A 57,118-nucleotide genomic window follows, 5' to 3' on the forward strand; every position below is an offset into this window, starting at 1 on the left:
TTGGCGATCTTCAGCTTCACCGTCAAGAAGCTGAAGAGCAGGATGCCGATGGGCTTGCCCAGAAGCAATCCTAAGAACACGCCGAAGAACACCGGGCTCGAGACCATAGCGAGAACATCGCCGCCAAGGAAGCTCACATCGGCGTTGGTCAGCGCGAACAGGGGCAGCACGGCAAAGTACACCCACGGGTACAGCATATGCTCCAAGCGCGTGGCCGGGGGTACCACCTGACGAGCAACACTGGAGAGCCGGGTGACGGTGAACATGTAATCCTTCTGAAGCGTCACCGGCTCGGTCTCCACATAGGCGGCGCGCGCCTCGCGAACCCGGTCGCCCGACCAGGTCATGAACTTCTGCAGATCGACGCGCGACCCCGTGGGGATCGTGAAGGCGAGCAGCACGCCGGCGATGGTGGAATGAACACCGGACATGAACACCGCGAACCACAACAGGCAACCCACCAGCATGTAAGGCGTCAGGGCGTACACGTGCGCCCGGTTCATCAGTACGAGCACCACGAGAATGGCCGCAGCAATGGCAAGCCACATGAGCGAGGGACTCTGACCGTAGAAGATGGCAATGACGAGAATGGCGATGATGTCGTCGGCCACGGCCAAGGTGGAGAGGAACACGCGCACGCCGTTGGGCACGCGGTTGCCGAGCAGCGCCATGATGCCCAAGGCGAAGGCGATATCGGTCGCCGTCGGCACGCCCCAGCCGTGGGAGGTCTCAGGGTTGGTGGCGTTGAAGATGGAGTAGATGACGATAGGGGCCAGAACGCCGCCGCAGGCCGCGATGATGGGCAGCGCCGCCTGGCGGATGTTCGTGAGCTCGCCGACGGTCATCTCGTATTTGATCTCTAACCCTACGAGCAGGAAGAACACCGCCATGAAGATGTCGTTGATGATATGGGCCAGCGACATCTCGCCGATAAAGCCGCCGACGCCCACCACTACATGGGTGTGCCAGAACTCCTCAAAGGGCTCGAAGAACGGCGAGTTCGCGATAACGAGGGCCACAATAGCCGCCGCCAGCATGATGGCCGCCGCTTTCGTGGACGAACTCGTAAATTGGATGACTTTCAACCAGCGACGCTGATGCCCCTGGACTTCATCAATGAAGATATGATGCGGATCGGGATTCTTCGCAGTGGGTTCCATGCCTTACATCCTCAATTTCTCTTACCGACTCAGCCGCCTGCGAGCAAGGCAGCTTCACAGATATCCGTTAATTGTAACCGCTTTCCCTTTCGCTTCAGCGAAAATCCCTATCTGTAAAGTCCCCGTAGCAGCCTTTTTCACACGAAAACGAGAACCGTTCGACTTCAAAGGCGCTGCATTCCGAAAACAGTCCTCAGACGGCAATCGTTTTCTTGCAACCTCAAATTGCTCGGTCAATCTCGCGAAAAGTGCGCTATGCTGTTTTTTCCAGTTTGGAAGGGTGCGTTTTACGCATGGTGCGCTCAGGTGCCCCAGCGGGCTCGCGCCTTCCACGCTGATTGTGCAAGCAACGAGCTAAAAGAGGTGGAAATCATGACGATCACCGTGTCCGGACGCAAAATGCCCGTCACCGACGCCCTTCGTCAGTACGCTGAGGAGAAGGTCGGTAACGCGATCAAGGCTGTGGACGCCGACACCGTCTCCACGGAAATTGTTCTTTACACCGAGAAGAACCCGGCCAACCCGCTGCCGGCTATTTGCGAGGTTACCGTCCGCGTCAAGGGCCACATCGTGCGCGTGGAGGAAAGCGAAGAGGACATGTACGCCGCCATCGACGTGGCTGCCGCCAAGGTCGCCCGCCAGCTGCGCAAGTACAAGACCCGCGTGCTGGACAAGAAGGTTCGCGCCACGGAGCGCATCGTCGACTACGCCCACGAGGACGCCCACCCGGAGAGCGAGCTGGATCTCGACCGTCTGATGGACGAGCTGTCCGAGGACGAGATCGTCCGCCGCAAGGAGACGGAGTTCACGCCCATGACCGAAGAAGAGGCGCTCGTCCAGATCGATCTTCTGGGCCACGACTTTTTCGCGTACACTGATCGCGACACCAATCTGGTGCACATCCTGTACCGCCGTGAGGACGGCGGCTACGGTCTGCTCACCCAAAAGGAGGATTAGTTCATGGCCACTATCGACACTATCGCCGGCGTTCTCGAGAGCAACCTCGACATCGACCCCGCCACCGTCACCCCCGAGGCGACCTTCGAGTCCCTCGGTATCGACTCGCTGGACATGGTCGAGCTCATCTGCGACTTGGAGGAGGCCTGCGAGGTCGACTTCGGCGAGCCCGAGGGGCTTGTCACCGTGGGCGATCTCGTCGCTTACATCGACTCGCTGTAAGCCGCCCGCCGCGTTTCAGCAGAACTGGGGCCCCGCAGCCGTGAGGTTGCGGGGCCTTTTTCGTTGTCTGGTTCCCTGTGTCTGCGCCGAAAGAGGCCCGTCTGGGCTCGTGCCGCTTTGCCGGAGGAAACGTGTCTGAGCCCCGTTCGATAAGAGCGGTCGCGCTCCACTTCCATAAGAATCGATTCCGGTCGGCCTTCCGGTAATGGTCGCTTCACGCTTCGTCTCGTCTCGCTCGGTAATTGAAGACCCCTGGCATTGCATGAAATCGCGAGTTGTAAGCGTCTGAAAGCTCATTCTTGTCTTCGAATTTAATATCTTGCGATAAATCCAGGTGAATGTAGCTCCTTCAGGTATCGCTAGGACGCTTACAACTCGAGATTTCATGCAGAATCGCGTGGTTTCGTTGACTGAGACATTTCCCGATGCGTTCCTCTATTGACGAAAATACCCCCTAGGGGTATAAATGCTGCGAACATAAGGACAACATCGCAAGCGAAGGAGCGCCATGGCGGACGAGAAAACGCGTAGCGGAGGAGGGGCGGCCCAGGGGGTGGCGAAGGCCGGCGCGAATAGAACGGATCGGACGGATAGAGCAGATCGGACGGGTAGAGCAGATCAGGCGGATCAGGCGGACCAGGCGTCCGATTGTCCCTGTCGGCACAAGAGCACGCCGCGCAGCATGGAGCTGCAGGCGGATATGCAGAAGCGGCTGAACCGGGCCATCGGTCAGCTTACCGGCGTGAAGGCCATGATCGAGGACAACCGCTACTGCGGTGATGTGCTCACGCAGCTGGCCGCCGCCGAGTCCGCCGTGCGGCGGGTGTCGGAGATGGTGCTGGCCGAGCATATGCGCACCTGCGTGGTGGAAGAGGTGCGCGCCGGCAACGATGAGGTGATCGACGAAGTGATGGCGCTCATGCGCCGCTTCTCGAAGTAAGGAAGGCGAGCTATGACCCGGCAAGAGACGATTCAGCAGAAGACGACCCAGCAAGAACCGATCCGGCAAGAGCTGCCGCAGCCCAACGGCGAAGCGCCTCGCGCCAACCTGCGCCTGGCTATCGACGGCATGCACTGCGCGAACTGCGCGGCCAACATCGAGAAGCACTACCGCGCCACGCCCGGCGTCGTGGATGTGGCGGTGAACCTGGCCAACAACACGGGGCGCGTGGTGTTCGACCCGGCCCAGGCCAGCGTAGACGACATGCTCGCCGTTTTCGACGACCTGTCCTTCACGGCTGAGATCATCCCCGAGGACGCACCGCTGGTGGATGAGAAGCGCCGCGCCCGCGAGGCCGCCCGGGCCAAGCGCGATCGCAAGGTGTTCGGCGCGGCCGCCGTGCTCACGGTGATCATCGTGGCCATCGGCATGATTCCCGGCTGGCACATGGGGGTGGGCAGCGCCCTGGCCGGCCTGTTCGTGGCCGATCCCACCCATGTGCAGGCCATGTTCGCGGCGAATCTCCTGTTGTTGGCGCTCACGGCTCCGGTGCAGTTCGGCTGCGGCGCGCGGTTCTACAAGGGCGCCTGGGGGTCGCTGAAGGGCGGCTCGGCGAACATGGACGTGCTGGTGGCGCTCGGTACTTCCATCGCGTTTCTGTTCTCGCTGTGGATCACGTTTCTGCCGGTGGTCACGGGGGACTGGGAAAGCCATGCGGCGCTCGCCATCAACGATGGCATGCCCTATTTCGAGACCTGCGCCATGCTCATCACCTTCGTGCTGTTCGGCAAGATGCTGGAAAGCCGCGCCAAGGGCGCCACGAACCAGGCCATCGAGTCGCTCATGAACCTGACGCCGCCCACGGCTCGGGTGGTGCGCGGCGGCGAGGAGCGCGAGGTACCGTTGGCCCAGGTGGTGGCCGGCGACACGGTGCTCGTGCGGCCGGGTGAGAAGATGCCGGTCGATGGCGTGGTGGTGGAAGGCGCCACGGAAGTGGACGAGTCCATGCTGACCGGCGAGACGCTGCCTGTGGTAAAAGCCGCGGGCGACGCGGTGACCGGGGGCACCCAGAACACTACCGGCGCGGTGACCGTGCGCGCCCTGCGCGTGGGCGCCGACTCCACGCTGGCCCGCATCGTGCGCGCCGTGGAGGACGCCCAGGGCACGAAAGCCCCCATCCAGCGCATCGCCGACCGCATTGCGGCGGTGTTCGTGCCCGCCATCCTGCTGATCGCGCTCGTCGTGTTCTGCGCATGGTTCTTCCTCGTACCGGCCGGCTCCGACGGCCGCCTGGTGCAGGCGCTCATGCCGGCCATCGCCGTCATCTGCGTGGCCTGCCCCTGCGCGCTGGGCCTGGCGACCCCCACGGCGCTCACCGTGGGTATGGGGAAGGGCGCCCAGCTCGGCGTGCTCATTAAGGACGGCACGGTGCTGGAGACCATGGGCAACTTGTCGGCGGCCGTTTTCGACAAGACGGGCACCCTCACCCAGGGCGAGCCGGTCGTTGTGGCCTGCGACGTTCCCGATGACGCCCTGCGCCTGGCCGCCGCCCTGGAGGAAAGGAGCGAGCACCCCCTGGCCCGCGCCGTTGTGACCTACGCGACCGGACGCGACCTGGCGCCGCTGCCGGCGGCCGCCTCCTTCGAGGCCGTCGTCGGCGAGGGCGTGCGCGGCGTCGTGGAAGGCCACGAGGTGTTCGTGGGCGTCGGGAAGGCCGAAGGCGACGGGGCCGGCGCTTCGGGCTCACTCGTGTCCATCGACGGGGTGGCCGCAGGTCGCATCCAGTTCCGCGACGAGCCCAAACCGGACGCGGCGGCCACGGTGCGCGAGCTGTCTCGCGACTTCGCTGTGACCTCCTACATGGTCACCGGCGATGCCGCGCCCACGGCCCGGGCCATCGCCGAGGAGGTGGGCATCGCGCCCGACCACGTGTTCGCCGGTGTGAAACCGCTCGAGAAGGCCGATTGCGTGCGCGCCGTGCGGGGCGCCGCCGATATCGCCATGCTCGGCAATGCCGCCGCCGAGGCCCGCGATACCGAGAAGGATGACGAGCGCATTTTGGAAATGGAGGCGGCCGACCCGGCCTTCATAGCCGCCTCTGACCCCGACATGGGCGCTCCCGCCGAGCCTGTGCCCCTCGAGTCCCCGGCGGAGGCCGCCCAAGATGCGGCTGCCGGCGCGAAGACCGTCGTGGCCTTCGTAGGCGACGGCATCAACGACGCCCCGGCGCTGGCTGCCGCCGACGTCGGCGTGGCGCTGGCCTCGGGCACCGATGTGGCCCTGGATGCCGGTTCTGTGGTGCTCATGCGCAACCGCCTGTCCGACCTCATCGTGGCCCTGCGCCTGTCGAAGGCCACCATGCGCAAGATCAAGCAGAACCTGTTCTGGGCGCTCATCTACAACTGCATCATGATCCCGCTGGCCGCCGTGGGCATCCTCGCCCCGGCCCTCGCCGGCGCCGCCATGGCCCTCTCCAGCGTCAGCGTCGTCAGCAACTCCCTTTTGCTGAAGCGATTCAAGTAAGGGGAGCGGGCGTGAAGCCGGGAGGGATACCCGCGCAAAACGCGAGGTGAGGGCCGGGCCATCGTGTCATAGGGGCGCCCCTCGCAAGATGCGGGCGCCCCTTCTGGCAAGTTTTCCGAGTTTTTCGACATGCTCGGTTCGCGCCAAAGCCTCTCGTGGCGTTTCAGCTGTCTTGATCTAGCGATATTCGCTATATGAGGCAGGAATTCCGCCTCGGGCACCTTTGTCGCCGGCCCTTCGCGTCGAAAAGCGGAAAAAAACTTGCCAAATTCGGCCGAATCTCTCTGCGCAGTCTTAGGTCTATCCCTCCATCCGGAAGCGCCAAGCGCAGTTGCAGGTGTCGTCGGCGATGGCGGGGTAGCAGCTTACGCACTCGCACTGAATGCGATCATCCAGGCCAGCGGCAAAGCCGGCGTATTCCAACTCGCCGACGCTTTTGCAGGGATGAAAGTCCATGCCCTTGCGCTTGCGGGCGTTTTGCACGCGGCAGTCGGTGATGCGGAAGGCGAGCGAGCCGTCGTCTTCCCAGCGAATCTCCCATTCGTTCGCAAGTGAGGTGCAGCGCAAAGGCAGCGCCTCGGCGAGTCCCTCGAGACCGCAGCTATCCGAAAGGCCGAGTAGCTTCTTCAGGCGCCGGGCCTCGCTGGGCACGAAGCGTCGCCAGGCCGTGCGGTCGTGCTCCATGGCCGCGTCCATGCCCTGCTCGCGTTCCAGCGACTGGAACCACGTGCCGTCCAGCGCGATGAGGTCCTTTGCAGTGATTTCCAAAAGTTCGATGAGCTCTTCGCGGGTCAGTGCATCCAATCCTTGGGCCATGGTCGCTCCTTTCCCTCGTGTCGACCTGCTCGATTATAGGCTTCTTGCGCTATACTAGGCCAATTGGAAATGGGCGCGAACGGGCGCACGTATAGCTATAGAAGGGCGTTTCATGGAAACTGCTGCGATTATTTTGGCCGCGGGGGCCGGTACCCGTATGAAGTCGAAGAAGCCGAAGGTGGTTCACGAGGTGCTGGGCCGCCCGCTCGTGCGGTGGGTCGTGGAAGCGGCCAAGGAGGCGGGCGCCGATAGGGTCGTCACCGTGGTGGGGCATCAGCGCGACCAGGTGATCCCTTTGGTGGAAGGCGATACCGAGATCGTCGTGCAGGAGGCCCAGCGCGGCACGGCCGACGCGGTGCTGGCCGCCGCCGATGCCCTGGCCGGCTTCGACGGCGCCGTCGTGGTGCTCTCCGGCGACTCTCCGCTCATTCAGCCCGAGACCATTCGCCAGATGGCGGCCCTGCGCGAGGAGCACAACGCGGCGGTCATCGTGCTCACTATGGAGCTTGAAAACCCCTTCGGCTACGGTCGCATCGTGCGCGACGGTGCCGGGGAGGTGGCCCGCATCGTCGAGCAGAAGGACGCGAGCCCCGAGGAAGCGGCCATCACCGAGTGCAACTCCGGCGTCTACTGCTTCGACGCCCGCGCCCTTTTCGACGCACTTTCCCAGGTGAACTCCGACAACGCCCAGGGCGAGTTCTACCTCACCGACGTGCTGGCCATCAGCCGCGCCGCCGGGCGGCCCGTGCTCGCCTATAAGACGAGCGATGCGGAGCAGTGTCTCGGCGTGAACTCCCGCGGTCAGCTGGCCGAGGCGACCCGCGTCATGCAGCGGCGCATCAACGACGCGCACATGGCCGCCGGCGTCACGATGTGGGATCCGGCCACGGCCTACATCGGCCCCGAGGTGGAGATCGCCCCCGACGTGGAGCTTCTGCCCAACGTCATGCTGCTGGGGAAGACGACGATCGGCGAGGACAGCGTCGTGGGCCCCGACAGCCGCCTGACCGACACGCGCGTCGGTCGCGGCTGCCGCATCGACGAGACCGTGGCGGTGGAGGCGCTCATCGACGACGGCGCCACCTGCGGCCCGCGCGCCTATCTGCGTCCGGCGGCGCACTTGTGCGAGGGCGCCAAGGCCGGCACCCATGTGGAGATCAAGAAATCCACCATCGGCAAGGGCTCGAAGGTGCCGCATCTGTCCTACATCGGCGACACCACCATGGGGGAGGGCGTGAACATCGGCGCCGGCTCCATCACCTGCAATTACGACGGCGCGAACAAGCACGCCACTATCATCGGGGACGGCGCCTTCATCGGCTCCGACACCATGATGGTGGCGCCCGTGACCATCGGCGCCGGTGCGCTTGTGGGCGCCGGCTCCACCATCACCAAGGACGTGACGCCGGGAGCGCTGGCCCTCGGGCGCGCCAGACAGCAGGAGATAGAAGGCTGGGTGGCGGCGCACCCCATCGAGAAGAAGAAATAGTCGGTCGGGCCGCTTCAGCCCGCACGAAGCGGCCCATCGTACTACAATAATCGAAGCTGAAAGACCCGTCGCAGAAGGGACGCACCCCATGACCGAGATGACCAAGCGCATGATCCTGTTCTCCGGCTCGGTGAATCCGGAGCTGGCCGAGGAGATCGCCAAGTATCTGAACGTGAACCTCGGCAACATCAAGCACGAGAAGTTCGCCAACGGCGAGATCTACGCCCGCTATCAGGAGTCCATCCGCGGCGCCGACGTGTTCCTCATCCAGTCGGTGTGCGCGAGCGAGACCTTCGACGTGAACGACGCCCTCATGGAGCTGCTCATCATGGCCGATGCCGCCAAGCGCGCAAGCGCCCGCTCCATCTCGGCGGTCATCGCGCACTACGGTTACGCCCGTCAGGACCGCAAGGCCGCCCCGCGCGAGCCCATCACGGCCAAGCTCGTGGCCGATCTGCTCGAGGTCTCCGGCATCGACAACATCATCACGGTGGATCTGCACCAGGACGCCATCCAGGGTTTCTTCGACATCCCCGTGAACCACATGACGGCCATGCCCATTTTCGTGGACTACTTTCGCAACAAGGGTTTCGATCCCGAGCGCTTGTGCGTGGTCTCGCCGGACGTGGGTCGCGCGAAGGCGGCGAAGAAGTTCTCCACGGCGCTCGATTGCGACATCGCCATCATGCACAAGGACCGCCCGAAGCACAACCAGGCCGAGATCACGGCGCTCATCGGCGATGTCACCGACAAGATCTGCATCCTTAACGACGACATGATCGACACCGGCGGATCCCTTGTGGCCGCGGCGGCCACGCTGAAGGCCAAGGGCGCCGCCGAGGTGTACGCCTGCGCTACCCACGGCCTGTTCTCCGGCCCGGCCTACGAGCGTTTGGAGAACTCCTGCATCGAGGAAGTGGTGGTCACCAACGCCGTGCCCGTGCCGCTGGCGCGCCAGACCGGCAAGATCAAGGTGCTCTCCATCGCGCCGCTGTTCGCGCAGACCATCGATGTCGTGTACAACAACGGCTCTATTGGGAAATTGTTCGAATAGCTGCTTGGCTGTCCGGCCCGAGTCCCCGGGGGGGAAGCCCGCGCTCAAACAGCATTGAGGCGCGGATCGCTTCGAGGGCTTCGGGCTCTCCCTTTTTGCACTTCAATGAACTGCGCGCGGGCCCCCTCCCCGGGGACTCGGGCCTACTCTTCCAAAGATGAATGACGGAAATAGGTGACAAGTTGTATATGATCGCGGGCCTGGGGAATCCGGGCGAGGAGTACGAGCACACGCGGCACAACGCCGGGTTCGATACGGTGGACGCGCTCGCCGACGAGCTGGGCGTGCGCTACTGGAAGAACGAGGGCGGGGCGCTCGTGGGGAAGGCGAGCTACCGCGGCCACGAGCTTCTACTTGTGAAGCCCCAGAGCTTCATGAACACCTCTGGCGGCCCGGTGAGCAAGCTCATGCGCGCTTATGGTGTGGCCCCTGACCATCTCATCGTCGTCCACGACGAGCTGGACATCGAGCCGGGCACCATTCGCGTGAAGTTCGGCGGCGGGCACGCCGGGCACAACGGGCTGCGCTCCATCTGCGACAAGCTGGGCACGCGCGACTGGTTCCGGGTGCGCATCGGCATCGGGCGGCCGCCGGGACGCAAGCCCGTGGTCGACTGGGTGCTCTCGCGCCCGCGCAGCAAGGACGACACCGAGGCTTTCGATCACGCGGTGTCCGAGGGTGCGGACGCGGTGCTGTGCCTCATCGACAACGGGCTGGAGAAGACCCAGCAGAAATTCAACTAGCTCGAATTCCAAGATCGAGCGTTATAATGGCGGAGGGGCGCGGTGCGTCCCTCCGTTCGTTTTGTAGCCACGTGCCAGATTTCGGGTGCCCGAGCGAAATCTCGAACGCCCTGTCATGCTGAAGGTACGGAGGTTTCCATGCATCTTTCCGAGAAGGGGCACACCTACGCCCTGTTCGCCATCGTTGTCATCACCTGCGCTTTGGGCTCTCTCACCCAAACGGTGATGAACTCCATGCTCACGGAAGTGTGCGACGACTTCGCCATCGATGCGGCGCAGGGGCAATGGGTCACGACCATCTACATGCTCACGATGGGGGTCACGGTGCCGGTGGTCACTTACCTTGCGCGCCGGTTCTCGTTGAAGCGCTTGGTGTACTTGGCGCTGGGCTTCTACCTGGCGGGTTCCGTGGCCGGTCTCTTCGCTCCGGTCTTCGCCGTGCTTATTGCGGCTCGGGTGCTGCAGGCCATCGCCACGGGCATTACACTGCCGCTCGTGCAGTCGGTGGCTATGACGCGTTTTCCTCGGGAGCGCACGGGCACGGCTATGGGCATCGGCGGTATCGCTATGGGGTTCGCGCCCAATATCGGGCCGCTTATCGGCGGTGCGCTCGCCGGCAGCTGGGGATGGCGCAGCTTCTACATCATACTTGCGGGCCTTCTCGCCGTGCTGTGGGTCGCCAACGCAGTTCTGGTGAAGAGCCACGGCGACCACGATACGCGCCCGGTGTTCGACTACCCGTCGTTCGTGCAGTCCACGCTGGGCTTCGGCGGCCTTCTGCTGGGAGCCTCTAACGCGGCCACGATGCCGCTGTCCGCCCCTTCGGTGTGGTTGCCGGCGCTTCTGGGTGCGGTGTTTATCGCGGTGTTCGTGCGGCGCCAGCGCGTGATCGCCCATCCGCTCATCTGCTTGGATATTTTCGCGTCGCGTCACTACCGGCCCGGGTTCGTGGCGCAGAACTGCCTGTTCGCGTCGTTCATGGGCATCACGCTCGTTCTGCCGCTGTTCATCCAAGGGCCCTGCCATATGACGGCACTGGATGCTGGCATCGCGTTCATCCCCGCCACGGTGGTGGCGCTGTTCGTGAACCCGTTGGCCGGCGTGCTGGTGGACAAGGTGGGCGCCCGGGCCGTGTGCATCACTTCCTCGGTCTTCCTCACGGTGGGAGCCGCCTCGTTCATGTTCGTGGGCCCAGGCACGCCGCTGTGGGTCCTCACGCTGCTGCAGGGTGTGCGCGCCGTGGGTGTGAGCGGGCTGGTGGGGCCGCTGAACTCCTATGGGTTGTCGGGCTTGAGCGGCGGCCTCGTCATGGACGGCAGCGCGTTCTTCGCCACGGCCCGTCAGGTGTGCGCCTCGCTGGGCACGGCACTTATGATGCTGATCGTCACCGTGGTGGGTGCGGCCGTAGCCGTCGCGGATCCGGCCGCTGCCGGCGCTGCTGCCGTCGACGGCGGGGCGAGCCTGTCCGCGCTGCCCTACCAGCTGGCTTTTGCCCTCTCCACGCTGTTCGCCGCCGCCGTGCTGGTGACGGCCCTTTGGAAGATACGCTGAGCAGAAAGCGAGTTTAACTCGCTGAAATGGCTTGAAAATGACGAAACATCGGTTTTGCGGCCCTTAAAAGTTAGAATAAACTAACCTTCATCTGCGGTTTTCCGAGACAAATCACTCCTTTTTCGCTGCGGTGGGTGCCGTTTTGCCGATGTTTCGTGATTTCCAAGCCATTTCGCCCGAGAAAGCACCGTTCTGGCCGATCTTTCGTGATTTCCAAGCCATTTTCCCCGGGACGGTATCAACCTGGCCGATGTTTCGTCATTTCCAAGCCATTTTGCTCCCGAAGGGCTTCAGTGCTCGTTTCGTTGAGGGGATGGAGCCGCTGGAAAGAGCCATGGTTTATAATCGATGGCGTATCGAATTGACTTGCGAAGCGTGCCTCGCGGCTTGGTGGAGGCGCGAGATGTGATAAACGAACGGGGCCGGCAATCCTGAGGTTGGGCGCGGTCTCCAATGTGAAAGGCGGCCTTCGTGGCGTTTCTTCTCGGTTGTGAAAAGGTGCGGGTGGAATTCCCCACGAAGACGGTGTTCGAGGGACTGTCCCTCGGGGTGGACGAGGGGGCCCGCATCGGTATTGTGGGCCAGAACGGCGATGGCAAGTCCACGCTTCTGCGAGTGCTCTCCGGCGACGTGGAAGTGGACGACGGCCGCGTCATCCGCACCCGCGGCGTGTCGGTGGGCATGCTCGGCCAGAGCGACGACTTACGCGATGGGGACACCGTTGAACGGGCCGTCGTGGGGGACCGTCCCGAATACGAATGGGCCGGCGACCCTCGGGTTCGCGCCATCATCGCGGGGCTGCTCGAGGATGTGGATTGGAACGCGACAGTGGGCACCCTTTCGGGCGGCCAGCGGCGACGGGTCGATCTGGCCCGGCTGCTCATCGGTGACTGGGACGTGCTCATGCTGGACGAGCCCACCAACCACCTGGACGTGCGCGCCATCACCTGGCTCGCCGAGCACCTGAAGACCCGCTGGCGCCGCGGGGCAGGGGCGCTGCTCGTGGTGACCCACGACCGTTGGTTTCTCGACGAGGTCTGCGAGGCGATGTGGGAGGTGCACGGCCGCCGTGTCTGGCCCTTCGAGGGAGGCTTTTCCGCTTACATCATGCAGCGGGTGGAGCGGGATCGCCTGGAGGCTCTGGCCGAGCAGAAGCGCCAGAACGCCCTGCGCCGCGAGCTGGCGTGGCTATCCCGCGGCGCCCGCGCCCGGGCCACCAAGCCCAAGTTCCACGTGGCCGCCGCCCAGGCGCTCATTGCCGACGTGCCGCCCTTGCGCAACGAGCTGGAGCTCAAGCGCATGGCCATGGCGCGCCTCGGCAAGCAGGTGGTCGATCTGAAAGGCGCATCGCTGCGCTTCGGGAACCGCGTCATCTTGGACGATGTCGACTGGATCATCGGCCCCGGCGATCGCTACGGCATCGTGGGCGCCAACGGCATCGGCAAGACGACGCTTCTGCGCATCATCCAAGGGCTGCAGCCGCTCGATTCCGGGCGCGTGAAAATCGGCCAGACCGTGCGTTTCGCCGTGCTGTCGCAGCATTTGGACGAGCTGCGCAAGCTCGGCGACGACCGCGTGCGCCAGGTGATCTCGCGCTACTCGCGGCGCACGATGCTCGACGGCAAGGAGATGACACCGGGGCAGCTGCTCGAACGGCTCGGGTTCACCAAAGATGACCAGAACGAGCCGGTGTGCGACCTGTCCGGCGGCCAGAAGCGTCGGTTGGCGCTCATGCTCATCTTGCTGGACGAGCCCAACGTGCTCATCTTGGACGAGCCGGGAAACGACTTGGACACCGACATGCTGGCGGCGGTGGAGAGCCTGCTCGACGGCTGGCCCGGCACGCTTCTGCTCGTCACCCACGACCGCTACCTCATGGAGCGCGTGACCGACCACCAGTTCGCGCTGATAAACGGCAAGGTGCGCCACCTTCCCGGCGGCGTGGACGAGTACCTGAAGCTCGCGGAAGAGGTCGACCGCGAGGCGGCGAAAAACACTGAGGGCGGCCGCAGGGGCGGCTCTGGAACTTGTCCTGGAAACGGCATCGCAAACCGTCCTGGTTCCTCCGTCGGGGGCGACCTTGGTCGCCCCTCGTCCGCGGCGTCCAATGATTCCGGGAATGCGGCCGCCCCTTCCACCCCTACCCTCTCCGGCGGCGAGCAGCGCGCCCTGCGCAAGCTCATGGCTTCCAACGAGAAGAAGATCGAGACCTTAAAGGGCAAGATCGAGAAGAAGCAGCTGGAAATGGCTGCCGCCGACCAGTCCGACTACCTGGTGCTCACCGCCATGCAAGAGGAGATCGCCGACTTCGAGGCTCAGATAGAATCCCTCGAGCTGGAATGGTTCGAAGCCGCCGAGAAACTGGGGGAGTAGTGGCCGCGTACAAGACCATAGCCGCTCCCGCCGAGGCGGAGATCGTCGAGAAGAAGAGCCGCTTCATCGGGCAGATCGCGCCGGTGTCCACCGAGGAAGAGGCGCTCGCGTTCATCGCTGAGGTGAAGGCGGCCCACCGCATGGCGCGCCACAACGTGTATGCCTATGTGCTGCGGGGCGGGCGCGTGCGCTACACCGACGACGGGGAGCCGGCCAAGACGGCGGGCATGCCCACCCTCGAGGCTATTCAGCATGCGGGCTTGGAAGATGTGGCGGTGGTGGTCACCCGCTACTTCGGCGGCATTCTGCTCGGCACCGGCGGCCTGGTGCGCGCTTACACCGACGCCACGAAAGCGGCCATCGAAGCGGCGGACATCGTCACGGTGTCGGTCTGCGTCGACATCGTTCTGGAAGTTCCCTACGGTCTGTACGAGCAGCTGTGCCGGGTGGCCGAGGGCTGCGGCGCGAAGCTTGCCGAGAGCGACTTCGCCGAGAACGTCCTGCTCACCTTCCGCATGCTCGACGGCACCCAGGCCTCCTTCCTGGAAAAGCTCACCGAGCTCACCCGCGGCCAAAGTGAAATCATCGTGACGGAGCCCTTCGACGCGGCGTTCTAAGGGGCGCGCCTGTGCTATAATCGCTCTTGCCTAAAGAAGGGCGCCCCAAACGGAACGCCCTTCGGCGAGGGTGCCTAATCCTCGTCATTTTGCGAGGGGTTCCCGCCGTTATTCGGCGGGTTCTCTCTTATTTGGGCCAAAATGGCCACAATTAAGGAGGCCACCCCAAGCAAGACTTGGACTAAGGCCAGCATATCGCTCATCTGCATCACCCCCTTTCCTAGCTAGCATCGTGGTGGGGTGAATGCAGAGGGCGTGTGCTCCCTGCGAGGTTGATTATAGCATACAAATGTTCGTAGATTGGTGAGAATTCGACATGTACGGATTGAAGACGGAGAGCTCGTTCGATGCCTCTCATTTTCTGACCGATTACCACGGGAAGTGCGAGAACTTGCACGGGCACCGCTGGCGCGTGGTGGCCTACCTGGAGGTGGAGCACCTGCAGAAGGAGGGCACCTGCAAGGACATGGTGGTAGACTTCGGCGAGTTCAAGGCCGAGCTGCGTGCGCTGACCGAGCGGCTCGACCACCATTTCATCGTGGAGGAGGGCTCCCTTGCCCCCGACACCCTGACGTGCCTCGAACGTGAGGGCTTCGTCCTGTTCATCGTGCCCTTCCGCACCACGGCGGAGAACCTCGCGAAGTGGTTCTTCGATGCTCTGGCCGAGCGCGGGCTGCCCGTGGCCCAGGTGGAGGTTTACGAGACCCCCAACAACTGCGCCTACTACCGGGAGCAGCGATAGCCCATGGTGCCCGAGGAAGAGAACGACGGCCTGCTGGATGCTGAGCGGCATCAGGCGCGCCATGCCATTGCTCCCCGTGCTCAGCTGTTCCCCGTGGCGGAGAAGTTCGTGTCCGTGAACGGGGAGGGCCTGGCGGCGGGGCGGCCGGCCGCTTTCATCCGGTTCGCCGGCTGCAACATGTGGTGCACCTACTGCGACACCCGCTGGGCGAACCATCCGCTGGTGGAAGTGGAGGGCTGGAGCGTGCCCGACCTCGCGGCCTGGGTGGCCGAGACCGGCGTGTCGTGCGTGACGCTCACTGGCGGCGAGCCGCTTTTGCAGCCCTACCTGCCCGATTTGGTGCAGACTCTGCTCGCAGTGGACGACCCGCGCCCCTTGCGCGTGGAAATCGAGACCAATGGCTCGCGCGACTTGAGTCCCATGGCGCATCTGCGTGAGGCCTGCGTCGAGGCGGGGCTGCTCGGCAGCCTGCATTTCACGGTGGATTGGAAGACGCCCACGGCCGGCGAGGCGGTGTCCGCCGCCATGCGCCGCGAGAACTATGAGCTGCTGGATACGCGCGATGCCGTGAAGTTCGTCGTGGGCACCGAGGATGATCTGGCCTTCATGGAGTGCTGCGCCGACGAGGCGGGCCTGTGGGATCGCTGCGCGGTGCTGGTGAGCCCGGTATGGGGCGCTATCGAGCCGGCGGAAATCGCCGCCTACCTCATCGATCACGGCCTCGACCGCGCCCGTTTGCAGTTGCAGCTGCACAAGATCATCTGGCCCGACGAGACGCGCGGGGTCTAAGGATCTGGAAGGAACGAACCATGACCAAAACCAAAGCTCTGGTGCTGTGCTCCGGCGGCGTCGATTCCACGACGCTTTTGGCCCGGGCTGTGAGCAAGTACGGAGCGGAAAACGTGTATGCGCTTTCCATCAGCTACGGGCAGAAGCATGTTCGCGAAATTGAGGCGGCCCGCACCGTGGCGGCCTATTACGGCGTGCAGCAGCGCTTCCTCGATTTGGGCGCCATCTTCGCCGACAGCGACTGCTCGCTTTTGGATCATTCCGATGCGGCGGTTCCCCAGTCCAGCTACGCCGAGCAGCAGGCCGCTGGCGACGGCGGTCCGGTGAGCACCTACGTTCCCTTCCGCAACGGGCTCTTCCTTTCCTCGGCTGCCTCGATGGCCCTTTCCCTCGGCTGTTCGGTGGTCTATTACGGCGCCCACCACGACGACTGGGCCGGCAATGCCTATCCCGATTGCTCGCTGGAGTTCGTGGAGGCCATGAATCGCGCCATCGTGGAGGGCACCGGCGGCGAGCTTCGCTTGGAAGCCCCGTTCGTCACTTGGTCGAAGGCCGATATCGTGCGCGAGGGCTTGGCACTGGGGGTGCCCTACGAGCTCACCTGGTCGTGCTACGAAGGAGGAGAGGCGCCCTGCGGCCGCTGCGCCACCTGTCTCGACCGCGCCGCCGCCTTCGCCGCCAACGGCGTCGAAGACCCGGCGTTGGGGTAGCGCTTTGCTTGTGGCGATCTGGTTTCTGTGGTAAAGTATGTCTGCCTAAAAAAGGGACGCCCCAACGGAGCGCCCCGTGGTGAGGATGCCTAGTCCTCACCGTTGTGATTGGAATTCCCGCCGCTGGTCGGCGGGTTCTCTTTTATCAGAGCCAGAACGGCTACGATAAAGGTGGCAGCTCCAGTCAGGACTTGGACTAAGGCCAGCATATCGCTCATCTGCATCACCCCCTTTCCTAGCTAGCATGGTTGCGGGGTGAATGCAGTGGGCTTTGTGCTCCCTGCAATACTCATATTAGCATACATGCGTTCGATATACAAGTATGATGGTAAAGAATATTGGAGTTGCAAGATGAAACCAATGGATATGGCTGAAGCGCTGTTTGGCAGCGATGATGATGCAACGGGGAAGCCCGAGGGATCGGTGGATACCTCGGCCATGGCTGCCATCGCGGCCCATCTGGCTCGCGAGGATGCTGGTTCTGCGCCGGTCGCCCCTGCCCCTGCCCCCGCGGCTGCCCCGGCCGGGCGCGACGAGGGCGAGACCCGCGCCGGCGGCGTCACCCTGCTCGGCAACCAGCACACCCAGTACCCGACCGACTACGATCCGTCGGTGCTGGAGACCTTCGAGAACAAGCACCCGGGAAACGACTACTTCGTGAAGTTCAACTGCCCTGAGTTCACGAGCCTGTGCCCCATCACCGGCCAGCCGGACTTCGCCACCATCTACATCTCCTACGTGCCCGATGTGCGCATGGTGGAGAGCAAGTCGCTCAAGCTGTACCTGTTCAGCTTCCGCAACCACGGCGACTTCCACGAGGACTGCATGAACATCATCATGAAGGACCTCATCGCGCTCATGAATCCGAAGTACATCGAGGTCTGGGGCAAGTTCACCCCGCGCGGCGGCATCTCCATCGACCCGTACTGCAACTATGGACGCCCCGGCACCCGCTGGGAGGAAGTGGCCTGGACGCGCCTGTCCCAGCACGACCTATACCCCGAGAAAGTGGACAACCGCTAGGCGCTGTGCGACTCGCTGCCGAGCGTCGATTGACGGCTTGCGATGAGCTGCCCGGGCGGTGCCGTGGGAAATTGCCGCGCCGCCGTCGTGCTGCGGTGACAGAATGCGAGCTTTATGCGAAAATACCTTCCGAACTACGAAGAAGAACGCACGTAAGGTAGCTAGCACATTATGACCGCCCAATTCAGCATCCGGGAGGCCGATCCGCAGATCGTCGCGCGTCTGGCGCACGACCTCGGTCTGCCCCGCTTCATCGCGACGACCCTCGTGGCCCGCGGCATCACCACGGTGCGGGCCGCCAAGCGCTTTTTGAATCCCTCGCTGGACCGCGACTGGCGCAACCCCCTGGAAATCCCGGGGCTGGCGGAAGTGGCCGACGGGCTCATCAACGCCATCCGCGAGAAGAAGCGCATCGTCGTGTTCGGCGACTTCGATTTGGACGGCATCTCCGCTACCACCGTGCTCACCCGGGGCCTGCGGGCCCTCGGCGCCTGCGCGTTCCCCTTCATTCCCCGCCGTTTCGAGGAGGGCTACGGCATCACCGCCGCTGCCTTCGAGCGCGCCCGGGCCTTAGAGCCGGACGTCATCGTCACCGTGGATTGCGGCATTGCCTGCAAGAGCGAGGTGGCCGACATCCTGAAGGCAGGGGTGGAGGTCTACATCACCGACCACCACGAGGCGGCCGATCTCGTGCCCGAGGGCGTTCCCGTGGCCGATCCGAAGATGGCCGAGGATTGCCCCAGCGCCATCCTCGCCGGCGTGGGCGTGGCCTTAAAGCTCGTGCAGGTGCTCGGCAGCCGCCTGGGCTTTCCGCATTTGTGGCGCAGCTACACCGACTTCGCCACCCTGGGCACCGTGGCCGATCTCATGCCCATGCGCGACGAGAACCGGGCCCTTGTGGCCGACGGCCTCGCTCGCATGAACACCAATCCGCGCCCCTGCATCGCCGCGCTTCTGGCTACCACGGGCCAGGCCGGCAAACCGCTTTCGGCCACGAACCTGTCGTTCTCCCTCATCCCGCGCCTGAACGCCGCCGGGCGCATGGGCAATGCCGATTTGGCGCTCGATCTGCTCATGTGCGACAACTACGGCGAGTGTTGCGCCATGGCCGAGGCCCTGGAGGACGTGAACAACCAGCGGCGCGCCATCGAGGCGGAGTTGTCGGACATCGCGAAGGAGCAGGCCGGCAGGATCTACCACGGCCAGCGGGCGCTTGTCGTGGCCGGCGAGGGCTGGCACGAGGGCGTGAAGGGTATCGTGGCTTCCCGCCTCGTGAACACCTACGGGGTGCCGGCGCTCCTGTTCACCATCGACGGCGACGAGGCCCGCGGCTCGGGGCGCTCCGTGGGCAACGTGAATCTCTTCGAGGCGGTGGAGTCGATCTCGTATCTCACGAAGCGCTTCGGGGGCCATGGGGCGGCCGTGGGCGTCACCATCCCCACCAAAAATTTGAAGGCCTTCGCTCAGCGCCTCGACGCCTATATGCAGAAGCTGCCGGAGGCGGCCTTCCACCCGCTGACCGAGGTGGACGCGCTCGTGAGCCTGGACGAGCTGACGCTCGAATCCGTGGCGCTCGTGGAGCGGCTCGCCCCCTTCGGCCAGGAGAACCCCCAGCCCACGTTCCTGGCCCGGAACGTGACGCTCGTGAACACCCGGGCGGTGGGCCAGACCAAGGACCACTTCGCCTGCACACTCACCAATGGGCGCGCATCGGTGGCCGGCATCATGTTCCACTGCGCCGCCATCGACGCGCTGCTCGTGAACGACGCGGTGGTGGACGCCGCCTTCACGGTGCAGATCGACGAATGGCGCGGCCGCCGCTCGGTGAAGGCCATGCTGGAAACCGTGGCGCCGGCGCGCAGCTGCTGCGCTTTGGAGGCCTGCCTCGACCCGGATGCCGTGTCGTTCACCGCCGATCTGTTCGCCGAGGCGGAAGGGGAGCCCGATCTTGCGGCCGCCGACGAGGCGCCCGAGCCGGCGCTGCCCGATCTGGCGCCCCGCCGCGCCCAGTGGGAGGAGACGGCCCGGCGCGACCCGGACGGCCTGGAGGCGGCCATTGTGAAGGCCATCATCGGCGACCGCCCGCTGCATCCGGCCCAGCGAGAGATTCTCGATCGGCTGCGGGCGGGGAAGTCCACCTTCGCCGTCATGGCCACGGGGCGCGGCAAGTCGCTGTGCTTCCAAACCTACGCCGCCTTCCGCGCGCTGACCGACCATGCCGCGAGCCTGTTCATCTACCCCTTGCGGGCGCTCATCGCCGACCAGGTATTCCATCTGCGGGCGAGCCTCGAGCGCTTCGGTATCGCGAGCGCCGTCATCACCGGCGAATCGACGCCCGAGGAGCGCGCGGCGGTGTACGCGGGGCTGGCCGACGGGAGCCTCGATATCGTGCTCACCACGCCGGAGTACCTCATGTTCCACACCGACGAGCTGGCGGCCTCGGGGCGCGTCGGGTTCGTCGTCGTGGACGAGGCGCACCACATCGGACAGGCCAAGGCCGGCCAGCGCGTGGCCTACACCCAGCTCGACCGGGCGCTGACCCGGCTCGGAGACCCCGTGGTGCTCGCGGTGACCGCCACGGCCAACGACGCCGTGGCCGACGACATCGATGCGGTGCTGCCCATTCAGGACTCGGTCATCGACGAGACGGCCCGCGACAACCTGTACCTGGACGACCAGCGCAACATCCCGCACCGCGACGACTATTTGGCCTCCCTGGTGGCCACGGGCGAGAAGACCGTCATCTACGTGAACTCCCGCGAGCATTCCGTGGCGCTCGCGCGCATGCTGCGCCGGCGGGTGCCGCAGCTCGCCTGCATGATCGGCTTCTACAACGCGGGGCTCTCCCGCGACGAGCGCAAGCGCATCGAGGAGCTGTTCCGTCGCGACGACCTGAAGGTGCTCGTGGCCACCTCGGCCTTCGGGGAAGGGGTCGATATCCCCAACATCCGGCACGTGGTGCTGTACCATCTGCCCTTCAGCGACGTGGAGTTCAACCAGATGAGCGGCCGGGCCGGGCGCGATGGGAAGCCGGCGTGGGTGCATCTGCTCTACGGGCGCGGGGACGCCTCCATCAACGAGCGCATCTTGGCCGACGCCACGCCGGATCATGACGTCATGGCCCAGGTGTACCGCAAGCTGCGCTCGCTGCAGCGCAACACTCCCGACGACTACTTCTGCGTGGCCGACGCCGATCTGGCCGAGGCCGCCTCCGACGCCTTCCGCGCCGTGAGCCCCACCTCGGCGGCCTGCGGCTTGGCCGTGTTCCGCGAGCTCGGGCTCATCGAGACGCGCACCGTTTACGAGGCCGGCCGCCCGCATCTGTGGGTGCGGGTGCGCGAGGGGGCGTCGAAGGTGGAACTGACCGATTCGGTGCGCTACCGCGAGGGCATCGACGAGCGCACGCTGTTCGGCGGCTTCTGCCGATGGGCGCTGGGCACCGACGAGCCCGCGCTCACAGTGCGTCTGTGCCATCCCATCGTGCCGAGGAACTGGCCGGGCCAGGGGCACTAACCGATAACGATCCGCGGACCATCCGCGTTCAGGAGAAGGGAGGCGCCCATGAGCGCCGAGAGAGACGATTCCGTCCGGGCGGCGGCCGATGCCGTCAGCGCCGGGAAGGCCACGAAAGAGACCGTGGACGCGCTTCTGGGCCGCCCGCACCCCACGGCCGATTCGGCCATCGAACGCGGGCCCGCCACGCCCGAGGACCGCTTCGCCGAGCTGGCGCGCCTGACGAGTGCCTACATGGACGCGCCGGAGGAGGCCATGCTGCGCCGCGCCTTCGAGTTCGCCCGCGACGCCCACGCGGGCCAGTGCCGCAAGTCCGGCGAGCCTTTCATCATCCATCCCATCGAGGTGGGCATCATCCTGGCCGATCTGCGCATGGACGCCGAGACCATCACGGCGGCGCTGCTCCACGACACCGTGGAGGACACGAAGGTGACGGCCGAGGAGGTGGAGCGCACCTTCAACCCGCAGGTGCGGGCGCTGGTGGAGGGCGTCACCAAGATCACCCGCATCGAGGTGGAGTCGCTCACCGACGAGCAGGCGGCCACCATTCGCAAGATGTTCGTGGCCATGTCCAAGGACATCCGCGTCATCGTCATCAAGCTGGCCGACCGCCTGCACAACATGCGCACACTGGCGGCCCTGCGCGAGGACCGGCGCATCTTCAAGTCCCGCGAGACGCTGGAGATCTACGCCCCCATCGCCCATCGCCTCGGCATCAATTCCATCAAGTGGGAGCTGGAGGACCTCTCCTTCTTCTACCTGGAGCCCAACAAGTACAAGCAGGTCTCCCGCATGGTGACCGAGTCCCGCGCCGAGCGCGAGAAGTACCTGGCCGACGTCATCGCCGTGCTCCACGAGGAGATGGGGAAGGTGGGAATTTCGGCCCAGATCATGGGGCGTCCGAAGCATCTGTACTCCATCTACCAGAAGATGACGAAGAAGGGCAAGGGCTTCTCGGAGATTTACGATCTCATCGCCGTGCGCATCATCACCAGCTCGGTGAAGGACTGCTACTCGGCCCTGGGCGCGGTGCACACGCTGTGGCACCCCATGCCCGGCCGCTTCAAAGACTACATCGCCATGCCGAAGTTCAACATGTACCAGTCGCTGCACACGACGGTCATGGGGCCGGCCGGACGTCCCCTGGAGGTGCAGATCCGCACCGAGGAGATGCACCGCAACTCCGAGTACGGCGTGGCGGCCCACTGGCGCTACAAGGAGACCGGCGCCTCGCGCCCCGGCGCCGCCGACAACCTGGATGCCCAGCTGGCGTGGCTGCGCCAGATGGTGGACTGGCAGGACGAGACCGAGGACTCCCGCGAGTTCCTAAAGTCGCTGAAGATGGACCTCGACGACACGGAGGTCTTCGTGTTCACGCCGAAGGGCGAGGTCATGAGCTTGCGCGCCGGTTCCACGCCGGTGGACTTCGCCTACGCCATCCACACCGAGGTGGGCAACCACTGCGTGGGCGCCAAGGTGAACGGCTCCATCGTGCCTCTGTCCTACCAGCTGCAGGTGGGCGACCGCGTGGAGGTGCTCACCCAGAAGAGCGCGAGCCCCTCCCGCGACTGGCTGAACATCGTGAAGACGCCCTCGGCCCGCAGCAAGATCCGCTCCTACTTCTCGAAGATCACCCGCTCCGACGACATGCAGATGGGCCGCGACATGCTCGTGCGCGAGATGCGCAAGCACGGGCTGGGGCTTTCCAGCGCCCAGTCGATGCGGGCGCTGAAGCTGGTGGCCGAGGCGCTCGGCTTCAAAGACCCCGACGAGATGTACGTGCACATCGGCACGGGCAAGGAGAAGGCCCAACACGTCACGAACCGCCTGCTGAAGATCCTGGTGGACAAGGGCAACGAGGAGGCGGAGAAGCCCACGGTGGGCACATCGGCCTCCTCCACGGGCATCATGGCCCCCATGCTCACGTCCGTGAAGCGCCCGAAGAAGCACGAGACCCACTCGTCCCAGGGCATCGTGGTGAAGGGCGTCGACGACGTGCTCGTGCGCCTGTCGCGCTGCTGCAACCCCGTGCCCGGCGACGATATCTTGGGGTTTGTGACTCGCGGCCGCGGCGTGTCGGTGCACCGGGCCGACTGTCCCAATGCGCTCGACTTGAAGCGGCATCCCGAGCGCATCATCGAGGTGGAATGGGAGGGCACGCCCACGGCGGCCACCTACCAGGTGGAAATCTACATCGAGGCGCTCGATCGCATGAACCTGCTTTTGGACGTGACGCGCGTCATTTCCGAGATGGGCGCCAACGTGCTGTCCTGCAATACCACCACTCACCGCGACGGCATGGTGGAGATGCGCTTCCTCTTCCAGCTGTCCGATCTGGCGGTTATCGAGCGGATGACAAAGCGCCTGTCCGCCATCGACGGCGTCTTCGATGCCCGTAGAATGATGCCCCAAGGATCAAGCAAGAAAGGTTGAGAAATGGCGACGGATTTGTATGAGATCAGCGGATTGTGCGTCGATGTCGAGTATATGATCATGGGCGTGCTCGCCAACAACGTGTATATCGTCTCCGACGGCGAAGGCACCATGGTGGTGGATCCCAGCTGCTCGGCTGACAAGATTTTGGCGGCTCTGGGCGAGCGCAAACTGGACGCCATCGTGCTCACCCATTCCCATTTCGACCACACCGGCGCCGCCGCCGAGCTGCGCGAGGCCACGGGTGCGCCCGTCATTGCGTCGGCCATTGACGCGCCGCTTATCGAGGAACCCTGCGACGAGGATCTCTCCACCCGGGGCGTGCCCTGCCCGGTCGACCGCACCGTGGCCCACGGCGATGTTGTGGAAGTGGGGAACATGAAGTGGAAGGTCATCGCGACGCCCGGCCACACCCCCGGTTCCATTTGCCTGTTCGATATCCCGCAGTTCGGCAACCATCCCAAGGGGCTTCCGGTGCTCCTCTCCGGTGACACGCTGTTCGCCGGCACCATCGGGCGCACTGATTTCAAGGGCGGTTCCATGGCTGACATGCGCGCTTCCTTGAAGAAGCTCGCGGCGCTGCCCGACGACACGGCGGTCCTTCCCGGCCACAACAACCTCACCACCATCGGCGCCGAGCGCCGCCGCGTCTTCGCCCTCTACGGCGACCCCGAGTAGGAGCTTTTTCAAAAAAAACACAGCAGTCTGTCTCATTGACGGCGTGTCATAGGGTAGACTTGGGCCACTGCGCATTTTCTGGGTGCAGCTTATCTGTTGGAAGGAACTCCGTGACGATCGAGTGGACCTTTTTCCTCTCCGAGCTTATGCAGAACCCCATCCTTCTGGTGGTGACTCTGCTTAATATCGGCGTTATCATTGTGAACGGCGCGACGGATGCGCCCAATGCCATCGCCACGGCGGTCTCTACTCGGGCCATGAAGCCTCGGCATGCCATCATCATGGCGGCGGTGTTCAATTTCCTGGGGCTTTTGCTCGTGTCGCTGGTCTCCACGGCGGTGGCCCATACCATTTTCTCCATGGTGGACTTCGGCGGCAACTCCCATCAGGCCCTGACGGCGCTCATGGCGGCGATGGTCGCCATCATCGTCTGGGGCGCGGCGGCCTGGTGGTTCGGTATTCCCACCTCGCAATCCCACTCGCTCATTGCCGGCCTCACCGGCGCGGCCATCGCCGTTCAGGGTGGCCTGGACGCCATCAACGGCGCCGAGTGGATGAAGGTCGTCTACGGCATCCTGCTCTCCACGCTGCTCGGGTTCGGCCTGGGCTGGATCAACTACAAGGTCATCGGCCGTATGTGCCGCAATGTGGATCGCCTGAAGGCGAACTCGTTCTTCAAGTGGGCGCAGATCTGCTCTGGCGCCGGGGTGGCTTTCATGCACGGCGCCCAGGACGGCCAGAAGTTCATGTCCATCTTCATGCTGGCCATCATGATGACCGCCGGCATGGGCATGGATCTGTCGGGCGTGGCTATGCCCATGTGGCTCATGATCTTCTGCGCCTTCAACATGGGCCTCGGTACGGCCGTGGGCGGCGAGCGCATCATCAAGTCCGTGGGCATGGACATGGTGAAGCTCGAGGCGTTCCAGGGATTCGCCGCCAGCCTCTCCACGTTCGTGAGTCTTATGCTCGCCACCTTCGGGGGCTTGCCGGTTTCCACGACGCACACCAACACGACGGCCATCATGGGCGTGGGGGCCGCGAAGAGCCCCAAGTCCGTGAAATGGTCTATCGCCATCGATATGGTGAAGACGTGGGTGCTCACCTTCCCCGGGTGCGGCATCCTGGGCTTCGCCTGTGCCAAGTTGTTCCTTATGATCCTGTAACACGAGAAGGGAAGTCCAGTGGCCAAGAAACACAAGTACGATTACTTCGACGCCTACGAAGAGCTGTCCGATCTGGCCGTGCAAGAGGCGAGCGTCCTTGTGCGCGCCATGGAGAACTTCACCGATGCCGCTGCCCTGCGCGCGGTGCTCGATGAGGCCCATGCGCTCGAGCACGCCGGCGACATGATCAACCACGACATCTACAAGCACGTCGGCAACGACTTCATGCCGCCGTTCGATCGCGAGGACATCGTGGCTTTGGCCGGCGCGCTGGACGAGATTCTGGATGAGATCGAGGACGTGCTGCAGTACTTCTACATGTTCGACATCCATCAGATTCCCGAGGACGCCCTGCGCTTCGCCACCCTCATCCGCAAGTCGTGCAAGGCCGTGGACGCCGCCATGGAGGATTTCCGCAACTTCAAGAAGTCGAAGAACTTCAAGCAGCTGGTCATTCAGGTCTCCGACAACGAGGAGGAGGCCGACGCGCTGTACGTGGAGGTCATCCGCAACCTGCATGTGAACCACGCCGACGAGCCCATGCACGTGCTGAAGTGGTCGCGCCTGTACGCCTTCATGGAGAGCTGCTGCGACGCCTGCGAGCACACCGCCGACCTCATGAGCACGATTCTGTTGAAGAATATGTAGGCTCAGGATCGGGGAATCGGTACACCTACGTAGGGGCGGCGCAAGCGCCGCCCTTTCTGCATTGGCGGACGTTCTGGCTCGGGAGTGCCGATCGAGGCCGGTCCCTACGGGGATGTCTGCAGGCCAAGCGGCGAGCTTGTTCAGTGTGCGGCGACGGTCGCCGTATTTCCGTGCAAGATTTTTCGCTAGAGAGAGCGCGTCTGGGTGATTCGTGCAGGATTTTGCGATAGGGAGACTCTAAATCGGTTGCTGGGCCGCCTTGGTCTCTCCCTATCGCAAAATCCTGCACGAATTTGGTGTCCTGGCGACGGGAGAGCGTCATGAACGCTTCTTCTGGTCGCGGGGGTTGTGCTGGGGCTTCTTCGGGTCGGGGGTTTGCGGTTCGAAGGGGTCGAAGGCCGGTTCGTCGTTGGCTTTTCGTGCCGTGTCTGCGTCGGCGCCTTCCACGTCTTCCCTCTTCCTGCTTCCCGCATCCTCTGCGTCCTTGGTTTCCGCGGCGGAATCCTTCACCGCCGCCTGCGGGCCGGTGCGGCGGGGCTCGTGGTCGAGGCCGATGATGCGGTAGAGCTCGTCGCGGTCGACGAACAGGCGATCGGAGGGATCGGGGGCCGGTTCGGAGGCATGCTCGTCCTCATCGGCCAGGGGCACCACGAGCTTGTCCATGAGCACGGTGGGCTGGAAGTGCTCGCCGTCGTCGTCCATCCAGCGGCCGCTCAGGCGATCGTAAAGCTTCTTGCCCTTCCTCTTGAAGCGATCGAACTTGGTTGTGCCCTGGCGCTCGCGGGCCGTCTTGCCTATGGGCACGTGCACCTTGCGCGCGATGAAGCGCATCGGTCGCGCCACGCTTTCCACCACCGTGTCCGAGTAGTCGCGGGGCGGCTTGGTGCGCCAGCCCATGATGAGGGACAGGTAGCGCAGAACCATGATGAGGCCGGCGCACAGGATGCCCGCCGTGTCGGGCAGGATGCCGTTGGCCTTCAGCGGGCAGTAGACCATGCAGCCGATGAGGGCCGCGCTGCCGTAGATGGGGCCGGTTTGGAAGGCGACGGGCGGCCGGTTCATGAGCACGTCGCGGGAGATGCCCCCGCCGATGGAGGTGATGGTGCCGAGCACTACCGAGGGGATGACGGTAAGGCCCGCCGAGAGGCTCTTCGACGCGCCGATGATGGCCCACAGGGCTACCGAGATGTTGTCCAGGAGGTCGACGATGGGGTCCAGGTAGGTGGCCAGCTTGCCGAAGTAGAACACCGCCACGCCGGCCAGGGCGCAGGAAAGGAGAAACCAAGGGCTTTGGAAGGCGTACAGGCCGTAGTTCTGCAGCAGGATGTCGCGGATGATGCCGCCGCCCATGCCGGTGATGCAGGCGATGGCCACGGTGCCGAAGATGTCGTAGCGGGCGCGCACGGCGGACATGCCGCCGGACAGGCCGCCGGTGACGGTGGCGGCGAACTCGAACCAGAAGGGGAGGTCGAAGGCGGTCTCGAGGGTCATGGGCGTTCCTACCGATTCCGCACGTCGGGGACGTCGTCGCCGGCCGCGGCGTCTTCCACGGCCACGACGAGGGCCACCACGGGCTCGCCGTAGAAGTTCACGTCGGCGGTGAGGCGGTGGGAAGCGGCCAGGTCGAAGTCGTCGGCATCCATGGCCTTAATGGCGTCCAGGGCGCCTGCGCGCGCCTGGTCGTACAGATCCCAGAAGCTGGCGCGGCTGACGGCCTCGGTGGCCGGATGGCGCCAGGGCGCGCGCTCGTCGTTGGCGAAGGCGGAAGTGGCGCGCTCGGCGGCTCGGTGGCTCATGGCCCCGGTCATGGCATGGGGGCGCACGAGGCGCTCGGCAGCGGAGAGCACGGCGCGCTTGGCGCCGGTAGGGGAGTAGAGGGCCCGCTGGGCCGCGCGCTCGGCCCGCACGGCGCTTTTGAACATGCCCTTGGGCATCGTGAGGCCGAAGGCGTCGTCGATGGCGGTGGCGTACAGGCGCCCCACGGTATCCAGCATGCTGTCGCGTCCGCGCAGCACCGAGGTGGCGGGGTGGTAGGTGGCCACGGTCTCGCCGCGCTTGGCCGTCAGCACAAGCTCGTCCAGCTCGGTCTCGATAACGGCGTGCACCTCATGGGCGTCCTCGGCCGCGAGGCCTTCCACACCGGCGGCGCACAAGGCGTTCACCTGGCTTATGACGAGTGGATGCACCGTGCTGTCCAGCAGGTAGTGGCACACATAGCCCAGCGCGTAGGCGCGTCCGACGGAGCGCTCCTGCGCCGGCAGCTCGCGCACAGCGCTCTTCAGGGCCACGAGGAATTCCGCCGGGCGCGCCCGATGCAGGGTCGAGGCCAGCTTTCCCACGCGGCGGTAGCGCGGATCGGGCGCGACGAAGAACAAAGGATCGGGGCCCTGGTTGCCCAAAAGGAAGGCCTCGGCCGCATCGCGGGAGCCCCCGATGGTATCGAAGGTCTCGCCGTACACGTCTTTCCCGAACAGGTCGTGCGTGATGATGGCCGGCATGGCTTCTCCTCTCCGATGGCGTTGCCCGATGTTGAATGCAAAGCGATCATGATAGGTACACAGGCCATCATAAACAATGGTGCGGCCGCCAGCGGACGGTGGGTGCCGTCCGTCGGAAAACCGACATACTAGGTAGATGGAGCAGACGGCGTTCCTGTGGCGGGACGGACGGTGCCACCTGGCGGGGTGGACGGCGCCACGTGGCGGGGTGGCCAGGGGTGCCTCGGCGGGGTGGTCGGCATCCCTGGGGCCGGACGGCCGCTCGCCGCCTGTGGCCGCTGATGGCATTCCAACCGAAGATGCGCCCGTACGGGCTGCGCTCGCCCTCATTGACCTTGCAACTTTGCTATAGTGGTGCCCACTTGCATTTTCGACTAGTTCCGTATCGAAGGAGAGCAAGCGCAATGGCTCTGATCGTCGCGAAATTCGGGGGCACGTCGGTTGCCTCCCCCGAGCGCATCAAAAACGTCGCCAAGCGCCTGGTGGGCATGCGCCAGCGCGGGGACGAGGTGGTGGCCGTGGTGTCTGCCATGGGCAAGACCACCGACGAGCTCATGGGGCTCGCCTCCGCCATCACGACGGCGCCGCCGGCCCGCGAGCTGGATCGGCTGCTGTCCACCGGCGAGCAGGTTTCCATGACGCTTCTGGCCATGGCCATCGAGGCTTTGGGCTACAAGTCCATCAGCTTCACCGGCCGCCAGGCGGGCATCGAGACCAACGGCACGCACAACAAGGCGCGCATCGTGAAGGTGCACAACGAGCGCATCTTAGACGCGCTGGACGATGGCGCCATTCCCGTGGTCGCCGGATTCCAGGGCATCGACGCCAACGGCGACATCACCACGCTCGGTCGCGGCGGGTCGGACACGACGGCGGTGGCCATCGCCTGGGGCATTAATGCCGACGTCTGCGAGATCTACTCCGATGTGGACGGCGTCTACACCACCGACCCGCGCATCGCGCCCCGGGCCCGCAAGCTCGATTCCATCTGTTACGACGACATGCTGGAGCTCTCCAGCGCCGGCTCGGGTGTGCTGCAGAGCCGCGCGGTGGAGTTCGCCCGCAAATGGAAAGTGGTCATCCATTCTCGCTCCGCATTCTCGGAGGCCGAGGGAACCTATGTCAAGGAGGAGTACGAAATGGAAGAAGCCGTCATTACCGGCATCGCCAGCGACACGTCGGAAGTGAAGGTGACCATCCGCCAGGTGCCCGATGCGCCGAACGTGGCCGCTCGCGTGTTCGGGGCGCTGGCCGCTGCCAACGTGAACCTGGACATGATCATCCAGAATGTGTCCGAGGCCGGCTTCACCGACATCTCCTTCACGACTCCCGGGGCCGATCTGCCCCGCGCCAAGGAGACCATGGAGCGCATCGTGCCCGAGATCGGCGCTCGCGAGTTCATCGTCGACGAGGACATCGCGAAGGTGTCGCTGGTGGGCACGGGCATGAAGTCGTCGCCGGGCGTCGCCTCGCGCACGTTCCAGACTTTGGGCGACAACAACATCAACATCGTGGCCATCTCCACCTCGCCTATCCGCCTGTCCATGATCGTGGACGCGGCCCAGGCGGTGCAGGCCGTCCAGTGCCTGCACACCGCCTTCGGGCTCGATTCCGACGACGTGTTCGTGGAAACCCAGCTTTCCGCGGAGGAGATCGCCGCCAAAATGAAGAAAGGACGTTAAATGACCTGGACGAAGGAAACGCCGGCAAACCCCGTGGTGGCTGTGGCCGGAGCGACGGGTGCGGTGGGGCAGGAGTTTTTGCGCGTGCTGCACGACGTGGATTTCCCGGCGAGTGAGGTTCGCGCTCTTGCGAGTGCGCGCTCGGCTGGCAAGAAGGTGCCCTTCGAGGGGTGCGGACTCGTGCCGGCCGGCGAGCTTACCGTGCAGGAGATGACGCCGGAGTCCTTCGAGGGCGTCGACATCGCGCTGTTCTCAGCCGGCGCCTCCGTGTCCAAGGAGATGCGCGAGGCGGTCACCGCTGCCGGCGCCGTCATGATCGACAACTCCAGCGCCTTCCGCATGGATGAGGACGTGCCGCTGGTGGTGCCCGAGGTGAACCCCCAGGACGTGGCCTGGCATTCCGGCGTCATCGCGAACCCGAACTGCTCCACCATCCAGATGGTCGTCGCGCTGAAGCCGCTTTACGACCTCTCCCCCATCAAGCGCGTCGTGGTGTCCACCTACCAGGCTGCTTCCGGTGCCGGCGCGCCGGCCATGGCCGAGCTGTACGACCAGACCCGCGCCTTCCTGGACGGCACTCCCGAGGACGAGTTGGAAATCTCCGCTTTCGCCCACCGCATCGCTTTCAATACCATTCCGCATATCGACGTCTTTTTGGACGACGGCTCCACCAAAGAGGAGTGGAAGATGGTCGTCGAGACCAAGAAGATCATGGGCGACCCCGCCATCGAAGTGGCGGCCACTTGTGTGCGCGTGCCGGTGCTGCGCTGCCACGGCGAGGCCATCAACGTGGAGTTCGCCGATGAGGTGACCGTGGAGGCGGCCCGCGCGGCGCTCGAGGCGGCCCCCGGCGTGGAGGTGATGGATGACACCGCGAACAAGGTGTACCCGATGCCTGGTCTGCTTGCTGGCACCGACGGCACCTTCGTCGGACGTTTGCGCAAGGATCCGACCGTGCCCCACGGCATCGCCTTCTGGGATGTGGCCGACCAGATCCGCAAGGGAGCGGCCCTGAACGCCGTGCAAATCGCCCAACTCCTCCTGCCGTAGAACAGGCGTCATCCTGAGCGAGCGAAGCGAGTCGAAGGATCTCCAATGGAGTCCCGCTATGGGGCTCCATTTTTCTACTCGGACCCGCGCGGCGGCATTGTGTCTACTGGGTCTCGGACAGTCATCGGTCTTTTGCGCGTATCTCGCTCGCGCCGCCTATCGCGATGATCCGAACGACTGATGGCCCGCTCGGTCAACGAACCCCTCGGTTTCTGCATGAGATCTCGAGTTATAAGCGTCTCGGAGTTGCTGAGGGGCCGGCGCGAAAGCACCGCAGTTCTGCGCGCTTCTCTGAACTGGTGTTTTCCAAAAGTCCTTTCTAGCTGTGGTCTTTCTTGGAAAGAGATGACGCTTATAACTCGAGATCTCATGCAGAAAAGGGCATCTTCGTTGACTGAACCCGTCGGCAATCACTCTGCGTGAACCGCCAATGTTCTCAGGACGGTCGTTGCGCTTCGTTTTCCCGTGAGCGAGGACGGTTCGTGCGAGCTACTTCTGCCAAGCAGTTCAGGCCTTCTTTCAACGTGCAAAGGCGCGGTTGCGATAAAAGTAACTGTTCTGCTCATGAATGTCGGTTCGGCAGATTTACCGCATGTACGCCTCGCGACAGCTAAAGCCTGTTATCTTGCAGCACATGGAAGTGATCTTCAGTCATACAACAGCTTTGGCTTTTCTCAGGATGTGGTCGTGCAATCATCCTCTGGCTTTGCGTGCCTTCCACGATCTGCGTTCGCGTGATGTGGGGCACCTTCCTTCCTCCCATTTGAAGGGCTTCAGCTCGCTTGCCCGTGCCGCAGATACCGAGGCTGCTGTTCGTGCGGCCATCGAGAGTGCGAAAAGGCCCAGCCTGAAGCGAATGCTCGAAGAGCTATGGGACAACGCCACGGTCGAGCGCCCTCTTCACGTTCTCGCGCGGCCCAAAATCGGGCGTCATTCCACGAAGCGTGTTTGCTTCCATCAGCTTGCTGCGCCGCTGCCGCGTGGGGCCTTTCTCGAAATCGCTCCCGGCGTGGCCGTATGCTCTCCTGAACTTGTGCTTGTCCAACTGGCCGAAACCCTCCCTATGGGCGAGCTCATTGCTTTGGGATATGAGTTTTGCGGATGCTATCCCCTTGAGGCGAATCGTTCGGGCGCGCTCGTGCGGGCGCAGCTTACAACGCCGGCCCGACTCTCCGCGTTCGTTAACCGCGTCGAGCGCATGAAAGGCCTGCGGAAAGCGCGCATCGCTGTTCAGTTCGTCTGCGCGAAATCTGCTTCTGCCAAGGAGACGGAAATGGATGCGTTGCTTATGACGCCCATGCGGTGGGGCGGTTTGGGCCTGCCTCCGGCACTCGCCAACGAGCCGGTTGCGCTTTCGGAGGAGGCGGCGCGCATCGCACGGGGCGATCGGGTGGTATGCGACCTTCTGTGGCCGCAGGCCCGCGTTGCGGCGGAGTACGACGGCCTTGCCTTTCATGGCGGGCGACATCAGCAGGCGCGTGATTCCCGGCGCCGCGACGCCCTCATCGCCGATGGCTTCGATGTTGTAACGGTTACGTCTTCGCAGATCGATAGCGTCTCAGAGTTCATCGAGATAGCCGACGCCCTCTCGCGCAAAACAAGAGGCAGAACTCCTGTGCGCCCTGTCTTGTTTCTCGACCGCCATCTGCAGCTTCGCCACGAGCTGCGCGCATTTCACCACCAGCACTTTCCGCCAGTCTCCCCCTCAGAAGAGGACGATGCGTAGCTCACGTTCGCAAACCGTGCGGCCTGCTGAGATGGGTCAAGCAAGAAGGCGCTTCGTGCGGCCGAGTTCGGGATGGGTGCCGGAGCATCACTTGAAGATGATCATCGGCCTTCGGTCGACGAGCTGCCCTGAAATTGCAGCAGATCGCGAGTTGTAAGCGTCCGATGTCGAGATGCCGAACGGAATCTTTTTGATCTGAAGAGCGTGACCTGGGGGTTTGCTGAAAAGATCCTTCGAAGTGCCTCAATGGGCTGCTCGCAGACGCTTATAACTCGAGATCTCGTGCAGAAATCGGAGGGTTCGTTGACTGAACCCAATGCGAGTCGCGGAATCGCCGCAGGCTCCTTCTCAGATTGCCTCGGACTTGTTGCGAAAGACGGCGCGGACGAGGTATTCCACGTTGCCTTCGGGGCCGGTGATGGGGGATTCGACCACCCCGGTTGCGGTGAACCCTGCGGCGGCGAGGGCGGCCTTTACTTCCTCCACAGTGCGCAGTCGCACTGCCTCATCGCGGACGACGCCCCGGTCGGTCTCGTCGTGGGCCGATTCGAACTGAGGTTTCACCAGGCCGATGAAGATCGTGCCCGGGCGGCTGAAGCGGGGAAAGAGGGGGGCGAGTGCTGCCAGGCCGATGAAGGATACGTCGATGACAATGAGGTCGAAGGGTGCGCCGACCTCGGCGGGATCGGCGTCCTTGATGTTCGTGCGCTCGAAGACGGCCACTCGCGGGTCTTGGCGGATCTTCCAGGCGAGCTGCCCGTAGTTCACGTCGAGGGCCGCCACGCGCGAGGCGCCCGCCTGCAGCAGGCAGTCGGTGAAGCCGCCGGTGGACGAGCCGATATCCAGGCAGTTCATGCCGGCGACGTCCTGCTTGAACGCGTCCAGCGCCCCCTGGAGTTTCTTGCCGCCGCGGGAGACGAATTGCTTGCGGCCGCGAATGAAGATGTCGGCTGTGGGCGCGACCTTTATCGCGGCGCTCGTGGCGTACACGTCGTCTACCCGCACCTCGCGCGCCATCACGGCCCGCAGCGCGGTCGCGCGGTCGGGAAAGTCTCCCCGTTCTACCAGCAGGTCGTCCAGGCGTATTTTCTTGGGCTTAGCGTTCATGGCGACCATTATACGCGAGTCGGCTGCCTCGTTTGCACGCCGCGTAAGTGCTGTCGCGAAACGGCTGCGGAAATGTCCTCCTCAGAAGAAGAAACCTTGTGGCCAAGATGGGCTGTCCGGCACGCGAGGAGCGCTCACTGCTAGCGTATCAGCAGCTCGCGGCTTGTGGAGGCGATGTGCTCCGCAAGCTCTGCGCGGTCGATGCCCTTCAGCTGCGCGATGCCGGAAAGGGCGTTGTTCAGCTCGGCGCGCCAAACTTCGGCGGGTAGGTTGTCGTCCTTGCGGGCGGGCATGTCGGTTTCCAGGAGTAGCTGACCTAGGGGAATCTGCCGGGCGTATTCGCGTCCGCGCCGCGACGCCAGCATGCGCGGCCCCACCGAAAAGAGGCAGCCAAGCTTGACGGCTCGATGCAAATCATCGGAAGTGCCTGAGAACCAGTGAAAGATCACGCGATGCAGCGCAAAGGTGCTGGCTTGTTCGAGCGCATCGAGTGCTGCTGCGGCGGCATTGATGGCGTGGATGGAGATGAGCTTCGGCGCAGTGTCGGTGGCACTGCGGGTGAGGGTGCCTTCGCTGGGTGGGTTCGCCTCGGGGCTCGTGGTTGCGATACAGGTTCGGTTTTGCCCGCTGGTTGCTGTCGCGCCTTCGGGATTGGTGGGTGCCAAGGGCGCTGCGGACTCGTTGCATGTGGCCAGAATACAGGCGAAAGCGCTCGTCTGCAGGGCACGGCTCTCTTCCGTATCGCGCGGGCCGGCGAAGTCGAGCCCGATCTCCCCGATGAATCGGGTCGTGCGCGCAAGCTCGCAGAACCGGGCCAGCTCGGTTTCGCCCACGCGCCCGTCGGCGATCCACCAGGGGTGTGCGCCCAGGGCCACAGCGACGTTCGGCGCATCGGCCAGGGCTGCGCGCAGCTGCTCGTATTCCGTCGGCTCCACCGTGCACGAGAGCGCGCCGATGCCCGCTTGCGCCCCCTCAGCCGCTACGGTGGCAGGTGCGGGTGCAAATCCCACATGGCAGTGCATATCGTAGAGTTTTTCCATGAACAGCAGCATACCACGGCCGAAGGGGTCGCCGCGAAATCGATGAAAACATGGAAGGTAGCGCAGCGTTAAGCGCGAGGCGGATGGCGGCAGTCAGATTTGGGCTGGCATGCAGAGGCGCAGTCGGGCCGAGGCGTCCTGGGAGAACTCCGCGGCGAGTCCGCGCGCGTCAGGCGGCTGTCTCGTACGGGTCGCGCGCAGCTCGCCGATTCTGTGGGCACGCCGTGGCAAGTGGGTAACGGATGCCGTCATGCCGTTAAAGAGGTTGACGTGCGGCCCGGGTGTTCTAGAATCGACAACCGTACGGAACATACGACGATTTGCAAAGGAAGCGATCGATTTTATGGCGGAGCTACTCGAGGCCATCATGCTCATCTGCTTCGGTCTGTCATGGCCGTTGAACGCGTACAAGAACTATCGAGCCGGCACAGCGGTTGGTACCAGCTGGCAGTTCATCGCGCTGATCACTGCCGGTTACTTCGCCGGTATCGCGGCCAAGTTCGTTTCCGGCAACCTCAACTGGGTGCTGATCGTCTACTTCATCAACGTGGTGTGCATTGCCGCCAACTGGCTCGTCTACTTCCGCAATCGCCGCCTGGACGCGCAGCGCTCAACCGAGGTGGTCATGGAGGAAGAGTCTTTCGTCGTGGTGGCCTAGGCTGTCACTGTCCTCTACTCCTCGTCGAAAGGCATCTCTTGTATCCTTGAAGCGCCGTAGTCTCTCCTGCCTCTCTAGATGCAGAAGGTTCAGTGCGCGCTGACGCAATTATGCGCGAGGGACGGAAGCAGCATTTAGCTGGCAGCTAATGCGGAGGACTCCGCGACTCTTTAGAATAGGATGGATTTGAGTCGCGTTTGCGTTTCTGCGACACTCCCATTCTTTTCTGATGGTTCGGATATACCGATCGAGCTTGATTGGAGTATGCCATGCTTATTAAATGTCCCGAGTGCGGCGCCGATGTGAGCAACAGGGCTTGCGCTTGTGTAAAATGCGGATGCCCGCTTGGGGGCGATGCCGATGAGGGTAGTGGGACAGTGATTGTCTACGGGCTCTCGCAAATGAACCTCATAGGCGGCTCCCTCAAGATATACGCTAATGGCGTTCATGCGGGCACGGTTAAAAAACATGGCGTACTTGAGTTCTCAATCAGAGAGAATTCCATCATCACTGCAAAATGCGGCATTAATCCTAGCAAAGGGGTCATTGAGGTCAAAGTTGGAAGAACCACCAAAATCAAGTACGATTACAATCGTATAACTGGTTGCTTGGTCCCCCAGATTGTCGATGAGGTTGTCAACCGGCCGGCGTTTTGAGTCTGGGGCGTATTCTGGGAAAGATATGAAGTTTGTGGGAGTTGCGGGCAAGCAGAGAAAAACGTATATCGTCATTTGGCAAGAAACCCGTGGAGAGAATGGGGGTCGGTATGGACGGGAAGGATGTTGCAGAGGCAGTAGCAGCTGTGGCGGCAATGATGGGTAAGATTCAGAATCCGAAGGTCAAAGCTGCTGCAAAGGTGGTGCATAAGGCCGCTCCTGCGGTTGCGGTGGCTGCGCAGGTTGCTCCTGCAGCCGCCAAGGCGGCGGCACCAGTCGTAAAGAAGGCCGGTCGTGCTGCAGCTGGAGCAGCTGGCGCCGCGAAGGACAAAGTTGTTGAAGTTGTCGGAGACGGCAGGGATAAGATGAGGGAAAAAAGCCGAGCAGCCTCTGAGAGAAAGCAACAGCAGATGGCACAAGTTGAGGCTCGGAAGGAATTGCTCGCGTGTGCTCCGGTGGTTATCGACGCTAAGACGCTGAAGCACGACTCTGGGGATTGCGGAGATGTAAGCGCAGGTCGGTTTGTCAGCTTCCCCGGCTGCTACGTCGCGATAACCTATGGGGAAAAGTTTAGCGGGAAGCATATTGCCGAATATCGCGAGGCTCGTGTGTTCTATTCCGATAATATGGGACGCTCGATCATCGATGATATAGAAGGGCGAGGAGATGCCGACATCTACGCAGATGTAAAGTATGGCCAGGGTGTCAGATTCTACCTATTCCCTTGTGATGAGGAGAATTCTGCCAAGCTTTTAGAGTCTTTGTCGCAAGTGCTGGTCGAAGACGACAGCGTAGAAGCGCGCGCCTGATGTCTATTATCGCGAACATAATCTGGATCATCTTCGGCGGGCTGGTCACGGCGATTGGGTGGTGTCTTGCGGGGATTGTGTTCTCCATCACCATCATTGGCATTCCGCTCGGACGGCAGTGCTTTAAGATGGCATCGCTCACGCTGGCGCCCTTCGGGAAGACGATCGTCTACGGCGGCGGTGCGCCGTCGCTTATCGCCAACATATTCTGGCTCATCTTGGCCGGCCTGCCCATGGCGGTTTCCTACGCGGTGCTCGGTGTTCTCTACTGCATCACCGTCATCGGTATCCCCATTGGCCTCCAGTGTCTTAAGATGGCGAAGCTGTCGCTTTTGCCCTTTGGCGCGCAGGTGATGTAGCCGTCGCACGATATGGCGGACGGCGGTGGGGGCGTGCTCGCCCGATTTAGGCTGCCTCGGGGTTCTCGTTCGGCCCTAAATCCTCGGGGACGGTTTGCTCCTCGAACTCGGTCTGCTGCACCTTCTCGGCCTGGGTGGGGTTCATCCAGTCGCCGGCGGCGGCGAAAGCGATGCAGAGCGCGATGACCGCCACGATGGCGATGATCGCCCATATGAGCCCGGGATGCTTGCGCGTGTTCGCTTTGGGGCCGCCCTCGTCTACCTCGAACTCCTGCATGGCGGGGAACTCCGGATCGTCGGCCGACGATTCCAGCACGGTCGGCTCCTCTGCGGCCAGCGGGTCGCGCTCGGCAAAGGTCTCCTTACGTCCCTTGGGGTGCTTGGGGGCCGTATCGTGCTCTAGTTCCCGGGCTTTATGGTCGCTCATAACGGGTCCTCTCTCAACGATGGCATGGGGCGGAAGCGTTGGTGCGCGACGTCGGCTCCGGGCGCCTTCCCGCTTGTCCACGCCGGTTCCTTTCGCTTTCATGGTAGAGCGCGGGGCCGCGAAGGGCGCTGGCGCGGGCGAGCAGTGGGGAATTGTTGGGGAAACTGCTTCACTTTCGTTGAAATTCGCCCTCGGGGGATGATGCCGCCGGCCGCTCAGGGATGATGAGCCCGTCCTCGGGGCAGCTATGGTAGGAAGCGACAAGCCACGCGCTCGCGCGAGAGAGCGGCCGAGCATTGCGTCCCGGCCGCTTCCCGTCGCGCGCCGCTTCGCAGAAAGCCCTGTCCCGAAAGCGAGGAGCCCCATGACCGATCTGTCCCTCTCCGCCCGCACCCGCCGCGTGCCGCTCGGCGCGGCCCTTCGCGCTGCGGGTGCCGCTGTGCTCGCGCTGGCCTTCACCGTCGCGCTGGCCGTCTGCCTGTCCGCTCTCACCGGCTGCTCGTCCGACGAGGCCTCCTCGGCGCAAACCGGCGGCGAGAAGGCGACCGAGGGCGCGCCCACGGCCGAGGCTGGCGTGCTTATGGTGGCCTCGGCGCTCAACAGCGAGCCCTACGAGCAGGCAACCAGCACAAGCCAGATCGGCTTTACCGTGGAGCTGCTCCGGCTGGTGGGCGAGCGCGCCGGGCTGGACGTGCAGTTCGCCAAGGCCGTGAACCACAAGGACGCCGACCAGAACATCACCCCCGGCCGCCCCGAGGACGTCGCCGCGAAGGTGGCCGCGGGCGAGGCCGACCTGGGCGCGTCGTCCATTCCCGCCGATGCCGCGCTCGAGGGCGTGGCGCTTTCCGAGCCCTACCTGCATGCCGACTACGCCGTGGTCACGAAGATGGACACCGGCCACGACGACCTGGCCAGCATCCAGGATGCGGGCACCGTGGTGGCCGTGCAGAACGATGCGGCCATCGCCGCCTGGGTGGCCGAAAACCTGCCCGAGGCCGAGGTGGTTGCCTTCGAGGACGGCATCGACGCCCTTATGGAGCTGAACTCCGAGCGTGCCCAGGCCGCCATCGTGGACGAGCCGCGCTTCCGTCGTTACGTGCAGGTGAAGGAGCCGCACCTGCAGGCGGTGGAGCTTGTCGCCTCCGACAAGGACTACGCCTTCGCAGTGGCCGCCGGCAACGAGGCGCTGCTTACGGCGGTGAATGAGGCCCTGACCGCCCTGCGCGCCGACGGTTCCTACGACGCCCTGTACGATTCCTGGTTCGGCGACGCCGGCATTGCCAACGAGGCCGCCGCATCTCGCGAAAAGGGCACGGGGAACGCCCCCGAGGCCGTGCAGGACTCCACCGGCGCCTAGGGCCTTCGCCGCCGCGCTTGCCTTGCCGGACGCTCGTTTATCGAACAGGTGGTGAAGCCTTCGTGGCCTTTGGGGCCAGAAGGCCGCGCACAGGATAGAATAGGGGAGCCGCTCTCGGGCGGCTCTTTTCATGCTCGCCGCCGGGGTTCTCGCCTCGGCATCGCGCGGGCAGCGAACTCCGCGAACGTTCCACCCAACGGCGAAGGATGCAACCGTGCCCATCGACATCGACACCTTGAACGGCCCCCAGCGCGAGGCGGTCGTCACCACCGAAGGTCCGCTTCTGGTGCTGGCTGGCGCCGGCTCCGGCAAGACCCGCGTGCTCACCTACCGCATCGCGAATATCCTCGATCAGGACCTGGCCGCGCCCTGGGAGATCTTGGCCATCACCTTCACCAACAAGGCGGCCGCCGAGATGCGCGAGCGTCTGGCGCAGCTCGTGGGCACGCGCTCGCGAGGCATGTGGGTGTCCACCTTCCACTCCATGTGCGTGCGCATGCTGCGGGCCGACGCCGAGCGGCTGGGCTTCACGAAGAACTTCACCATTTACGACACGGACGATTTGAAGCGGCTGTACAAGGACATCATGGCCGAGCTGAACATCGACCCGAAGCGCTTTCCCGTGAACCAGCTGATGAACCGCATCTCCCAGGCGAAGAACGACCTCGTTACCCCCGGTAACTTCGATGCGCACGACCCGGTGGGGAAGGTGGCCGAGCGCGTGTACGAGCGGCTGCAGGAGCGCCTGCGCGCAGCCAACGCCTTCGACTTCGACGACCTTCTTTTGTACGGCTACCTGCTGCTGAAGAACCACGCGGACGTGCGCGAGGCCTATCAGGACCGCTTCCGCTACCTCATGGTGGACGAGTACCAGGACACCAACCGCGCCCAGTACGCCATCACCCAGCTGCTCGCCGCCAAGAACCGCAACATCATGGTGGTGGGCGACGACGACCAGTCCATCTACTCCTGGCGCGGCGCCGATCTGCGTAACATCTTGGAATTCGAAAGCGACTACCCCGAGGCCAAGGTGGTGAAGCTGGAGCAGAACTACCGCAGCGTGGGCAATATCCTCGCCGCCGCCAACGCTGTCATCGCCAACAACCAGCATCGCAAGGAGAAGCGCCTGTTCACGGACTCGGGCGACGGGGAGAAGATCTCGGTGTATCTGGCCACCGACGAGCGCGACGAGGGCCGCTGGATCGCCGGGGAGATCGACCGGCGCCGGGCCGAGGGCACTTCCTACAACAACATGGCCGTGTTCTACCGCACCAACGCCCAGTCGCGTATGCTCGAAGATATGCTGTTGCGCGCCGGCGTGCCCTACCGCATCGTCGGGGGCACGCGCTTCTTCGATCGCGCCGAGATCCGCGACGTGATGGCCTACCTCACGCTGGTGGTGAACCCGGCCGACGACATCGCGGCCAAGCGCGTCGTCAACGTGCCGCGCCGCGGTATCGGCAAGACCACCATCGAGCGCATCGACCAGTACGGCCGCGAGATGAACATGCCGTTTCTCACAGCGGCCGAGCTGGCGGTGGTCGATCCGGACATCCGCGCCTCTACCCGCAATGCCGTGGGGGAGTTCATCCAGGTCATCAAGGACGGCGCCACCTACGGGGGCGATCTGCGCAAGGTCGTGGAGATGATCATCGACAAGGCCGGCCTCATTCGCGCCCTGCAGGACGAGGGCACCGACGAGGCGCGCGGGCGCGTCGAGAACATCCAGGAGTTTCTGGGCGTTGTGGACGAGTTCGTGCAGACCCACGATGCGGAGGAGTCCGACTTCGCCGCGCCGACGGTGGGCGAGGACGAGTCCGCCGAGCCCGTGCGCGTACTGCGCGGCGACTCGCTGGCCGATTTCATCGAATGGGTGCGCCTGCGCACCGATCTGGACACGGTGACCGAGGACGGGCAGGCCGTCACCCTCATGACCGTGCACTCGTCCAAGGGCCTGGAATTCGACTGCGTCTGGGTGGCCGGCATGGAGGAGACCCTGTTCCCCCACATGAACTCCGTGGGCGACGCGGCGGCCGTGGAAGAAGAGCGGCGCCTCGCCTATGTGGCCATCACTCGCGCCCGCAAGCGCCTGTGCCTTACCTGCGCCCAGCAACGGCAGATTTTCGGCCAGACCCACGCGAACCCCGTCTCGCGTTTCATCGGCGAGATCCCCAGCGAGCTGCGTCAGACGAGCGGGTTGGGCTCGGCGGGCTTTTCCGGGACCGGTTGGGAGAAGCGCGGGAGCCGTCGGGGCATCGCCGGTTCGGGCACCGAGGCGGGGGAGGGCCGCGTGTTCGGGCGCTCGAGCGCCTCGGGGGCGCAGGGGCGCTCGTTCGCCGAGTACCGCGCGGCCACGGGTACGGGGCGTGCGGCCGGCAGCGTCGGCGGCGCATCCCGCGGCGGTTTGGGCTCGGGCTCGGGCCGCATTGGCGCGGGGGTGAACCCGAATGCGGGCAAGAAGGCCGCCGCGCAGGCGACGTTCGCTGCGGGAGATGCCGTCGACCACAAGACCTTCGGTCGCGGTACCGTGGTGAAGGTCGACGGCGACACCCTGCACGTCAAGTTCGCCAAGACCGGCCAGACTAAGAAGCTGCTGAAAGACTACGCCCCCATCGTGAAGATCGGGTAGGCGCCCTGCCAAGAAGACGGCGGCCCGGATCGCGTCGATCTGGGCCGCCGTGCTGGAAGCGTCTGTCGCGTTACCCTAGCACCCCGCGCAGAAGGCGCAGGCGGACGGGGCCTTGGCGATGCCGCCGAGGGCCGTCTCGCGCAGTTCGGGGGGAAGGCCCCGGCCCACTTCGTCCATGACGGCCACGGCCTCGTCGAAGCTGATGAGGTTCTGGACGCCGGAAAGGGCGATCTGGGCGCTGACGAAGGCGACGGAGGCCGCCGTGGCGTTGCGCTTCTGGCAGGGCACTTCCACAAGGCCGCCTACCGGGTCGCATACCAGGCCGAGCAACGACATCATTACATTCGCGCCGGCGGCCAGGCAGCGGTCGGGGGCACCGCCGGCAAGCGTGACGGCCGCCGCAGCCGCCATGGCGGCCGCGCTTCCCACCTCGGCCTGGCAGCCGCCCTCGGCGCCGGACACGCTGGCGTTGCGGGCGATGAGGTAGCCCAGGCCCGCGGCGGTGAGGATGCCCTCGCGCAGCTGGTCGTGGGAGAAGCCGCGCTCGTCGCGCAGGGCCAGAAGCACGCCGGGGAGCACGCCGGCCGAGCCCGCGGTGGGGGTGGCCACGATGACGCCCATGCGCCCGTTGGTCTCCAGGGTCGCCAGGGCGTACTGGGCCGCCCGGGCCGCCAGGGGATCTACCAAGCGGTGCCGGGGATCGGCATCTTCCAAGGCCGCCCGCAGTTTCGCCGCCTCGCCGCCGATGAGGCCGCCCACGGAGGGCTGCGGGTTGCCCAAGGGCTCGGTGGCGGCGTTGCCCATCACTTCCAGAACGCGATCGAGATAGGCGTCGATGCCGGCCTCGGTGCCCTGCTTGGCGCACAGCGCCTCCTCGCGGGCGCGGAAGGCTTGGGCGATGGTGACGTGCTCGCGCTCGCACAGCGCCAGAAGCTCCTCGCCGGATGCGTAGTCCCAGCGGGCGAACCGCTCCTCGGCATCCTCGGGCACGGGCACCTCCTCGCCGTCGCCGGCGCAGGTGGCGGGTACGACGCGCGCGTTGATGATGTCCGGGTGGTCCATCAGAAGCTCGCGCACGCTCGCATCCACGGCGCTATCGGTCTCAAGGACGGTGTAGGCGTCGCCGCGCTTGGCCGTGCGGTGCAGGTTCGCGTTGGCGATGTTGATGCCGCAGTCGGCCAGCACGCCGGCGATGTGGGCGAGCACCCCGCGCTCATCGCGCTGGTGCACGACCACGCTCGTGCGTTCCCCGGTGATGTCCACGTCGATGCCGTTGATGCGCCGAATGACCGCCGCGCCGCCCCCGATGGAGACGCCCCGCATCTCCAGGGTGCGCCCCTCGCGGCTCTCGCAGCGGATGTCCACGGTGTTGGGGTGCGCCACCTCGGTGGTCGTGTCCCAGACGATGTCCACCTGCACGCCGGCTGCCTTCGCCAGGGCGAAGGCGTCGGCCACGCGCGGGTCGTCGGTCGCAAGCTCCAGGATGCCGGCCACCAGCGCCTTGTCGGTGCCGTGGCCGGATCCGGTGGCGGCGAAGGAGCCGTACAGGGTGAAGACGGCGCGTTCGGGCTGCTCGCCGAAGAGCTTCCGCGCCATGGAGGCGAGGGCCAAAGCCCCCGCCGTATGCGAGCTGGACGGTCCCACCATGATGGGGCCGATAATGTCCCTCAGACCATAGGTTTTCACAAGAGCTCCTTTCGCGTTTCTCATCCGCAGAGCAGTTCAGGGCTTCATTTCATCGAAGAAGCCTATCATAGCCCATCGCCTAACGGGCGCAGAGGCGCTATACTGCCTCAAAACCGTAAGTTGGTGAGAAAGGGGAACCTTCATGTCTTCCAAAATCCTCGTCGTGGGCCATCGCAACCCCGACAACGACTCCATCGCCGCAGCCGTGGGCTACGCGCATCTGAAGAATGCGCTGGCCGCCCGCGACGGCGAGGCCGACGCCGTCGAGTACGTGCCCGCCCGTCTGGGGCCGCTGCCGGTGGAAAGCGCCTGGATTCTGGAGCAGAACGACATCGCCGAGCCGGTGCTCATCGAAAACGTGAACCCTGTCGAGCGCGATGGCGAGGAGGTCAAGCAGAAGGTCATTCTCGTGGATCACAACGAGATCGGCCAGGCGGCCCCGGGTATCGAGAACGCCGATGTCGTCGAGATCATCGACCACCATCGCATCGCCGATGTTTCCACGGCCAACCCCATCCTCTTTTTGAACCTCCCCATCGGCTCCACGGCCACCATCGTCACGCTTCAGTTCCGCCAGACCGGCATCGAGCTTCCCGATTCCATCGCCCGCGTGCTTCTGTCGGCCATCCTCACCGACACGGTCATCATGAAGTCTCCCACCTGCACCCAGGTGGACGTCGACCAGGTGAACTTCCTCGCCGACAAGCTCGGCATCGACGCGGTGGAGTACGGCATGGACATCTTCCGCACCCGCGGCGGCGAGGACAAAATGCCCATCGCCAAGTTGGTCGAGGCCGATTCCAAGGAGTTCAAGGTCAACGACGACGTGACGGTACTCATCGCCCAGCGCGAGACGGTAGACCTGCCGACTGTGATGGCCCGCGAGGCGGAGATTCGCGATCACATGAAGAAGCTCGTGGAAGACAACGGCTACGAGTTCGCCCTGCTGCTCGTCACCGATATTCTGGCCGAGGGCTCGCAGTTCATCGTGGAGGGCGATCCGGCCCGTGTGAACCGCGTCTTCGAGATCGAGTGCTGCGAGGGCGGCAACTGGATGCCCGGCGTGCTGTCCCGCAAGAAGCAGGTGGCGGCCCCCATTCTTGCCTCGTAATAATTCCTTGAGGAATTATTACGCGACGCTGCGGGTCCGACAGGCACCTGGCCTTGCCCCTTGTTTTTGCCACGGCGCGGCACGAAGGCCGCTTGGGCAAAAGGCGGGGCAAATCCAGGCACCTGTCGGACCCTCGCTGTTTTCCTTGGGCGCATCCCTGCGACAAAAAATTTAGGAATTTTGGAAAGAAGGACCCTTATGAACCCCGATCGCGTGCTTGAATCGTTTTTGGAAATGGTGGCCATCGAGAGCCCGTCATGGCACGAGGTTCCCATGGCAGCTTATTGTGCAGAAAAACTGGCGGAGATGGGATTCACGGTCACCTTCGACGCTTCTGCGGCGGAAACGGGGTCGGATACGGGCAACCTCATCGCGCATTTGCCCGGCACGGTGCCGGGGCGCATCGGGTTCTCGGCGCATCTGGACACGGTGAAGCCCTGCGCGGGCATCGAGGCGGTCATCGAGCAGCGCCATATCTGCGACGACGTCACCTGCCGCATGGCCGAGGTTGTCTGCTCGGCGGGGGAGACGATTCTCTCAGCCGATGATAAGGCCGGCATCGCCGCCATTTTCGAGGGGCTGCGCTCGGTGCTGGAATCCGGCACGCCCCGGCCCGACATCACGGTGCTGCTCACCACCTGTGAGGAGCAGAGCCTGCTAGGGGCCGGTGCCCTGGCCGACGATGCGCTCGCGTGGCCGGAGAATCTGCCGGCGGCTACCCCGGAAGCCGAGCGCGACGGACGTTTCCCGCTGTTCGTGCTCGATGCGGACGGGGCGCCGGGCACCATCATCATGGGAGCGCCCTATCATTGGACGCTGCGCGCTCGCATTGAGGGCCGTGCCGCCCATGCCGGCGTGGAACCGGAGGAGGGCGTCTCCGCCATTCAGATCGCCGCAGCCGCCGTGGCCGCCATGCCGCTTGGGCGCATCGACGAGTGCACCACGGCCAACGTCGGCCGCATCGAGGGCGGCGTGGCCGTGAACATCGTGCCCGCCGTCGTGACGCTCATGGGGGAGTGCCGTTCGCTGTACGAGGATCGCGTGCTCGCCCAGCGCGACGCCATGACCCGCGCCTTGGAAGAAGCCGCTGCTCGCTTCGGCGGCCAGGTGGAAGTGGCCTGGGAGCTGGACTACCCGGCTGTCGTGCACGAGCCCGGCGACGCCATCGTCGCGCATTTGGAGGCCGCTGCGGCCACTTGCGGCCTTGAGTCCCGCCACGCCACCTCCGGCGGCGGGGCCGACGCGAACATTCTCGGTACGAAGGGCGCCGACGCCATCACGCTCGGCATCGGTATGACCAACTTCCATTCCGTCGACGAGTATATAGAGGTAGCCGACCTCCAGAACATGGCCCGCTACGTCGAGGCCATCATCGCCGAGTACGCGGGGTAGCTTCAGGAGCGATCCCGTGGGGGGGGGGCGACCTTGATCGCCCCCCCTTGCACGGCCTTTTCCGGCAGGGAGAGCCTTGTCCCGGCACCTGCGGGGACAAGGCTCGGATTTTGGCAGATGCGGGTACCAGACCGCCTGTTTTGCCAGGCGCAGGGAACCAAACCGCCCGTTTTGGCTGAACTGCGACAAGCCATCTACCAGGCATTATAGGAAGTTTTCCCAGATCAGAGCTTCGGGCGAAACTGGAGGTTTGGTACCCGTGGACTGCCAAAATCCGAGGTTTGGTATCGTCTAAGACAAGATCGCGTGAAAGGCTATGCTTCAGTTTCCGGTATGCGTAGGGATGCGCGTCGGGCTCGCTCTTCGACGAGATCGCCAAAGACGCTGCGAGCAAATTCAAATTCGTTTTCGTGGCGACGCAAGAAGTTGCGCATGCGCAGGTAGTCGCGCACTTCTACGGCGTCTTCGCTCTCGTCCTCCATGACTTCTTGGGCGAAGGCGCGGGCGCGTTCGATGGAGTCGGCGTCGTCGGCTTCGAGTTCAGCCACATATTGCGTGCGTTCGCCTGCTGGCGCGTAGAACAGGAAAAGGTTGGCGAACTTCCCTTGAGGTCCCTCGGAGAGGCTTTGGGCGGCCTTCTGCTCCGCAGCGGCGCGATCGACGAGAATCTTGCCGTTGTTGCGGCGGCCGGGCAGCACGCCCGAGGCCACCATGGCGTTCACGCGAAAACGACTCACGCCGAGTATCTCGCCAGCTTCGGCAGACGAGATGAGGTCGCTGTTCTCGTCGGCCATCCTTCCCACTTTCAGGCCAGCTGTTGAAATCGGTGGAGCCAGCTCCAGGCTGCGCTTTGCCTCCTCTAGGGTGGTGAGCGTTTTGAGGGGAAGGTGCGGATAATGGATCTCGAACCCTTCGGCGGTTTTCTCGATATAGCCGCCCGGCACGGGGCGGTCGTTGATGGACAGATCCCAGCGCGAGGGCTCGCCCTCGGCGCCGCAATGCTCGGTCCAGGTTCTGACTTGGGTAGACATAGGGTTCCTCCTCGCGTTTACAGAGATTGGAATGGGTTTTCAAGGGGCGTCTTGGAAAAGGAGCGGCAAATGGGGTAGGTACCTCCAAACTGCGCCTCGATGGTGGCGATCATCGACGTCTGCCCCATATCCTCGAGCATCTCGCGGGTGATCCAGCCATAGCCCAGAAGCTCGTCGGCCAATTCGGCGCAGTAGGCGCAGCGCTGGCATTGTCTGTTGCAAGTGGAGGTGCGTTTGAAGAAATTCGTCCTGCCAAGTGCCTTGTTGTCGATGTGCGCGCGGAATTCGATGCCGTAATAGCCGATGGAGCTGCACAGCAGATCGAAGAGGTTACCGTCGTAAGACTCGTCCAAGTAGGCTTCCGTGCAGCGAAGCACCTTGCTCGGCATCATATCGCGGCCGACGATCTTGAAGAAGCGCGTGATGTCTTCGTAGCGCCGCAGATCCTCGGGTCTAATCCAGTTCGACTTGAAGATTTGCCCAGCATCCCGCTCGATGATGCTGCCGCAAGCGAAGGAGAATGAGTTTCCCTCGTCGCGCGCCTCTTGGGACTTGTGCGAGATCAGGTTCATGTGGAATTTACGGAAGGGGCATTTGTTCAAGCACCCCTCGTTCACCATGAGTTTGAGCTCTACGCCAAGTTTCTCGCGGATTTGCCGCAAGAGCTTCAGGTCGCGGTTGATGCTCGTGTCCACGGTCATAGTGGTGGCACCTGCCAGTGCGAAGGCTTCGGCGCGGGAAAAGCAATCGATGTCAGCGAGGACTGAGGCGCTGATTTCAAGGTTCGGACAGGTTTGGCGCGCTTGTTCAATGAGGAAGGGGTTGGCCAGTGTCACTGCCTCAATGCCGTGTTGCTTGTGCATATCGCGAATGAATCCGATTTGGCGATTGAGGGTCTCCTCGGCGTACCAATCCCCGCCATCGCACGTGGAATTCATCGTGATGTCGACGCGGATGCCCGCCTCGCGAATGACGCTGACCACTCCGACGAACTCGTCGAGGGTCGTCACGTTTCCAACGCGGCCCGAACCGGTGATGGCTTGCGGCGCATTCAGGTAGATCTCCCGAATAACGTTGCCGTTGCGTCTTTGAAGCGCGATCAGCTGCCGCAGCGTGGCGGCGTCTCCGTTGTAAGGAACGGAAAACTCGAGTTGAGCCACAGAGCCCCTCCTTCCTCTCTCGTTTAGAAAAAGGGCCCGCTTTTCAAGAGCGGGCCCGCTTGTGCTCATCGGCGCCAGGCCGGGTCTAGGCCTCGGTTGCGGCATCCCAGGGTTCGAGGGCGGCGGCATTGCGGCCGGCGATACGGCCGACGCACCAGTTCTCGGAGCCATTGCCGCCGGTGATGGCGTAAGTGTGGCCATTCATGTTGCCGAACGAGCCGGCGGAGTACAGGCGCGGAATCGGGTTGCCGCTCGGATCGACGATGTTGGCGTTCTCGTTGCGGCGAGCACCGCCGATGGTATTGCAGATGCCCGGGTACAGCGGAATGGCGTAGAACGGACCGGTCTCGACCTTTGCCAGCTGCTGGCGGCCGAAGTCCTCGTCAGCGCCCTTGTCGCACAGCTCGTTCCAGCGGGCAACGGAGGCCTTCAGCTTCTCAGCGTCCATCTTGTCGTCCCATTTGCTGGCGGCGATGTTGGCGGCCAGCTCGTCCAGGGTGGCGCCGGTGGTAATCCAGCCACGCTCGAGCTCCCATTTGTTGTCGGCAGACCATCCGGCCCAGCCACCGAGTTCGGGATCGAGACCCTCGGTCATGTAGCCGATGCCCATGCCACCGTTCTCGGTGGCCGCGCCGCCGACCATGCCGCCCCAGGAGCCGCCGTCGAAGGAGGTCTGATCGAAGATGTACCAAGAGGGGATACGGTCGAAATCGCAGATCTCCTCATCGAAATTGGCGTAGGGCTTCCAGCCACCATGGGGGCTGAAGATTTCCTCGTTACCCCAGCGTTCGCCTAGGCGAGATACTTTGATGTAATTGGGCGTGGGGCTCTGCACGGAAACGCCCCCGGGCACGATCTCCGGATCGTCGAACCAGGCGTCGTCGCCGCCACAGACCTGCTGCATGTGCCACAGGTCGGCACCCACCTTCTGGGCCATGGTGATGCCGTCGCCGGTGTTGTACTTCCAGCCGTAGAAGCCGCGCATCGGGTAGCACTTCAGATACTTGGCCTGCAGCTCCTCGTTGAATTCGAAGCCGCCAGTGCACAGGATGACGCCCTTGGAGGCCTTCACGGCCTTGGGGGTCTCGTCGGTTCCCATGAGGGTGTAGCAGCCGACGATCTCCTTGGTGACGGGGTTCTGGATGAGCTCCTCGTCGTGGCATTCGAACAGCACCTCGATGCCGCGGTCGGCGCGATGTTGGTCCATGGCCTCGAAGAAGCCCGCGCCGTAGCCGTCGCCGGAACCGACGTACATCTCCTCGTAGCCAGTGAAGATGTTGTACTCGGCACGGGGGCTATCGCCCAGGGTGTACTCGAGGCCGTACTCGTCGGCGTAGTCGGGGTTTTGCACGGCTTCCTCGGCCCAGGCCTGGCAGACCTCCATAGGTGTCTGCCCATGGAAGGCCTCGAAAGCAAACTGAGCGGCCGCGTCGGCATCGTGGGGGGCAGTCCACTGACCCATGTTGATAGACGAGGACCCGCCTCCGCGGAACGGCGATTTCTCCAGATAGAGCACTTGAGCGCCCTCGTCGAAGGCGGTGATGCCGGCCCACAGGCCCGCTCCGCCGTAGCCGATCACCAAAACGTCGGTCTCGTAGTCCCAGGTCTCGGGCATCCACTCGGGGGTGCTGCCAGTCTCAGAGAGCGCAGCGTCGTTGTTGGCGCACCCGGCCAGGGCGGCGGCGCCGGCAGCGCCGGCGGCAGCCAGGGCGGAGCCCTTCAAAAAAGAGCGGCGAGATACTTCCTCCATGTTTTCCTCCTTAATAAGGCTTGCTATGTCATCCGCCGGAGTGCGGATGATGCTGAGATGGGAATGGCCGCACTCGGGCCCCGTAGGGGGAGGGATTGACGGGGTCCGGGCGGAACCGGAGTCAATTAAATGCGCCGGGCCTTACTCGTGGCAGGTGTTGCACTCGTAGACGTCCATGTGGTGGCAGCCCTTGCATGCCTTCTTTGCCGTGTCCTCGATGGTGTCGTCGGAATGCATGCTGTGACAGCTGCCGCAGTCGATGGTCGTATGATCTTCGTTCTCGGGCAGGGCGTGGGGGTTCACTACCGTGCCGTTGGCGTCGGTGAGGATGGCGCAGGCTTCAGTCTTGGCGGCCAGGTCCTCCTGGCTGCCGTGGCAACCGCTGCTGAAGCAGGCGGTGGTATCGATGGTGGTCTTTTTCAGCCGTTTGGGCGTCTTGTCGCCGAACTGCACGCCATCGTGGGCGGTCGCCAGGCTGTCGATGTCGCTATGGCAGGTGGTGCACTCCTGCGTCGCATGGTTAGATGCGGGCATCGTCGCGTCGCCGAGCGAGTCGCCCTCGGTGCTGTGGCAGGTGGTGCAGTCGGCATCTGCGGAGAACGCGAAGTCCCCTGTCATTGCGGCGTTCTCGTCGGCTTCAGCCTGTGAGCCGCTGCCCGTTTCGCTGAGATCTGCCGTTTTCGGGGCGCAGCCGACAGTGCCCAGGGACATAAGTGCGATGACACCCGCGACAGCGGAGGCAAGAACGATCTTGCGCAGGGATACGTGAGCCATGCTCCTCTCCTTCCAAGTGGCTCCGGCGGCTCTCTCGTCGTCCCGCCGGATTGAATTCGATGGGCGGCATTGTGCGTCCTCGTCGCCGAAATGCCATCATCCAAAGCCGATGCTTCGCGGGAGGAGACAGATTATTTTGCTGCCAAGCCATCATCTGAAAAGGATGAAAGACCAGGTGGGATAAGGGATGACGAAGGACAGATTGTGGGTGGTTCTCGGCCTTGCCCTTGCTATACTGCCCTTGACCGCACATCGATACGGGAGGGTCGGCGATGGTAGGAATTACGAAGGACGATGGCGCGCTACCGTCTCGGGGGCTAGGAGGGGCTTCCGAGAAGAGCGGGCTTTTGGTGGTTCTCGGGTATATTGGCGCCCAAACGTGGCTTCCCATTGTCGGCGTGGTAGCCGATATGTATCGCGGGGGCGATCTGGCGCTGTCGGGGCTGAACCCCCTTCTCTTTTCTTATCTTGTTGTTTTGGGGACGACGGCGTGCGCAGCGTCTTTCGCGCGTTGGAGGGACGAATGGTCTCGAGGCGTCTTCGGGGCGTTTGCGGGCGCGTTGGCTGCCATCGCCGGCGCAGCGCTTCTGCTCGTTCCCGAACGGGGCGCCTCTGTGGCAGTTGCGGTTCTACGCGTCGTGTCCGGCGCGCTGCTCGGCTTGGGCGGCGGTTTGCTCACCATGGTATGGAGCGAACGCTTTGGACGGCTGGATGCTCCGGCGCGCTCCCGGGTTTCGTTTCTCGTCGTACTCGCTGCCTGCCTGCTGGCGGCCTTCGCTCAGTCCATAGGCATCCACTGGTTGCTGCTTGCAGTGGTCGCCGTGTTCTCGGCGGTGTCCAGCGCCTTGTTCATGGTGTCGGCGTCTCGCGGTGAGGCTCCTGCTAAAACCTCTTCGCCAGTGACGCATCTGCAGGGGGCTTTTGTTCGCATTATCGCGTCCTATGGCCTGTTCGGCCTTGTCTTCGCCCTGATGATCACGCAGTTTCTCATTGCGCGTCACGGTCACGCCCTGTCGTGGACGTGGCTTTTGAGCCTTTCGGGCGTCGTTATCTCCCTCGTGGTCGAGGTTGTGGCAAAGGCGCTGCTCAAACAGGGATTCAGCTGGCTGCTCCTTCTGCGCTTTGCGGCCATACCGATACTTGTGGCTTTTTACCCCTTCGATGCCGGAAGCGAGTTCTCCCTGCGCTTTGCCATGGGGGCCTCGGCGGTGGCTCTGTGGGTGTACCTTTCCTTGGTGGTGGGAGTCGCGGCGGAGGCGGCCGGGCAGATTCGCGTACCTTTTGCTATCGTGTGGGGTGTGGCTCTGGGCGCGCTTGCCCTGGGCGCGGCTTTGGGGTCGAGTTTGGCGCTTATGATGGAGAGCCTCGATCTCCAGGGCCACGTGAGCGTGACGGCCATCGCGGCCATGGTGCTTGCTGTTATCGCGTCGGATGTGGTGTTGACGCGCGGAAGTTTGGCACGGGCCTACAAGAGGGCCGTAACTGCCGCAGGGGGCAAAGAGGCGGAGTCTGCTGACGGCGGTACGCCTTTCGATGAGCGGGTCGCGGCCGTGGCTGAGGTCTACGCGCTGACTGAGCGAGAGGCAGAGGTTCTGGGCATTCTGGCGCGCGGGCATGGGCTGGGTCGCGTTCAGGAGGTGCTTTTCATTGCCGAGGGAACCGCCATTACTCATCGTCGGCACATTTATCAGAAGCTCGATGTCCATTCCAAGGCCGAGCTCATCGATCTCGTCTCCGGCTTCGGAGATGATGGGATAGATGACGATTGAAGTTGGTTTAGATGACCGAGGGCGCTGGCCTTCATCGGTCGGGAGGGCCGACCAAGGTCGGCCCCTACGGGAAAAGCGCGTCAGTCCTCGTCGGCCTCTACGAGAAAGCGTGCCAGTCCTTGTCGGTCGGAAGTGCGTGGGGCTTCCTTGCCTGCACTTCCTGCGATTATGGACAAATTGTGCCGCTCGCCGGAGGGGATGGATACGCCCGGGTGCGTGGCGTTTGACACACAGCGGAAACCCTCGTAATATACCCCCTCGCGCCTCACAGAGGCGCTTGTTTTGTGCAGTGCAAGCCCGTGGAAAAAGGAAAGGAAAAGAGTCTTGCCTACAATTAACCAGCTGGTCCGCAAGGGCCGCAAGAAGACGGTCGACAAGTCGAAGACCCCGGCGCTCAAGGGCAACCCGCAGAAGCGCGGCGTGTGCACCCGCGTGTACACCACGACCCCCAAGAAGCCGAACTCCGCTCTTCGCAAGGTCTGCCGTGTGCGTCTCGTCAACGGTATGGAGGTCACGGCCTACATTCCCGGCGAGGGCCACAACCTCCAGGAGCACTCCATGGTGCTCATCCGCGGCGGCCGTGTAAAGGACCTTCCCGGTGTCCGTTACAAGGTCATCCGCGCGGCGCTCGACTGCGCTGCGGTGGACAACCGCAAGCAGGCCCGCAGCCGCTACGGCGCCAAGCGCCCGAAATAACGTTCGTTAAGCCGCGCGGGCCGGTAGAGTCTGGGTAAGGAGCCCCACCGACCTAATGGACGCCGAACCGGTGCCCCGAAGCGCGCAGAAGCAAAAGGAGTAACTACATGCCGCGTCGTGCAGCAGCAGTCCGCCGCGAAACGCAGCCGGACGCAAAGTTCAACAACCGTCTCGTCACGCAGCTCATCAACAAGGTTCTGCTTGACGGCAAGAAGTCCATCGCCGAGAACATCGTCTACGGCGCCTTCGACCTGGTCCAGGAGAAGACCGGCGAGGATCCGCTGACCGTGTTCAAGAAGGCCATGGACAACGTCCGCCCCACCCTCGAGTGCAAGCCGAAGCGCGTGGGCGGCGCCACTTACCAGGTGCCGATGGAAGTCAACTCCCGTCGTGCCACCACATTGGCGATCCGCTGGATCGTCGACTTCTCCCGCAAGCGCAAGGAGCACACCATGCGCGAGCGTCTCGCCAACGAGATCATCGACGCCTCCAACAACACGGGCGCCGCTGTGAAGAAGCGCGAGGACATGTACAAGATGGCCGAGGCTAACCGTGCGTTCTCGCACTATCGCTTCTAGGGCTGGTGAAGATACATGGCTAAAATCGATCTGAAGGATACGCGCAACATCGGCATCATGGCCCACATCGATGCAGGCAAGACCACCACGACCGAACGCATCCTCTACTACACGGGCAAGACTCATAAGATCGGCGAGGTGCACGACGGCGCTGCCACCATGGACTGGATGGTCCAGGAGCAGGAGCGCGGCGTGACCATCACCGCCGCAGCCACCACCTGCTTTTGGAAGTACCCCGGCGGCGCATCCGACGGCAAGGAATACCGCTTCCAGATCATCGACACCCCCGGCCACGTGGACTTCACGGCCGAGGTAGAGCGCTCCCTGCGCGTGCTCGACGGCACCGTCGCCGTATTCGATGCCGTTGCCGGCGTGCAGCCGCAGTCCGAGACGGTGTGGCGCCAGGCCGAGCGTTACGGCGTGCCCCGCATCGCCTTCATCAACAAGTACGACCGCGTGGGTGCCGACTTCTTCCATGCCATCCAGACCATGCGCGACCGTCTGGATGCGAAGGCCGTGGCCGCCCAGATTCCCATGGGTGCCGAGGATAACTTCTGGGGTATCGTTGACCTGGTGACCATGACCGCTTGGGACTTCAAAGCCGACGACAAGGGCATGACTTACCCCGAGCCCATGGCCGAGATCCCGGCCGAGTTCAAGGAAGATGCCGAGCTGTACCACCAGGAGCTGCTTGAGGCCGCCGCCGACTGCGACGACGAGCTGATGGAGAAGGTCCTCATGGAGGAGGAGATCTCCGTCGACGAGCTGAAGGCCGCCATCCGCAAGGGTGTTATCGCCTGCCAGATCAACCCCGTGTTCGTGGGCTCCGCCTACAAGAACAAGGGTGTGCAGGAGCTGCTGGACGCCGTGGTCGACTACATGCCCTCCCCGGTGGACATCCCGCCGATCAAGGGTACCAACCCTGACACCGGCGAGGAAGAGGAGCGTCCGGCCGATCCGAAGGCTCCGTTCGCTTCGCTGGCCTTCAAGATCATGACCGACCCCTACGTGGGCAAGCTCACCTACCTGCGTGTGTACTCCGGCCATCTGGACGCCGGCAGCTACGTGCTGAACGCCACGAAGGGCAAGAAGGAGCGCATCGGCCGTCTGCTGCAGATGCACTCCAACCAGCGCGTCGACATCGACGCCGTGTCCGCTGGCGACATCGTTGCTGTTGTGGGTCTGAAAGACACCTCCACCGGTGACTCCCTGTGCGCCGAGGACGCTCCCGTCATCCTGGAGTCCATGGAGTTCGCCGATCCGGTTATCGACATCGCCGTGGAGCCCAAGACCAAGGCCGAGCAGGACAAGATGGCCATCGCCCTGCAGAAGCTGGCCGAGGAGGACCCGACCTTCCGCGTGTCCACCAACCATGAGACCGGCCAGACCATCATCGCCGGCATGGGCGAGCTGCACCTGGAGATCATCGTCGACCGCCTGCTGCGCGAGTTTAAGGTGGAAGCTAACGTGGGTAAGCCCCAGGTTGCCTACCGCGAGCGTCCGGGCCACGAGGTGCTGAATGCCGAGGGCAAGTTCGTGCGTCAGTCCGGTGGTCGCGGCCAGTATGGTCATGCCGTCATCAACATGTACCCTCAGGAGCCGGGCAAGGGCTACGAGTTCGTCAACAAGATCGTCGGCGGCGTGGTGCCCAAGGAGTACATCCCCTCCATCGACAAGGGCATCCAGGAGGCGCTGAACTCCGGCGTTCTGGCTGGCTACCCGGTCGAGGACGTGAAGGTCGAGCTGATCGACGGTTCCTACCACGACGTGGACTCCTCCGAGGCCGCCTTCAAGGTGGCCGGTTCCATGGCCATCAAGGACGCCCTGCGCAAGTCCAACCCGGTCATCCTGGAGCCCGTCATGGCTGTCGAGGTTGAGACGCCCGAGGAGTACACCGGCTTCGTCATGGGTGACATTCCGTCCCGTCGTGGCCTCATCCAGGGCCAGGAGCAGCGTGGCAGCGCCGTGGTCATCGAGGCCAAGGTGCCGCTGGGCAACATGTTCGGTTACGCGACCGACCTGCGTTCCGGTACGCAGGGCCGCGCCGTGTACACCATGCAGATGGACTCCTACGAGCCCGTGCCCAAGTCCGTGCAGGACGAGATCATCAGCAAGGCCGGCGGCAACGCCTAGTCGGGCGTCCGTGAGAAACTTCTATTTGGAGGTAATGTAAGTGGCAAGTCAGAAGATTCGCATCCGCCTCAAGGGATACGATCATGAGATCGTGGATCAGTCCACGCGCCTCATCGTCGATACCGCCCAGAAGACGGGTGCCAAGGTTTCCGGTCCTATTCCGTTGCCGACGGAGCGCAACCTGTACTGCGTCATCCGCGGGCCCCATGTGAACAAGGACTCCCGCGAGCAGTTCGAGATGCGCACCCACAAGCGCCTGATCGACATCCTGGAGCCGACCCCGAACACGGTCGATTCCCTGATGCGTCTCGATCTGCCTGCTGGCGTTGACATCGAGATCAAGCTGTAAAGGAGGTTTGGGACATGATTAACGCTATCTACGGCAAGAAGATCGGCATGACCCAGATCTTCGACGACGAGGACCGCATCGTCCCGGTCACCGTCATCCAGGCCGAGCCGAACACCGTGTGCCAGGTGAAGACCGTGGACACTGACGGCTACGAGGCCGTGCAGATGGGCTTCGGCTACATCAAGCCCCGCCGCGTGAACAAGCCCATGCAGGGCCACTTCGACGCCCAGGGCGCCGAGCCGAAGCGCTACCTGCGCGAGGTTCGCGTCGAGAACGCCGGCGAGTACAAGGTGGGCGACGAGCAGACCGTCGCGGCCTTCGCCGACGTGAAGAAGGTCGACGTGACCGGCACGTCCAAGGGCAAGGGCTTCGCCGGCGTCATGAAGCGCTACGGCTTCGCCGGCGGCCCGGGCGGCCACGGCGCGCACTTCCATCGCGCCCCCGGTTCCGTGGGCCAGTGCGCCACGCCGTCCCGCGTGTTCAAGGGCCTGCGCCTGCCTGGCCACATGGGCTGCGACACCGTCACCGTGAAGAACCTCGAGGT

Annotated in this window: 50 protein-coding genes (2 of these 50 only partly in view); 36 read left to right on the top strand and 14 right to left on the bottom strand. The window is 64.0% G+C overall.

Annotated elements, in window-relative coordinates; translation table 11 throughout:
* Window positions 1–1,160 carry the 5' portion of a Na+/H+ antiporter NhaA gene (nhaA, locus tag NE591_RS06150; protein ID WP_227070369.1) on the bottom strand. 442 nt of this gene lie to the left of the window's left edge, so the window shows 1,160 of its 1,602 coding nt (coding positions 1–1,160); its start codon is at window positions 1,158–1,160; the stop codon falls past the left edge of the window.
* Window positions 1,161–1,532: 372 nt separating this feature from the next.
* Between nhaA and hpf the strand changes: the two genes are divergently transcribed.
* The 4 genes from hpf (at window position 1,533) to NE591_RS06170 (ending at window position 5,802) form a co-directional block, all read left to right on the top strand.
* Window positions 1,533–2,117 carry a ribosome hibernation-promoting factor, HPF/YfiA family gene (gene hpf / locus NE591_RS06155; protein WP_114539663.1) on the top strand — a complete coding sequence of 195 codons (585 nt, stop codon included), beginning with the start codon at window positions 1,533–1,535 and terminating at the stop codon, window positions 2,115–2,117.
* A 3-nt stretch (window positions 2,118–2,120) separates the two neighbouring features.
* Window positions 2,121–2,339 (top strand): acyl carrier protein, encoded by a 219-nt coding sequence (locus tag NE591_RS06160; RefSeq protein ID WP_016309287.1) that lies wholly within the window; start codon window positions 2,121–2,123, stop codon window positions 2,337–2,339.
* 700 nt (window positions 2,340–3,039) lie between these two features.
* Window positions 3,040–3,279, top strand: coding sequence for a metal-sensing transcriptional repressor (locus tag NE591_RS06165; RefSeq protein WP_371130576.1), 240 nt, complete (start codon window positions 3,040–3,042; stop codon window positions 3,277–3,279).
* A gap of 12 nt (window positions 3,280–3,291) precedes the next feature.
* On the top strand, window positions 3,292–5,802 hold the full coding sequence (locus NE591_RS06170) for a cation-translocating P-type ATPase (protein ID WP_275178660.1): 2,511 nt from the start codon (window positions 3,292–3,294) through the stop codon (window positions 5,800–5,802).
* Window positions 5,803–6,102: 300 nt separating this feature from the next.
* On the opposite strand, the gene NE591_RS06180 is transcribed toward NE591_RS06170, so the two are convergent.
* A complete protein-coding gene (locus NE591_RS06180; protein ID WP_114539666.1) occupies window positions 6,103–6,618 on the bottom strand; it encodes a DUF6125 family protein in 516 nt (171 codons plus the stop codon).
* Window positions 6,619–6,730: 112 nt separating this feature from the next.
* Here NE591_RS06180 and glmU point away from each other — a divergent pair, with 112 nt between their 5' ends.
* The 6 genes from glmU (at window position 6,731) to NE591_RS06210 (ending at window position 14,445) form a co-directional block, all read left to right on the top strand.
* Window positions 6,731–8,107 (top strand): bifunctional UDP-N-acetylglucosamine diphosphorylase/glucosamine-1-phosphate N-acetyltransferase GlmU, encoded by a 1,377-nt coding sequence (gene glmU / locus NE591_RS06185; protein WP_114539667.1) that lies wholly within the window; start codon window positions 6,731–6,733, stop codon window positions 8,105–8,107.
* Between the two features lie 88 nt (window positions 8,108–8,195).
* Window positions 8,196–9,161, top strand: a complete 966-nt coding sequence (locus NE591_RS06190; RefSeq protein ID WP_022740387.1) for a ribose-phosphate pyrophosphokinase — start codon at window positions 8,196–8,198, stop codon at window positions 9,159–9,161.
* Window positions 9,162–9,343: 182 nt separating this feature from the next.
* The gene (pth, locus tag NE591_RS06195; protein WP_114539677.1) at window positions 9,344–9,904 is read left to right on the top strand and encodes an aminoacyl-tRNA hydrolase; all 561 of its coding nucleotides are present in this window, start codon (window positions 9,344–9,346) and stop codon (window positions 9,902–9,904) included.
* A 138-nt stretch (window positions 9,905–10,042) separates the two neighbouring features.
* Window positions 10,043–11,455 (top strand): MFS transporter, encoded by a 1,413-nt coding sequence (locus tag NE591_RS06200; RefSeq protein WP_114539668.1) that lies wholly within the window; start codon window positions 10,043–10,045, stop codon window positions 11,453–11,455.
* Window positions 11,456–11,926: 471 nt separating this feature from the next.
* A complete protein-coding gene (locus tag NE591_RS06205) occupies window positions 11,927–13,828 on the top strand; it encodes an ABC-F family ATP-binding cassette domain-containing protein (RefSeq protein WP_114540584.1) in 1,902 nt (633 codons plus the stop codon).
* Window positions 13,828–14,445: a YigZ family protein gene (locus tag NE591_RS06210; protein WP_114540585.1), complete on the top strand. Its 618-nt coding sequence runs from the start codon at window positions 13,828–13,830 to the stop codon at window positions 14,443–14,445. The genes NE591_RS06205 and NE591_RS06210 overlap by 1 nt, the downstream gene beginning before the upstream one ends.
* 74 nt (window positions 14,446–14,519) lie before the next feature.
* Here the strand turns inward: NE591_RS06210 and NE591_RS06215 are convergent, their stop codons facing one another.
* Window positions 14,520–14,648: a hypothetical protein gene (locus tag NE591_RS06215; RefSeq protein ID WP_256156474.1), complete on the bottom strand. Its 129-nt coding sequence runs from the start codon at window positions 14,646–14,648 to the stop codon at window positions 14,520–14,522.
* 113 nt (window positions 14,649–14,761) lie between these two features.
* Between NE591_RS06215 and NE591_RS06220 the strand changes: the two genes are divergently transcribed.
* From NE591_RS06220 to queC, 3 genes are read left to right on the top strand one after another with little or no spacing between them, the layout of a single operon-like run.
* The gene (locus NE591_RS06220; RefSeq protein WP_227070372.1) at window positions 14,762–15,187 is read left to right on the top strand and encodes a 6-carboxytetrahydropterin synthase; all 426 of its coding nucleotides are present in this window, start codon (window positions 14,762–14,764) and stop codon (window positions 15,185–15,187) included.
* A 3-nt stretch (window positions 15,188–15,190) separates the two neighbouring features.
* Entirely contained in the window at window positions 15,191–15,976 is a 786-nt protein-coding gene (locus NE591_RS06225; protein ID WP_227070373.1) for a radical SAM protein, read from the top strand.
* A 20-nt stretch (window positions 15,977–15,996) separates the two neighbouring features.
* Complete coding sequence (queC, locus tag NE591_RS06230; RefSeq protein WP_114540588.1) at window positions 15,997–16,686, top strand: 7-cyano-7-deazaguanine synthase QueC; 690 nt, start codon at window positions 15,997–15,999, stop codon at window positions 16,684–16,686.
* An 89-nt stretch (window positions 16,687–16,775) separates the two neighbouring features.
* On the opposite strand, the gene NE591_RS06235 is transcribed toward queC, so the two are convergent.
* Window positions 16,776–16,904, bottom strand: coding sequence for a hypothetical protein (locus NE591_RS06235; protein ID WP_256156475.1), 129 nt, complete (start codon window positions 16,902–16,904; stop codon window positions 16,776–16,778).
* Between the two features lie 346 nt (window positions 16,905–17,250).
* Here NE591_RS06235 and queF point away from each other — a divergent pair, with 346 nt between their 5' ends.
* From queF to NE591_RS06265, 6 genes are all read left to right on the top strand, one after another.
* Entirely contained in the window at window positions 17,251–17,709 is a 459-nt protein-coding gene (gene queF, locus NE591_RS06240) for a preQ(1) synthase (protein WP_227070380.1), read from the top strand.
* 171 nt (window positions 17,710–17,880) lie between these two features.
* Window positions 17,881–21,222 carry a single-stranded-DNA-specific exonuclease RecJ gene (gene recJ / locus NE591_RS06245; RefSeq protein WP_227070374.1) on the top strand — a complete coding sequence of 1,114 codons (3,342 nt, stop codon included), beginning with the start codon at window positions 17,881–17,883 and terminating at the stop codon, window positions 21,220–21,222.
* Window positions 21,223–21,270: 48 nt separating this feature from the next.
* Complete coding sequence (locus tag NE591_RS06250; RefSeq protein ID WP_022740376.1) at window positions 21,271–23,655, top strand: bifunctional (p)ppGpp synthetase/guanosine-3',5'-bis(diphosphate) 3'-pyrophosphohydrolase; 2,385 nt, start codon at window positions 21,271–21,273, stop codon at window positions 23,653–23,655.
* A gap of 3 nt (window positions 23,656–23,658) precedes the next feature.
* The gene (locus tag NE591_RS06255) at window positions 23,659–24,333 is read left to right on the top strand and encodes an MBL fold metallo-hydrolase (protein ID WP_114540591.1); all 675 of its coding nucleotides are present in this window, start codon (window positions 23,659–23,661) and stop codon (window positions 24,331–24,333) included.
* Window positions 24,334–24,443: 110 nt separating this feature from the next.
* Entirely contained in the window at window positions 24,444–25,499 is a 1,056-nt protein-coding gene (locus tag NE591_RS06260) for an inorganic phosphate transporter (protein WP_114540592.1), read from the top strand.
* An 18-nt stretch (window positions 25,500–25,517) separates the two neighbouring features.
* On the top strand, window positions 25,518–26,147 hold the full coding sequence (locus NE591_RS06265; protein WP_022740373.1) for a DUF47 domain-containing protein: 630 nt from the start codon (window positions 25,518–25,520) through the stop codon (window positions 26,145–26,147).
* Between the two features lie 318 nt (window positions 26,148–26,465).
* Here the strand turns inward: NE591_RS06265 and NE591_RS06270 are convergent, their stop codons facing one another.
* Together NE591_RS06270 and NE591_RS06275 are read right to left on the bottom strand one after the other, a co-directional pair.
* A complete protein-coding gene (locus NE591_RS06270) occupies window positions 26,466–27,638 on the bottom strand; it encodes a trimeric intracellular cation channel family protein (RefSeq protein ID WP_227070375.1) in 1,173 nt (390 codons plus the stop codon).
* A gap of 8 nt (window positions 27,639–27,646) precedes the next feature.
* Window positions 27,647–28,645 carry a zinc dependent phospholipase C family protein gene (locus NE591_RS06275; RefSeq protein ID WP_173112295.1) on the bottom strand — a complete coding sequence of 333 codons (999 nt, stop codon included), beginning with the start codon at window positions 28,643–28,645 and terminating at the stop codon, window positions 27,647–27,649.
* A gap of 404 nt (window positions 28,646–29,049) precedes the next feature.
* Here NE591_RS06275 and NE591_RS06280 point away from each other — a divergent pair, with 404 nt between their 5' ends.
* The 3 genes from NE591_RS06280 to NE591_RS06290 all read left to right on the top strand — a co-directional run bounded on the left by NE591_RS06280 (window position 29,050) and on the right by NE591_RS06290 (window position 33,103).
* Window positions 29,050–30,327 carry an aspartate kinase gene (locus NE591_RS06280; RefSeq protein ID WP_022740370.1) on the top strand — a complete coding sequence of 426 codons (1,278 nt, stop codon included), beginning with the start codon at window positions 29,050–29,052 and terminating at the stop codon, window positions 30,325–30,327.
* Window positions 30,328–31,377, top strand: a complete 1,050-nt coding sequence (locus NE591_RS06285; protein ID WP_114540595.1) for an aspartate-semialdehyde dehydrogenase — start codon at window positions 30,328–30,330, stop codon at window positions 31,375–31,377.
* A 634-nt stretch (window positions 31,378–32,011) separates the two neighbouring features.
* Window positions 32,012–33,103 (top strand): hypothetical protein, encoded by a 1,092-nt coding sequence (locus NE591_RS06290; protein WP_256156477.1) that lies wholly within the window; start codon window positions 32,012–32,014, stop codon window positions 33,101–33,103.
* Between the two features lie 348 nt (window positions 33,104–33,451).
* On the opposite strand, the gene NE591_RS06295 is transcribed toward NE591_RS06290, so the two are convergent.
* Window positions 33,452–34,210, bottom strand: coding sequence for a TlyA family RNA methyltransferase (locus tag NE591_RS06295; protein ID WP_114539995.1), 759 nt, complete (start codon window positions 34,208–34,210; stop codon window positions 33,452–33,454).
* Window positions 34,211–34,350: 140 nt separating this feature from the next.
* Window positions 34,351–35,262, bottom strand: coding sequence for a TatD family hydrolase (locus NE591_RS06300; RefSeq protein ID WP_197745994.1), 912 nt, complete (start codon window positions 35,260–35,262; stop codon window positions 34,351–34,353).
* A gap of 331 nt (window positions 35,263–35,593) precedes the next feature.
* Between NE591_RS06300 and NE591_RS06305 the strand changes: the two genes are divergently transcribed.
* From NE591_RS06305 to NE591_RS06320, 4 genes are all read left to right on the top strand, one after another.
* The gene (locus NE591_RS06305; protein WP_114539982.1) at window positions 35,594–35,908 is read left to right on the top strand and encodes a hypothetical protein; all 315 of its coding nucleotides are present in this window, start codon (window positions 35,594–35,596) and stop codon (window positions 35,906–35,908) included.
* Between the two features lie 257 nt (window positions 35,909–36,165).
* Window positions 36,166–36,564: a hypothetical protein gene (locus NE591_RS06310; RefSeq protein ID WP_147270645.1), complete on the top strand. Its 399-nt coding sequence runs from the start codon at window positions 36,166–36,168 to the stop codon at window positions 36,562–36,564.
* A gap of 110 nt (window positions 36,565–36,674) precedes the next feature.
* The gene (locus NE591_RS06315) at window positions 36,675–37,373 is read left to right on the top strand and encodes a hypothetical protein (protein WP_147270644.1); all 699 of its coding nucleotides are present in this window, start codon (window positions 36,675–36,677) and stop codon (window positions 37,371–37,373) included.
* Window positions 37,373–37,732 carry a YccF domain-containing protein gene (locus NE591_RS06320; RefSeq protein WP_114548617.1) on the top strand — a complete coding sequence of 120 codons (360 nt, stop codon included), beginning with the start codon at window positions 37,373–37,375 and terminating at the stop codon, window positions 37,730–37,732. The genes NE591_RS06315 and NE591_RS06320 overlap by 1 nt, the downstream gene beginning before the upstream one ends.
* 46 nt (window positions 37,733–37,778) lie before the next feature.
* On the opposite strand, the gene NE591_RS06325 is transcribed toward NE591_RS06320, so the two are convergent.
* Window positions 37,779–38,159 carry a hypothetical protein gene (locus tag NE591_RS06325; RefSeq protein ID WP_114548616.1) on the bottom strand — a complete coding sequence of 127 codons (381 nt, stop codon included), beginning with the start codon at window positions 38,157–38,159 and terminating at the stop codon, window positions 37,779–37,781.
* A 364-nt stretch (window positions 38,160–38,523) separates the two neighbouring features.
* Between NE591_RS06325 and NE591_RS06330 the strand changes: the two genes are divergently transcribed.
* Together NE591_RS06330 and NE591_RS06335 are read left to right on the top strand one after the other, a co-directional pair.
* On the top strand, window positions 38,524–39,516 hold the full coding sequence (locus NE591_RS06330) for an ABC transporter substrate-binding protein (protein WP_173112306.1): 993 nt from the start codon (window positions 38,524–38,526) through the stop codon (window positions 39,514–39,516).
* 214 nt (window positions 39,517–39,730) lie between these two features.
* Entirely contained in the window at window positions 39,731–42,145 is a 2,415-nt protein-coding gene (locus NE591_RS06335; protein ID WP_256156482.1) for a UvrD-helicase domain-containing protein, read from the top strand.
* A 75-nt stretch (window positions 42,146–42,220) separates the two neighbouring features.
* On the opposite strand, the gene sdaAA is transcribed toward NE591_RS06335, so the two are convergent.
* Window positions 42,221–43,831, bottom strand: a complete 1,611-nt coding sequence (sdaAA, locus tag NE591_RS06340; RefSeq protein ID WP_114539977.1) for an L-serine ammonia-lyase, iron-sulfur-dependent, subunit alpha — start codon at window positions 43,829–43,831, stop codon at window positions 42,221–42,223.
* Window positions 43,832–43,973: 142 nt separating this feature from the next.
* Between sdaAA and NE591_RS06345 the strand changes: the two genes are divergently transcribed.
* Together NE591_RS06345 and NE591_RS06350 are read left to right on the top strand one after the other, a co-directional pair.
* Window positions 43,974–44,942, top strand: coding sequence for a manganese-dependent inorganic pyrophosphatase (locus NE591_RS06345; protein WP_022740360.1), 969 nt, complete (start codon window positions 43,974–43,976; stop codon window positions 44,940–44,942).
* A gap of 198 nt (window positions 44,943–45,140) precedes the next feature.
* Window positions 45,141–46,334, top strand: coding sequence for a M20/M25/M40 family metallo-hydrolase (locus tag NE591_RS06350; protein ID WP_227070497.1), 1,194 nt, complete (start codon window positions 45,141–45,143; stop codon window positions 46,332–46,334).
* A gap of 314 nt (window positions 46,335–46,648) precedes the next feature.
* On the opposite strand, the gene NE591_RS06355 is transcribed toward NE591_RS06350, so the two are convergent.
* The 4 genes from NE591_RS06355 to NE591_RS06370 all read right to left on the bottom strand — a co-directional run bounded on the left by NE591_RS06355 (window position 46,649) and on the right by NE591_RS06370 (window position 51,049).
* Window positions 46,649–47,278, bottom strand: coding sequence for a helix-turn-helix domain-containing protein (locus tag NE591_RS06355; protein WP_227070496.1), 630 nt, complete (start codon window positions 47,276–47,278; stop codon window positions 46,649–46,651).
* Window positions 47,279–47,382: 104 nt separating this feature from the next.
* Complete coding sequence (locus NE591_RS06360; protein ID WP_256156484.1) at window positions 47,383–48,525, bottom strand: U32 family peptidase; 1,143 nt, start codon at window positions 48,523–48,525, stop codon at window positions 47,383–47,385.
* A gap of 85 nt (window positions 48,526–48,610) precedes the next feature.
* Window positions 48,611–50,275, bottom strand: coding sequence for an FAD-dependent oxidoreductase (locus tag NE591_RS06365; RefSeq protein WP_161127327.1), 1,665 nt, complete (start codon window positions 50,273–50,275; stop codon window positions 48,611–48,613).
* 141 nt (window positions 50,276–50,416) lie between these two features.
* Window positions 50,417–51,049: a cytochrome c3 family protein gene (locus NE591_RS06370; RefSeq protein ID WP_114539972.1), complete on the bottom strand. Its 633-nt coding sequence runs from the start codon at window positions 51,047–51,049 to the stop codon at window positions 50,417–50,419.
* Window positions 51,050–51,321: 272 nt separating this feature from the next.
* Here NE591_RS06370 and NE591_RS06375 point away from each other — a divergent pair, with 272 nt between their 5' ends.
* The 6 genes from NE591_RS06375 to rplC form a co-directional block, all read left to right on the top strand.
* Window positions 51,322–52,818 carry a response regulator transcription factor gene (locus NE591_RS06375; protein ID WP_223900934.1) on the top strand — a complete coding sequence of 499 codons (1,497 nt, stop codon included), beginning with the start codon at window positions 51,322–51,324 and terminating at the stop codon, window positions 52,816–52,818.
* Window positions 52,819–53,142: 324 nt separating this feature from the next.
* Window positions 53,143–53,514 (top strand): 30S ribosomal protein S12, encoded by a 372-nt coding sequence (gene rpsL, locus NE591_RS06380; RefSeq protein WP_022740353.1) that lies wholly within the window; start codon window positions 53,143–53,145, stop codon window positions 53,512–53,514.
* 107 nt (window positions 53,515–53,621) lie between these two features.
* Window positions 53,622–54,092, top strand: a complete 471-nt coding sequence (gene rpsG, locus NE591_RS06385; protein ID WP_022740352.1) for a 30S ribosomal protein S7 — start codon at window positions 53,622–53,624, stop codon at window positions 54,090–54,092.
* Window positions 54,093–54,107: 15 nt separating this feature from the next.
* Complete coding sequence (gene fusA / locus NE591_RS06390; RefSeq protein WP_256156485.1) at window positions 54,108–56,225, top strand: elongation factor G; 2,118 nt, start codon at window positions 54,108–54,110, stop codon at window positions 56,223–56,225.
* A 40-nt stretch (window positions 56,226–56,265) separates the two neighbouring features.
* A complete protein-coding gene (gene rpsJ, locus NE591_RS06395) occupies window positions 56,266–56,574 on the top strand; it encodes a 30S ribosomal protein S10 (RefSeq protein ID WP_016309237.1) in 309 nt (102 codons plus the stop codon).
* Window positions 56,575–56,588: 14 nt separating this feature from the next.
* On the top strand, window positions 56,589–57,118 hold the 5' portion of the coding sequence (gene rplC / locus NE591_RS06400; protein WP_256156486.1) for a 50S ribosomal protein L3. The gene runs 91 nt beyond the window's last position; 530 of the gene's 621 nt are visible here — the first part of the coding sequence; the start codon lies at window positions 56,589–56,591; its stop codon lies off the right edge, out of view.

This window comes from Adlercreutzia sp. DFI.6.23, assembly GCF_024462535.1.
Taxonomy (GTDB): Bacteria; Actinomycetota; Coriobacteriia; order Coriobacteriales; family Eggerthellaceae; genus Adlercreutzia; species Adlercreutzia rubneri.

What these genes read in the sequence shown, in the direction of transcription:
- NE591_RS06235 (WP_256156475.1), bottom strand. Translation starts at nt 16,904, where the DNA reads ATGAGCGATATGCTGGCCTTAGTCCAAGTCCTGACTGGAGCTGCCACC.
- NE591_RS06170 (WP_275178660.1), top strand. Translation starts at nt 3,292, where the DNA reads ATGACCCGGCAAGAGACGATTCAGCAGAAGACGACCCAGCAAGAACCG.
- NE591_RS06275 (WP_173112295.1), bottom strand. Translation starts at nt 28,645, where the DNA reads ATGCCGGCCATCATCACGCACGACCTGTTCGGGAAAGACGTGTACGGC.
- NE591_RS06200 (WP_114539668.1), top strand. Translation starts at nt 10,043, where the DNA reads ATGCATCTTTCCGAGAAGGGGCACACCTACGCCCTGTTCGCCATCGTT.
- NE591_RS06255 (WP_114540591.1), top strand. Translation starts at nt 23,659, where the DNA reads ATGGCGACGGATTTGTATGAGATCAGCGGATTGTGCGTCGATGTCGAG.
- NE591_RS06165 (WP_371130576.1), top strand. Translation starts at nt 3,040, where the DNA reads ATGCAGAAGCGGCTGAACCGGGCCATCGGTCAGCTTACCGGCGTGAAG.
- NE591_RS06325 (WP_114548616.1), bottom strand. Translation starts at nt 38,159, where the DNA reads ATGAGCGACCATAAAGCCCGGGAACTAGAGCACGATACGGCCCCCAAG.
- NE591_RS06330 (WP_173112306.1), top strand. Translation starts at nt 38,524, where the DNA reads ATGACCGATCTGTCCCTCTCCGCCCGCACCCGCCGCGTGCCGCTCGGC.
- NE591_RS06375 (WP_223900934.1), top strand. Translation starts at nt 51,322, where the DNA reads ATGGTAGGAATTACGAAGGACGATGGCGCGCTACCGTCTCGGGGGCTA.
- NE591_RS06250 (WP_022740376.1), top strand. Translation starts at nt 21,271, where the DNA reads ATGAGCGCCGAGAGAGACGATTCCGTCCGGGCGGCGGCCGATGCCGTC.
- glmU (WP_114539667.1), top strand. Translation starts at nt 6,731, where the DNA reads ATGGAAACTGCTGCGATTATTTTGGCCGCGGGGGCCGGTACCCGTATG.
- recJ (WP_227070374.1), top strand. Translation starts at nt 17,881, where the DNA reads ATGACCGCCCAATTCAGCATCCGGGAGGCCGATCCGCAGATCGTCGCG.
- NE591_RS06190 (WP_022740387.1), top strand. Translation starts at nt 8,196, where the DNA reads ATGACCGAGATGACCAAGCGCATGATCCTGTTCTCCGGCTCGGTGAAT.
- NE591_RS06320 (WP_114548617.1), top strand. Translation starts at nt 37,373, where the DNA reads ATGTCTATTATCGCGAACATAATCTGGATCATCTTCGGCGGGCTGGTC.
- NE591_RS06365 (WP_161127327.1), bottom strand. Translation starts at nt 50,275, where the DNA reads ATGGAGGAAGTATCTCGCCGCTCTTTTTTGAAGGGCTCCGCCCTGGCT.
- NE591_RS06345 (WP_022740360.1), top strand. Translation starts at nt 43,974, where the DNA reads ATGTCTTCCAAAATCCTCGTCGTGGGCCATCGCAACCCCGACAACGAC.
- NE591_RS06160 (WP_016309287.1), top strand. Translation starts at nt 2,121, where the DNA reads ATGGCCACTATCGACACTATCGCCGGCGTTCTCGAGAGCAACCTCGAC.
- rpsG (WP_022740352.1), top strand. Translation starts at nt 53,622, where the DNA reads ATGCCGCGTCGTGCAGCAGCAGTCCGCCGCGAAACGCAGCCGGACGCA.
- NE591_RS06350 (WP_227070497.1), top strand. Translation starts at nt 45,141, where the DNA reads ATGAACCCCGATCGCGTGCTTGAATCGTTTTTGGAAATGGTGGCCATC.
- fusA (WP_256156485.1), top strand. Translation starts at nt 54,108, where the DNA reads ATGGCTAAAATCGATCTGAAGGATACGCGCAACATCGGCATCATGGCC.
- NE591_RS06290 (WP_256156477.1), top strand. Translation starts at nt 32,012, where the DNA reads ATGGAAGTGATCTTCAGTCATACAACAGCTTTGGCTTTTCTCAGGATG.
- queC (WP_114540588.1), top strand. Translation starts at nt 15,997, where the DNA reads ATGACCAAAACCAAAGCTCTGGTGCTGTGCTCCGGCGGCGTCGATTCC.
- NE591_RS06220 (WP_227070372.1), top strand. Translation starts at nt 14,762, where the DNA reads ATGTACGGATTGAAGACGGAGAGCTCGTTCGATGCCTCTCATTTTCTG.
- NE591_RS06225 (WP_227070373.1), top strand. Translation starts at nt 15,191, where the DNA reads ATGGTGCCCGAGGAAGAGAACGACGGCCTGCTGGATGCTGAGCGGCAT.
- NE591_RS06215 (WP_256156474.1), bottom strand. Translation starts at nt 14,648, where the DNA reads ATGAGCGATATGCTGGCCTTAGTCCAAGTCTTGCTTGGGGTGGCCTCC.
- NE591_RS06305 (WP_114539982.1), top strand. Translation starts at nt 35,594, where the DNA reads ATGGCGGAGCTACTCGAGGCCATCATGCTCATCTGCTTCGGTCTGTCA.
- NE591_RS06315 (WP_147270644.1), top strand. Translation starts at nt 36,675, where the DNA reads ATGGACGGGAAGGATGTTGCAGAGGCAGTAGCAGCTGTGGCGGCAATG.
- NE591_RS06285 (WP_114540595.1), top strand. Translation starts at nt 30,328, where the DNA reads ATGACCTGGACGAAGGAAACGCCGGCAAACCCCGTGGTGGCTGTGGCC.
- hpf (WP_114539663.1), top strand. Translation starts at nt 1,533, where the DNA reads ATGACGATCACCGTGTCCGGACGCAAAATGCCCGTCACCGACGCCCTT.
- NE591_RS06180 (WP_114539666.1), bottom strand. Translation starts at nt 6,618, where the DNA reads ATGGCCCAAGGATTGGATGCACTGACCCGCGAAGAGCTCATCGAACTT.
- NE591_RS06270 (WP_227070375.1), bottom strand. Translation starts at nt 27,638, where the DNA reads ATGACCCTCGAGACCGCCTTCGACCTCCCCTTCTGGTTCGAGTTCGCC.
- NE591_RS06280 (WP_022740370.1), top strand. Translation starts at nt 29,050, where the DNA reads ATGGCTCTGATCGTCGCGAAATTCGGGGGCACGTCGGTTGCCTCCCCC.
- NE591_RS06300 (WP_197745994.1), bottom strand. Translation starts at nt 35,262, where the DNA reads ATGCTGCTGTTCATGGAAAAACTCTACGATATGCACTGCCATGTGGGA.
- NE591_RS06295 (WP_114539995.1), bottom strand. Translation starts at nt 34,210, where the DNA reads ATGAACGCTAAGCCCAAGAAAATACGCCTGGACGACCTGCTGGTAGAA.
- NE591_RS06370 (WP_114539972.1), bottom strand. Translation starts at nt 51,049, where the DNA reads ATGGCTCACGTATCCCTGCGCAAGATCGTTCTTGCCTCCGCTGTCGCG.